Consider the following 42,166-nt stretch of genomic DNA (forward strand, 5'->3'; position numbering starts at 1 on the left):
CGAATGAAGAGCCCGTGCCAGGCGAGCTCGGTGACGAGACGGACGTCCAGCCGGTGCGCCGGATCGGCGCCGGCGTAGAGGTCCTGCACGAAGAAGTCGCGGCCCTGCATGTGCGCGAGCATGTCGGACTTGAGGGTCGCGAAGCCCTCGGGCGACATCGGCGCGTTGTTCTCCCACCAGATCACGTCCTCGGTGGTGGGGGTGCGGACCACGTGCTTGTCCTTGGGAGAGCGCCCGGTGAACTTGCCGGTGCTCACGAGGACGGTGCCGCCCTGGCCTTCCTCGCCCTCGCCGCGGCCGGTGATCTGGGCCCGGAGGTCGTCCTCGAGCAGGTTGTAATAGACCTGGCCGAGCCCCGCGATGCCCTGATCCTCCAGTCTCATCTTCGGATTGACCCGTCCGGTTTCCATCGATCTCTCTCCCTTGGGTTACGCGGATGACCTCCGCGCGTCGGAGCTAGCACGTTGATTTCGCCGGGGAACAGTCCACCGTGTCACAGTTAGCGCAACCAAGTGCATGTTAGCGCAATCTTCTTGCGCACGGGATCGGCGCGCCTCCGCCGTCGACATAAAATTAACGCTTTATCGGCGCAAATGGGACACGCCCCGCCATAGATTCGACATCCGGGGATTGATTCGCTCCGGGATTTGCGCAGAACTTCGCTCAAAATCAGAAGAAATGACTTTGAGAGCAGAAAAGGCAGCCGCCCAATGTCCAAGATCGCCCTTGTGGACGATGACAGGAACATCCTGACGTCCGTGTCCATGACGCTCGAGGCCGAAGGCTTCGAGGTCGAAACCTACAACGACGGCCAGACCGCGCTCGATGCCTTCAACAAGCGCATGCCCGACATGGCCGTGCTCGACATCAAGATGCCGCGCATGGACGGCATGGACCTGCTTCAGCGCCTCCGCCAGAAGTCCGCGATGCCGGTGATCTTCCTGACCTCCAAGGACGACGAGATCGACGAGGTTCTCGGCCTTCGCATGGGCGCCGACGACTACGTGAAGAAGCCCTTCAGCCAGCGCCTGCTGGTCGAGCGCATCCGTGCGCTGCTCCGCCGGCAGGAGGCGATCTCAGGCGAGGCGCCCGAGGAGGGCGAAGAGGCCAAGATCATGGTTCGCGGCGAGCTGACCATGGATCCCCTGCGCCATGCCGTGAAGTGGAAGGGCAAGGACGTCGCCCTGACGGTCACCGAGTTCCTGCTTCTCCAGGCCCTGGCGCAGCGCCCCGGCTTCGTGAAGTCGCGCGACCAGCTCATGGACGTCGCCTACGACGACCAGGTCTACGTCGACGACCGCACCATCGACAGCCACATCAAGCGCCTGCGCAAGAAGATGCGCCAGGTGGACGACGAGTTTTCCGCGATCGAGACGCTCTACGGAATCGGATACCGTTACAACGAAGAGTGATCCGGAGGCTGGCCCGTGACCGTGGCCCCCAAGATCGACGTTCGCGATCTCTCCTCCGTGCGGCGGGCCGCGCGGGGGCATGAGAACGTCGTTCTCGGCGACGACTGGATGGCGCCGGACGCGGCCGCCGACAAGCAGCTTCGCGAGACGCGGCGGCGCAAGGGCATCCGTGCCCTGACCGGCTCGCCGCTCGCGCGGAAGATCGTCACCTTCAACCTGCTCGCCCTCATCATCATGGTGGCGGGCGTTCTCTACCTGAATCCCTCGCGGGACAATCTCGGCTATCAGCGCGCCGCGAGCCTCGTCTACGAGGCGGAACTCATCGCAAACGTGTTCGAGGCCCAGCTGCCGCCGGGCGCCACCGGGCCCCTCGGCACCGGCGGGACCGTCGACCCGGCGCTCACGCTCGACGCGCTCGATCTGCGGTCGGGCATCGATGTCTACGTCTTCGATCCGAACCTGACGCTTCTTGCCTCCACGGAGGGGCAGGAGCAGATGCAGCGGCGCCCCGTCGAGGGACTGGATCTCGACCCGGAGCGGACGGTCGTCACCGACGCGCTGAGCCGTCTCTGGCGGTCGGCGGCCGGTCTCTTCCAGCCGGACGAGGTCGCGGGCCCCATCGACGGAGAGCGGCTCGCCCGTCTCACCGTGGAGCCGGCCCTCACGGGGGCGACGCAGGTCGTCGAGACGGAGGATGCCGAAGGCCAGGTCGTGCACATCGTCACCGCCCCCGTCCTCAGCGGCGACCGCGCCATCGGCGCCGTCTCCCTGGCCTCGGCCGACGGCGAGATCGACGCCCTTGTCCGGCGCGAGCGCGAGCAGCTCCTGCAGATGTTTCTCGTAGGCGTCGCCGTCTCGGTGGCGCTCTCCCTGATGCTGGCCTCGACCATCGCCAACCCGATCGCGGACCTTTCTGCCGCGGCGGAGATCGGCCGCGACCGCAATGCGCGAAAGATGTCGCCCCGCAGGGTCCGTATCCCGGACCTCACCGGCCGCCCGGACGAGATCGGGCGGCTCTCCGGCGCACTCCGGGGCATGGTCGCCGCGCTCTACGGACGGATCGAGACCAACGAGCAGTTCGCGGCCGACGTCGCGCACGAGATCAAGAACCCGCTCGCCTCGCTCCGTTCCGCCGTGGGCACCCTGCGGCTGGTCAAGCGCGAGGACCAGCGCGACCAGCTCCTCGATGTCATCGACCACGACGTCCGGCGGCTCGACCGGCTCGTCTCCGACATCTCCAACGCCTCGCGCCTCGACGCGGAACTGGTGAAGGAAGAGGAGGAGAGCTTCGACCTCCTCAAGATGCTGGGCAACCTGGCCGAGCACCTCGGGCGGGAAGCCGACGAGAAGGGGGTGGAGTTCATCACCGACCTTCCGGACGGCCCGATCGAGATCCAGGGGCTCGAAGGGCGACTCGCACAGGTCTTCGTGAACCTCATCACCAACGCGATCTCGTTCTGCGAGGACGGCGACGCGATCCGGCTTTGGGTCCGGCGCAGGGACAATCGGGTGCTGGTGGTCGTAGAGGACACGGGACCGGGCATCCCCGAAGGCGCCCTCACGAAGATTTTCAAGCGCTTCTACTCGGAGCGTCCGGCCAACCATTTCGGCAACAACTCGGGCCTCGGCCTGGCGATTTCCAAGCAGATCGTCGAGGCGCACGGCGGGGTCATCTGGGCGGAGAACATCCGCCCGACGGAGGCCGATCCGACCTCCGATCCGCTCGGGGCCCGGTTCGTCGTGGGCCTCCCGGTCTGACCGGCCGTGGCCCGGTCGTCCTCGCTCCAGCTGCATGCCACGACTGTCGCCCTCGAGGGGCAAGCAGTTGTCATCACTGGCGAAAGCGGCTCCGGAAAGTCCTCGCTCGGCCTGCAGCTCATGGCGCTCGGCGCGGGGCTCGTGGCCGATGACAGGACGATCCTCGAGCTCTTCGGCGGGGGCCTTGTCGCCACCGTCCCGCCGGCGGGCCGCGGCCTGATCGAGGCGCGCGGGGTGGGCATCCTCCGCGCAACGCCCGTGGCCGAGGCCCGCGTGGCGCTCGCCGTGGACCTCGACCGGAGGGAGACCGCGCGGCTGCCGCCCTCCCGTTCCGTCACCTGGTTGGGCGTCGACATCCCCTTGATATTCGGGGCGAAGGCTCCTCATTTTGCACCCGCAGTATTTCAGTACCTCAAGGCGGGACGACGCGCATGACGGAGGGGCCTTCGGACGGCCGAACTCAGAAGCTGGTGCTGGTCACCGGGCCCTCGGGCGCGGGCCGGTCTACGGCGATCAACGCGCTGGAGGACCTGGGCTACGAGGTCATCGACAACCTGCCGCTCTCGCTCGCCCCGCGCCTGCTGGACGGCCCGCCGCTGGCCCGCCCCCTGGCGCTGGGGGTAGACGTGCGCAACCGCGACTTCGGGACGGATGCCCTGCTGGAGCTGATCGACGGCCTCTCCCGCCGCATCGACCTGGATACCCAGGTTCTCTACATCGACGCGGACGAGGACAGCCTCGTGCGCCGGTACTCCGAGACCCGCCGCCGGCACCCGCTGGCGCCCAACGATCCGCCAGCCAAGGGCATCGCGGCGGAGCGCGACCTGCTGGTCGCGATCCGGGCGCAGGCCGACGTGCTGATCGACACCTCGGGGCTGGGGCCGAACGACCTCCGCAGCGAGATCGAGAGCCATTTCGCCACGCGCGACAGCGCGGGCATGGGCGTCTCTGTGACCTCGTTCTCCTACAAGCGCGGTCTGCCGCGCGGGATGGACCTGGTGTTCGACTGCCGCTTCCTGCGCAACCCGCACTGGGAGCGCGAGCTGCGGGGTCTCACCGGCCGGGACGAGGCGGTTGATGCCTACGTCGCCGCCGACCCGCGGTTCGAGGACTTCTACACGCGCATCCGCGACCTCGTCATCAGCCTGCTCCCAGCCTACAGCGAGGCGGGAAAGACGCACCTCTCGGTCGGCTTCGGGTGTACCGGCGGGCAACACCGTTCGGTGATGGTGACAGAGCGGCTGGCCCGTGCTCTTGCGGAGGCCGGGTGGCCGGTGTCTAGTCGTCATCGGGAGTTGGAGCGGCGCACGGAGGCTGGACGCGCCGCCTCGGAAGGCAAGGGGGCCCCGGGCCCATGATCGGGATCGTCATCGTCGCCCATGGCGGGCTGGCCCGGGAGTATCTCTCGGCCGTGGAGCACGTCGTCGGCAAGCAGCAGGGGATCGCAGCCATCGCAATCGCGCCGGACGACGACCGCGCCGCCAAGCAGGAAGAGATCTGCGCGGCCGCCGACGCGGTCGACGAGGGCGCCGGCGTCGTGGTGGTGACCGACATGTTCGGCGGCTCGCCCTCGAACCTCAGCCTGCGCGCCTGTTCGCCGCAGAACCGGCGGATCGTCTATGGCGCGAACCTGCCCATGCTCATCAAGCTCGCCAAGTCCCGGCGCCGCTCGGTGCCGGACGCGGTCGAGGCCGCCCTTGCCGCCGGGCGCAAGTACATCGACAGCCTCCGCGTCGATGGGGACATGACCGGCCCATGAGCCAGACCGTGAGCCGACGTCTCGAAATCGTGAACATCAAGGGACTGCACGCGAGGGCCTCGGCCAAGCTCGCCGAGGTGGTCGAGGCCCATGACGCGCAGGCCACCGTCCGGCGCGACGGCAACGAGGCTTCAGGCGACAGCATCATGGGGCTTTTGATGTTGGCAGCCTCCAAGGGAACCTTTATTGAGGTCGAAACCAGCGGACCGGAAGCGGAGCCGCTGGCCGACGCCATCGAGGCGCTGGTCGCCGACAAGTTCGGCGAAGGAGACTGACCCGGTGGACCCACGCCGGGATGGGATCGAGGGGACAGGCCAGGTTGACAGACGCGAGCAGCCGTAACGTGGCGGGGCTGCGTGAGCCGGCGGAGGCCGCGCCACGACTCTATGACCGCCGCTCGCTCACCTATTCCGAGACCTTCGACAGCGCCGCGAAACGGACCCTGATCAAGTCCGTCGAGTGGATGACGGGCAAGGTCGAGATCATCCGCCGTGTCCGGCGGTTCGAGCGGATGGGCGCGCCCTACGGCCAGGCCTTCTGGCCCGCGACCATGAAGATCATGGGCATCGACATCCTGACGCCGCAGGAACAGCTCGAGCGCATTCCTTCGACCGGACCCGTCGTGCTCGTCGCCAACCACCCTCACGGTCTCGTCGACGGCATGGTCCTGGCCGATCTCGTCGGCCGGCGGCGCAACGACTACCGGATCCTCACCCGGTCGATCCTTACCGGCATCGACGAGAGCGCCTCGTCCTACATGATCCCGGTCCCCTTCCCGCACGAGCCCGACGCGCAGAAGAAGATGATCGAGATGCGCGCGACCGCGATGGACCACCTGTCGAAGGGCGGTCTCGTGGCGCTCTTCCCCTCCGGCGTCGTCGCGACGTCGGAGTCGATGTGGGGCCCGGCCGTCGAGGCGGAGTGGAACGTCTTCACCGCCAAGATGATCCGCCGCTCCGGTGCCTCGGTCGTCCCCTGCTTCTTTCCTGGTGCGAACTCGCGGTGGTTCCAGGTCGCCAACCGGATCTCCCCCTCGCTCCGCCAGGGCCTGCTGATCCACGAGATCGTGCATGCCTTCGACAAACCGCAGGCCCCCATCGTCGGGCACGCGATCGACGCGGCGGAGTGCGAGGAGCGCAGCCGCGAGCCGCGCCGCTTCATTTCCTGGCTGCGGGAGCAGACGCTCGCGCTCGGCCAGCAGCGCTGAACTACTCGGTCACGGTCAGCACGGCTTCGACGCGCCGGTTCGCCTCGCGCCCTTCTTCGGTGAGGTTCGTCGCGAGCGGCGTCAGGTAGCCCGTTCCCTCCGCTGCGAGCTGGCTGCGGCTGACGCCGTACTCCGTCACGAGCCGGGCCATGACCGACTCCGCCCGCCGGCGCGAGAGCGCGATGTTGCTCTGCAGCGCGCCCGAGGCATCGGTGTGTCCCACGAGAGCGATGCGTCGCTCCGGGTGGGCCGCGAGGTAGTCCGCCAGCGCCGTGAGAGAGGCGGACAGCCCCGCGCCAAGTTGCGCGGAGCCCGTGGCGAAGTCGATGTCCGAGAGCACCACCCGCCCCGCGCTCTCCAGGCGCTCCGCCAGGTTCTCCGCCCCTTCGGTCAATGCGGCGGGACTGCGGGTCGAGACGGCGATGTCCTCCTCGGGCCTTTCGGGGCCGACGCGCGTGACCTGAACGAACCCCGCCCGGCTGGTGCGGCTGACGAGGATCGCGACATGCTCCTCCTCCCGCCGCGCCGAGAGGTAACGGTAGTCGCCGAGGCTGACGGACATCTCGGGCGCCGGCAGGACCTCGAGCGCGTAGCGGAAGTCGAACCCGCCGCAGACCCTGTCGCGGCAGCGGAAGAGGATCTCGTAGCCCGCCTCTTCCAGTTGAGCGGCCAGCGGGTTGAGGATCTGCAGTGTCGTCAGGTCGCCGCGCCCGATGCGCCAGGCCTGTTGCGTGACCTCGCCCTCGGGCCGCACCAGAGGCACCGTTTCGCCGGTCCAGGGACCTGTCGCGACCGGGGTCGTGTCGGCCGTGCGGCGGTCCTCGGCCACCCGGTCCGTCCCCGCCGGAAAGTCCAGCGTGAGGGCGGGCAGCGACGGGGGCACGAGGCCGATCAGGGCGAGAAGGGCGGGACGGATCATCGCGATGCGCCGGTCTAGTCGGTCAGAACCCGGTAGTGATACCCCGCCGCAGCGGTCGCACCCAATGCGCAATAAAGCGAATTGGCCGGAGTGTTGGCCCGAGTCACCAGTATCGCCAGCCGTTCTGCGCCGTTTTCCGCCGCCCAGGAAGCGGAAGCCCGGACGAGCGCCGCACCGAGGCCCTTGCGCCGATGGGCGACCGCGGTCTCCAGAGCGTGCAGCATGGCCATGTCGCCCGCAATGGCCACGTAGACCGTCGCAGCGGCCTCGGGGCCGCTACGGGCCAGTAGGGCGGTCTTGGGCCCCTCGGCCCGGGCCATGACCGCGAGCCGCTCGGGCCCGATGCCGCCCGCCGCCCAGATCGCGGCCTGCTCGGGGGTTGGCGGCCAGTGCGCCTCGATCCCTTCGGGCGGCGCGGTCAGCCCCCAGGTGGCGAGCGAATAGAAGGTCACCGGGTCCTTCACGAGGTAGCCCCGCGCCGCAAGCTTCGCGTCGAGCGCCTCTTCGCCCTCCCGCACCATGACCAGCGGCACCTGCCCCATCTCGCGCATCGCTGCTTCGGCTTCGGCGATGTCGGGCGACGGGCCTTCCGCCGTGGCGGCGCATACCCGGCTGCCTCCGCCCCCGCCTCGCCGGAGCGTCCACTCGCCGACGCGCCGCCGCTCGACGGCGGGCCAAGTCGCGTCGATGAGGGCTGTGAGCCGCGCGGCGTCCATCACGCCTCGAAGTATTCCAGGAGACGCGCCTCCGCCTCCTGCAGCCGCTCGGGGTCGGTCCCCCGCAGCACGACGTTCGCGCCGTAGATGCCGTTGTCCATGAAGGGATAGGAACCGATCATCAGGTCGGGATAGGCCTCCGCGAGGTTCGAGAGAGGCCGGGCCACGTCGCCCTCGCCGCGCTCGATGCGGATGGTCCGGCTCTGCAGCGGGGCCCCGCCGGTCAGGGTCGGCAGCACGCTCGCCAGCATCGCCTCGAAGATCGAAGGGACGCCGGCCATGACGTGAACGTTGCCGATGACGAAGCCGGGCGCGACGCTCACCGGGTTCTCGATCAGCGTCGCCCCGTCCGGGATCCGCGCCATCCGAAGACGCGACTGGTTCAGCTCGATGTTGCGCTCGGCGTAGTAGGTCTCCAGCAGTTGGCGCGCGTCGTCCCGCACGCCGATCCGCACGCCGAAGGCCTCGGCCACCGCATCGGCCGTGATGTCGTCATGCGTGGGTCCGATCCCGCCGGAGGTGAAGACGTAGTCCGCCCGTTCCCGCAGTTCGTTGAGCGCCGCGACGATGGCCTCCGTCCGGTCGGAGATCACCCGCGCCTCGATGAAGTCTATCCCCACCTCTGTCAGCTTGCCCGCGAGGTGGTGCATGTTGGCGTCCCGGGTGCGGCCCGAGAGGATCTCGTCGCCGATCACGAGCATGGCGGCGGTGGGGTTCGGCATCGTGACTTCTCCCTGTCGTCTCCGCCGTATATGGAGCGGTCATGCGGTTTTCCACTCCCCTTGTCCCCGGCCGCCTCGTCCGGCGCTACATGCGGTTTCTCGCGGACGTCGAGCTGGAAAGCGGCGAGGTGGTCAAGGCGCACTGTCCCAACCCCGGCGCCATGACCGGGCTCAAGGACCCCGGGCTGCGGGTCTGGCTCGAACGGAACGACGACCCGAAGAAGAAGCTCGACTGGGGCTGGCGGCTCTGCGAACTGCCGGACGGACACTGGGCCGGGATCGACACCGCCGTCCCGAACCGGGTCGTCGGAGAGGCGCTCGCCGCCCGCGCCGTCCCGGAACTGGGCGAGTACGACGCCGTCCGGCCCGAGGTGCGCTACGGCACCCGGAGCCGGGTCGATTACCTGCTCGAGGGGGCGGGCAGGACCTACGTCGAGGTCAAGAACGTGCACCTGCGGCGCGAGGGAGACTGGGCGGAGTTCCCTGACAGCGTGACGGCCCGTGGCACGCGCCACCTGAAGGACCTCGCCGACATGGTGGCTCAGGGTCACCGCGCGGTCATGCTCTACCTCGTCCAGCGGACGGACTGCGCCCGCTTCCGGCTTGCGCCTGACATCGACCCGGCCTATGCGGCCGCCTTCGACGCCGCCCGCGCGGCGGGGGTCGAGATGCTGTGCTACGGCACGCGGATCGACGTGGAGGGTGTCTCCTTCGGAGAGGCGCTGCCCGTCGACAGGGCGCCGCAGGCCGGGGGGCTGGCGGTGCCGGGGCAGAGCGCCTAACTTGGGGAAAGTGACAACGGGACTTCGGTTTTGGACGACGCACGCGGCAGATTGACCAAGGACGGAATCCGCATCCACGAGGCTGCGGACTATCAGGGCATGCGCGACGCGGGCCGTCTTGCGGCCGAGATCCTCGACCGGATCGCACCGCACGTCTTTCCCGGGCAGACGACCGCCGAGCTCGACCGCCTCATCACCCAGTGGGTCGAGGAGGCCGGCGCCGAGTCCGCGACCATCGGCTACAAGGGCTACCAGCACGCCAGCTGCATCAGCGTGAACCACGTCGTCTGCCACGGTATCCCGGGCACCAAGACGCTCAAGGACGGCGACATCCTCAACATCGACGTGACAGTCATCGTCGACGGCTGGTTCGGCGACACGAGCCGCATGTTCGTGGCCGGCAAGCTCTCCCGCAAGGCGGAGCGGCTGGTGCAGGTCACCCACGACGCCCTGATGAAGGGCATCGAGGCCGCGCGACCCGGCAACACCTTCGGCGACATCGGCAACGCCATCCAGAGCTACGTCGAGGGCAACCGCATGTCCGTCGTCCGCGATTTCTGCGGGCACGGCCTTGGCCGCGTCTTCCACGCGCCGCCGAACGTGCTGCACTTCGGCCGTCCGGGTACCGGCCCGACGCTGGAGCCGGGCATGTTCTTCACCATCGAGCCCATGGTCAATCTCGGCCGGCCCGAGACCAAGGTCCTCGCCGACGACTGGACCGCCGTGACCCGCGACAAGTCGCTCTCGGCTCAGTTCGAGCATTCGGTCGGCATCACCGAGGGCGAGGCGGAGATCTTCACGCTTTCCCCCGCCGGGCTCTTTCACCCCACATGGGGCTGATCCGGCTTCTTCTTGTCTTCTGCCTCTGGGCGGGAAGCGCGCTCGCGGATGCCGACACGATCGAGGCCGCCTGGCGCGGCTGGGCGCAGGCCGCCGGGGTCCGCACCTCCTCCATCGCCATCACCCGAGATGGCGAGCTGGTGCGCGCCCGTGGCCTGAACCGCGACGCCCGCGCGAGGGCCCCGCTCGCCTCGCTGTCCAAGAGCATCACCGGCGCCTGCGTCATGCGGCTCGTGGACCGGGGCAACCTCTCCCTCGGATCGACCACCGGTCAGCTTCTCGGCGGCACCGGCCTGCAGATGTCGCGTGGCGGCGCGCGGATCACCGTGAGCGAGCTGCTGACCCATTCCTCCGGCCTGGACCGCGACAGCACGCAGGGCCATGCCTCGCCCTGGCGCGCCCGGGGCGGCGACCGGACGCTGAACGTCTCGCAGACCGCGCTCGCCCGGCCGGTCGGCCCCAAGAGCTTCTTCTACAATAACGAGAACTATGCCGTCCTTGGCGCGATGATTTCCGCCGCCACCGGCAGGAACCCGGCAGAGCTCTGCCCGCAACTGCTGGGCATCGACGCCCGCGTCAGCCCCGACTTCGGCGGCGGCGTGAGCTGGGGCGGCTACGAGATGTCGGCCCCCGACTTCGCCCGCTTCGCGGCGACGCTTCAGCCGCGCAGCGACTGGCCGCGGGTGCCCATGGTCAGCGGCGTGAGCTACGGCCCCGGCGTCATGCTCAAGGAAGGCGGCGGCGACACACTCTGGCACTTCGGCTCGTGGTGCTTCCTGTTCGGCCGCAGCGCCGGCGCCTACTTCTTCCAGCTGGGCGACAGCTGGGGTGTGACGGTCACTTGGGACCGGTGCCTCTCCGACCGGAACATGCAGGCGCTCGACCTCGCCCTCGCGCAAGCACTGCGCTAGCCGAGATCCCGCTCCGCCAGCCGTTTCATCAGCAGCCCGAGCACCGTCTCCCCCGCCAGCGGCGTGGCCGCGTCGCCGATCAGGACGGGCGCGTCGAAGGGCACCGGTGCAGGACGCACCTGCTCCTTCCGTTGCGCTTCGGGCGCAGCGGGCGTTGCATCGAAGCCGGTCCAGGTCGCATCGCTCATGGGAGACGAGTCTAGGTGCAGCCGGCAAGATTCCAAAGTGCCGGTCGTGCGTCCATCCTTAACTGTTTGTTAAGAATTGACACTTGTTTCGCGCGCGAAACGGTCAGTGCGCCGTGAGAAGCGTCAGGTGCGTGCCGCCGTAGCGCCGCCGGTCCTCCAGCTCGAAGCCCTCCGGCGGGTCCTGCGGCGCGCTTTCTTCCCAGACCACGAGGGCGCCCGGCGCGATCCAGCCCCGCTCCCGGGCGACGGTTAGCACCGGCCCCCCCAGCCCCTCGCCGTAGGGCGGATCGAGGAACACCAGCTCGTGCGGCGTGCCGTCGGGCAGCTTGCGCGCGTCCCGCGCGAGGACCGTCGCATCCGCTGCCCGTCCGGCCTTGGCGAGATTGGCGGCGATCAGCTTCTGCCCGGCGCGGCCGCTCTCGACGAATGTCGCGTGCACGGCCCCGCGCGATAGCGCCTCCAGGCCCAGCGCGCCTGTCCCGGCGAAGAGGTCGAGAACCCGCGCCCCCTGAGGCAGCCCCCGCGACGACAGGATATTGAAAAGGCTCTCGCGCACGCGGTCCGGAGTCGGCCTCAGATGCGCGCGCACGTCGCCCGCGCCGAGCTCGGCCAGCACGAGGCCCCGGTGGCGGCCGCCGACGATCCTCACGCCTTCAGCAGCGCCTTGATGTCGACGGCGGTGTCCCGGACCGTCTCCGGCGGCGGCGATTTGCCCGCCTCGATCAACCGCTTGCCGACCATGTAGGCGCGGCTGTCGTTCATGGCGTCGATGGCGATGAGCCGGTCCCCGGCATAGTACCAGTGCGACACTGCCGCCCCCTCGCCGCGACGGGTGTGCACCGCGTCGTATCCTTCGCTCAGCCCGGCGATCTGCAGCTTGCAGTCGTACTGGTCGGACCAGAACCAGGGCCTCGGCGCATAGGCCTCTTCCGCCCCCATCATGTTGCGCGCCACGCATTCGGCCATGTCGATGGCGTTGCCCACGCTCTCCAGCCGCAGGCGCTTTCCGTCGTGCGGGAAGCTCGCGCAGTCGCCCGCCGCCCAGATGTGCGGGTCCGAGGTGCGGCCGTATTCATCGGTCCGGATGCCGTTCTCGATCTCCAGGTCCGCCCCCTCTGCCAGCGCGGTCGCCGGGACGATGCCCACGCCCACCACCGCGAAATCCGCCTCGATCTCGGAGCCGTCGCTCAGCACCGCGCCGCTGACGCGGTCGGTCCCGGTCAGACGCTCGAGCCCCACGCCCTCGCGCAGGTCGACGCCATGGGCGGCGTGGAGTGAGCGAAAATAGTCCGAGGTCGCCTCCGCCGCCACGCGCTGCAGGATACGCGGCGCGGCCTCGACCAAGGTGACCTGCACGCCGCGTTTCGCGGCGACCGCCGCCGCCTCCAGCCCGATGTAGCCGCCGCCGACGATCAATGCCCGGCGTCCGGGTTGCATCTCGGGGGCCAGCGTGTCGGCGTCCCGCAGGTCGCGCATGGAATAGACGCCCTCGAGGTGACCGCCGATCTCCTCGGGCAGGGTCCGGGGATGCGAGCCTGTGCAGAGCGCGAGTTCGTCGTAGCTGAGGTTCTCACCCGTATCGAGCGCCACGGTCCGGGCCCGGGGGTCGACGCCCGTCACGCGCGTTCCCAGCCGCAGGGTGATCCCTTGGTCGGCGTACCAGCTCTCGGGGCGCAGGTAGAGCCGCGCCTCCTCCATCTCGCCCAGCAGGTAGGCCTTGGAGAGCGGCGGGCGCTGGTAGGGGGGCACGGGCTCGGCGCTGATCAGGGTGATCTCGCCCTCGAAGCCTTCCGACCGCAGCTTCGCCACGAGGGAGGCCGCCGCCTGTCCGCCGCCCACGACCACGAAATGCGCCATGCTGGTCTCTCCCTCTGGCCGTTGCGAACGGACCCTCTATATGCCTGCCGGTACTCAAGGATTCCAGAGGGGACAGAGAATGGCGATTACCGTCGGAGACAAGCTTCCGGACGCGACGATGCTGGTGATGGGCGACGCGGGCCCCGAAGAGGTGCGGCTCTCGTCTGTGACGTCGGGCCGCAAGGTCGCGCTCTTCGGGCTCCCGGGGGCCTATACCGGCACCTGCACCACGGCCCACGTTCCCAGCTTCATCCGATCGATGGAGACGTTGAAGGAGAAGGGCGTCGAGGAGGTGATCTGCACCGCCGTCAACGATCCCTTCGTGATGAAGGCCTGGGGCGCGGACACCGGCGCCACCGAGGCCGGGATCACCATGCTGGCCGACTCTTCGGGCGAGTTCGCCAAGGCGATGGGCCTCGACTTCACCGCCGAAGGCGCGGGCTTCTACGGCCGGTCCCGGCGCTACGCCCTCTTCGCCGAGGACGGCGAGATCAAGGTGCTGAACGTCGAGGAAAGCCCCGGCGTCTGCGACATGTCGGGCGGCGAGACCCTGGCCGACGCAATCTGACCGGCGACGGGACGCGGGCCTAGCCCGCGTCCTTGACCACCTCGATGGAATCCGCGCGCAGGGCGGAGTTCTCGTGCACCAGTGTCCGTGTCGGGAAGGGGATCGGCACGCCGGCGGCGTCCAGCTCTTCCTTCACCTTCCGGGTCATGTCCGTCTGGAACCCCCAGGCATCGTCGTTGCTGCACCAGACGCGCACGGTGAAATCGACCGAACTGTCATTGAGGTTCGTGACCTGCAGCCAGGGCTCGGGGTCGGAGTGGGCGCGCGGATCGGCCATGATCGTTTCGCGGATCACCCGTTCCGCTTCGGCGAGGTTCGCGCCGTAGCCCACGCCGAAGACCCATTGGACGCGGCGGGTGTTGTAGCTCGAGTAGTTCTGGATCGTGTTTCCCCAGACCTCGGAGTTGGGGATGATGTACTGCACGTTCTGCAGGTCGGCCATCTCTGTGTAGTTCAGCGAGATGTCCTTAACCGTCCCCATGACGCCGTTGACGATCACGAAGTCGCCGATCCGGATCGGCCGGAAGAAGATCAGCATCACGCCGGCTGCGATGTTCGACAGCGTGCCCTGCAGCGCCAGGCCGATCGCGAGGCCGGCGGCACCGATGAGGGCCACGAGGCTCGTCGTCTGCACCCCGAAGGTGTTGAGAACGAAGAGCACCGCGAAGGCGATGATCGCGTAACGCGCGAGATCGCCCAGGAAGCCGAAGAGCGCATCGTCCAGCGTCGCGTTGTTCTCGCCGATCCGCTCGATCCGGCGCTGGACGCGTCCGGCGATCCAGAAGCCGATGATGAGTATGACGATCGCGGCGAGGACGTTGCCCAGGAGACCCGCGAGAAATTCCAGTGTCAGCAGGTCACCGATGGTGGTGTCCTGCCAGATTTCGGTCGAAAGAATGCTGTCCATCTAACCCTTGCTCAAGTCGTCCATTTTCCTGGCGAGCTTGGCATCGAGGTCCGTCAGCCCGCCCGTGTCGTGGGTGGTAAGGCGGACGTTAACCGTCTTGAAGACGTTGGACCACTCGGGATGGTGATTGAGCTTTTCCGCCCATATCGCGCAGCGGGACATGAAGCCCCAAGCCTCGACGAAGTTCTTGAAGGTGAAGGTCCGCTCCAGCGCGGTGCCGTCGTCGGATAGGGTCCACCCGGCTTCAAGCAGCTCGGTGCGGTCGGTCTCGGTGATGGGATCGCTCATTCCTGTTCCTCCACGTTTGCGCGTCTGAAGGGGCCGTAGCCCGTGAGGATCTCGATCTCCTCGCCCACGGCCCGGCGTTCCGCCTCGAGGTAGCGCGAGACGGCATCGCGAAAGCCCGGATCTCCGATCCAGTGCAGCGAATGGGTGGTGACCGGCAGGTAGCCCCGCGCGATCTTGTGCTCGCCCTGCGCGCCGGCCTCGACGGTCTCGAGGCCATGCGCGATGGCCCAGTCGATGGCCTGGTAGTAGCAGAGCTCGAAATGCAGGCAGGGGTGATGCTCGACACAGCCCCAGTACCGCCCGAAGAGCCTGCGCCGCCCGATGAAGTTCAGCGCCCCGGCGACCGGCTGCCCCTCGCGGATGGCGAGGCACAGAAGGATGTCGTCGCGCAGCGCCTCCTGCGCGATGTCGAAGAAGGCCCGCGTCAGGTAGGGCTGGCCCCACTTCCGCGCGCCTGTGTCCTGGTAGAAGCGCCAGAACCAGTCCCAGTGCTCCGAGGTGATCTGGTCGCCCGTCAGCGAGACGATCTCTCCGCCGAAGTCCTGCGCCTGCTTCCGCTCCTTGCGGATGTTCTTGCGCTTGCGGCTCGACAGTTCCGCGAGGAAGGCGTCGAAGTCCGCGTAGCCCCGGTTCTGCCAGTGATACTGCTGCGTCATCCGGTGCAGCAGGCCCATCTCCTCGCCCGCCTTGGCCTCCGCCTCGGTGCAGAAGGTTGCGTGGAGCGTGGCGATCCCGTTGTCGGCGGCGAGCTGCACCCCGCCCTGGACCAGCGCCGCCATGCCCTCGGCATCGTGACCCTCCGCCGTCAGGAAGCGGCGGCCCGTCGCGGGGGTGAAGGGCACCGCGATCTGCAGCTTCGGATAGTAGTCGCCGCCCGCGTTCTCGTAGGCATGGGCCCAGTTGTGGTCGAAGATGTATTCGCCCTGGCTGTGGCTCTTGGCATAGAGCGGGGCCGCCGCGATGGCCTGGCCGTCGCGTCGCGCGACAAGGTAATGCGGCTCCCACCCCGTGCCCCGGCCGACCGAGCCGGACTGCTCCAGCGCCAGCAGGAAGCGGTGTGTCGTGAACGGATCCTCGGGGCGGCCGCCGTCGGCGCATTCGGGCGCGGCACAGGAATCCCACTCCGCCGGATCGACGTCGGAGAGGCTTTGGTGTGCGGTGATCTCGATGGCGCTGCCGTCCATGGGTCCTCAGGTGGCGCGTCCGCCGGGGCGGTCAAGTCCGCGGCCGGTAGCCTTCGAAGGTGATCGCGTCGACGTGTTGTCGCGCCTGTCGCTCGGCCTCCTCGGAGCGCACCGTCCAGCACAGGATCGCCGCTCCGCCGTCGCGCAGCCGCGCGAGGCGATCGGAGTTCGCGTCCTCCGCCCGGTGGCTGACGAAGGAGGCGCCGACGGTCTCGAAATCCGGGATCTCCCGCAGGGCGTCGCGCCGGGCCTGCGGGATCGTCGGCCAGTCCTCCGCGTCGAACCGGCAGGTGGTGAGGCCCCGGGGGACCTCCGGCGCGAGCCTCTGCATCTCGGCCATGCTGTGGGGGTTGAACGACATCACGGCCACCGGACCGGGATACCGCGACAGGGCCCGGGCGACCGCCTTTTCCAGCGGACCCACCTTTGGGCCGAGCGCGCCGTCCTGGTCCTTGATCTCGACCAGCACCGGCACGCGGCCCGCCACGAGCTCCAGGATCTCGGTCAGTGTCGGGATGCCCTGCCGCGGAGCGCTCCCGGCCAGGGTGAGCGCGCCGAGTTCCGCCGCGCTGCGCCGCGCCACGGGCCCCTCGGCCCCGGTCAGCCGTTCCAGCCCGTAGTCGTGAAAGACCATCGCCTCGCCGTCGGCGGAGAGCTGGACGTCGATCTCGATCCCGTAGCCCGCGTCGATGGCGGCCTGGACTGCCGCCCGGCTGTTCTCGATCACGCCATTGGCGACGTCGTGCAGCCCACGATGGGCGAAGGAGCGGGCGGTGAAGCCGGGGGGCAGGGTCATGCCAGCTCGAAGATCCCCTCGATCTCGACCGCCACGCCCATCGGCAGCGCGGCGACGCCCACGGCGGAGCGCGCGTGGCGGCCGCGGTCGCCCAGCAGTTCGACCATGAGGTCCGAGGCGCCGTTGACGACCTTGGGCTGGTCGGTGAATTCCGGCGTCGAGTTGACGAAGCCCGTCAGCTTCACGACCTTCGCGAGCTTCGAGAGGTCGCCGCCGCAGGCTGCCTTGACCTGCGCGAGCAGCAGGAGCGCGCAGTCCCGCGCGGCCTCCGCGCCCGCCGGGACCTCCATGTCGGCGCCGAGCTTGCCGGTCACCAGGCTGCCGTTGCGCATCGAGACCTGCCCGGAGACGTGCAGCAGCGCGCCGCTCTGCATGTAGGGCACGTAGTTCGCCGCTGGTGCCGCCGCCTCCGGTAGGCTCAGTCCCATCTCCGCCAGCTTCGCCTCGATCGCGTCGTTCATGCTCGTCTCCCTCTGTTTCGCCGCGAGACTATGCGCGGCGGTCGGGGGCGAAAAGCCCTCACGGGGCGCGAAAGGTCCGGGCCGCGTGGTCGGTGAGGGGTTGCAGAAGGTAGGCGAGCGGCGCGCGCGGCCGCGTGGGAAAGACGACCTCGGCAGGCATGCCCGGCCTCAGCGCGATCCCGGCAGGGAGGCGGTCGGTCCAGCCCTCGTCGAGCGCCACCTCGGCGCGGTAGTGCGGGGGCATGTCCTGGGTCGTGACCGGCGCGGCGGAGAGCGTCACGAGGGTGCCCGCCAGTTCCGGAGAGAGCGCGCCGTCGAGGGAGAGGAGACGGACAGTGGCCCGCTGGCCCGGGGCCACCTGGTCGATGTCCTCCGGCCGGATGCGCGCGGTGACCCCGGCAGGCGGCGTCTCCGGCACGACGACCATGGCGCGCTCGCCGGGGCCGAGGACGGTTCCCGGCGTGGGAAGTTCGGGTGCCTGGACGTGTCCGGCGACGGGCGCCCGCAGCATCGCCGCCGCCATGCGGCGGAGAAGCTCCCGCCGCCGCGCCTCCAGTTCGGCCTCCGGTGCGCGGAGCTCGCGGAGTCGCGCCAGCGCCTCCTCGCGGGGTCGGTGCCGCAGCGCGGCCCGCTGGCCCTCGATATCCGTAAGCCGCCCCTCCGCCTCGAGACGCACCGCGGAGAGTTCGGCCAACCGGCCCGTCAGTTGCGTCGTCTCGATCTCCAGCGCGGTCACCCGCGCCGTCTGGGCGAGCCCGCGCGCCTGCAGGCTGCGCTGATTCGACAGGACCTCTTCGAGCAATTCGCGCTGGCGCAGGATCGCGGCGCGCTGGCTCTCGATCCGGTGGAGTTGCCCGGTGATCTGTTCGCTACGGCTTGAGAGCCGCCCGGCCTCGGTCGCCTGCCGGTCGCGTCGCGCCGAGAAGAGCTCTCTCTGGCGTTGCTTGAGATCGGCAGCCTCCCCGAGCCTGTGGTCGAAGCGGATGCCGGAGGCCCGGTCACGCTCGGCTTCCAGCCGCCCGCGTTCGGCCAGAAGCCCGAAGAGCCGCGCCTCCACCCCCGCGAGTTCTGAGCGCAGCTGGGCGTCGTCAATGCGAAGCAGAGCCTCGCCCTCCGCCACCAGCGTCCCGTTGCGCACGAAGACCTCGACCACGACCCCGCCCTCGGCATGCTCGACCGCGTGCCACTCCGTGGCGACCTCACCCGGGGCCACGACGGCGCCGGAGATACGGGTGAAGGCGCCCCAGCTTCCCGCGCCGCCGATGACCACCGCAAGGACCAGCAGGACGAGCCGCGTCGGCCCGCGCAGGGAATAGGCGGAGGTGCCGCTCATCGCGCTGTGGCCGAGCGGAGCCCCGGCCCGCCGGGGCGATCGAGCACCTCGCGCAGGACCTGCTCCCGCGGGCCGAGCGCGCGGACGCGGCCGCCGTCGAGCGCGAGCAGCAGGTCGCATTCCTCGATCGCGCCGGGGCGGTGCGCCGTGACCACGACGCAGGCGCCCGCCGCCTTCAGCTCGCGGATCGCCGCATTGAGCGACCGGGTCCCGGCATCGCCCTGGTGCGCGTTCGGCTCGTCGAGGATGACGAGGGCCGGGTCGCCGTAGAGCGCCCGGGCAAGCCCGATGCGCTGCATCTGTCCGCCCGAGAGACCGGGCCCCGTTCCGCCGATCCGGGTGTCGTAGCCCTCTGGCATACGCAGGATGAACTCGTGCGCCCCGGCGGTGCGCGCGGCCCGCGACACGGCGTGATCCTCGGCGTCGGGGGCGAGCCGGGCGATATTTTCCCGCACCGTGCCCTCGAACAAGGCGACGCGCTGCGGCAGGTATCCGAGGCAGTCGCCCGGCGCGTCGTCTCCGTATCGCGACAGGTCCACGCCACCGAGGCGAACGCTGCCGGAGGCGGGGCTCCAGGCCCCGGCGAGCGCCTTGGCGAGCGCCGACTTTCCGGAGCCGACCGGGCCGATGACACCCAGCGCGCGGCCCGGGGCAAGGCGAAACGAAACACCGCGCAGCGCCGGTTCGGTCCGGCCGGGAGGGACGACGCTCAGCCCCTCGATCACCAGCGGACCACGCTTCGGGGGCGGGTGCCGACGCCGCGGCTCATTCTCCGCCAGCAGCCGCGCCAGCCGGTCGCGTGCCTCCTGTGCCTGCTGCACGAGGCTCCACTGCCCCAGGATCGTCTCGACCGGCATCATCGCTCGGCTGAGCAGAATCGACCCGGCGATCATCGCGCCCGGCGAGAGTTGCTGGCGGAGCACGAGCCAGGCGCCGAGCCCCAGCATGGCGGATTGCAGGATCAGCCGAACCGTCCGCCCGGTGGTTCCGTAGAGCCCGTTGACCTCCGCCGCCTGCGTGGCGGTCGCGAGCGCCTCCGCACGATACGCGGCCCAATGCGCCTCCGCCGAACGCGCCATGCCCAGTGCCTGCACGACCTCGTGCTCCTCCCGCAGCCGGACGCCGCGGCGGTCCGCTTCGCGCCCCAGCGCCTCCGCGCGGGTCAACAGCCCGAGGCTCGACCGCCGGTTGGCCGCGGTCAGGGCGAGCGCCGCGACGGCACCGCCCACCGCCAGCGCACCGAGTAGCGGATGGAGCAGAAAGATCGCCCCGAGGAAGAGCGGCACGAAGGGCAGGTCGAACCCCGCCGTCATCACCGGGGAGGCGATCAGCCGGCGCAGCGCCTCCAGGTCCGGCGGGCCCCCGGGGCGGGGCTGCCGGAGGACCGCCCGGAAGACGCGACCGTCGAGCCGGGCCTGCATCCGGGCCCCGGCGCGGACCATTATCCGTCCGCGCGCCCCGTCGAGCAGGCCCATCATCGCGTAGAGGAAGAGCGCCAGTCCGGAGAGCGCGACCAGCGTCTCGACCGAGCCGGACGACAGCACGCGGTCGTAGACGTTGAGCATGTAGACCGGCCCGGTCAGCATCAGCAGGTTCACCGCGAGGCTGACGAGCGCCACCGTGCGGAACGCGCCCCGATCCTCGCGGAGAGCGGCGCGCAGCCTCTCCCGGCCGCGGCGGAGGTCCTCCTGTGCCATGCGCGTCCAATCGCCATCTTCCGATCAAGTCCGGTGGATGTATTGACATGAGGCGGTAAATCTTCTGTTTCACGGGAATGTCGGCGCCGACGCGCGCCCCCGCGAAACCCACCTCAGCCGGAAGGCGGTTCACGTGACGCATTCCCTCAGTTCCGCCCCCCGCAAAGTGCTCCGGGTGCTGGCCCCGCTCGCCCTCGCGCTGACGGCGGCCTGTACCGCGCCGCAGTCGGGCGCGGAGTTCAACGATCCCTACGAGTCGGTCAATCGCGACTGGCACGCCTTCAACAAGGGGCTCGACCGGGCCGTCCTGCGGCCGGCCAGCCGCCTGACCGAAGCGGCGCCCGACGGCAGCTACGACTGGGTGGTGAACTTCTCGGACAACGCGAGCCTGCCGGGCATGGTGGTGAACAACGTGCTGCAGGGCGACGGCCAGGCGGCGGCGCAGAACACCATGCGATTCATCATCAACACGACGATCGGTATGGGCGGCCTGGTGGACTGGGCCGGCGACATGGGCCTGCCCGAGCAGTCGTCGGACTTCGGCCAGACGCTCGCGGTCTGGGGCGTGCCCGAGGGCGCCTACCTGGAGCTGCCGCTTATCGGCCCCTCGACCGAGCGCGACGCCGTGGGCGAGGTCGTCGACCTTGTCTTCAACCCGCTCGACAGCGTCGGCACCGACGCGCAGCTGCGCTACTCCACCGCGGCGCGGGCCGGCGAGATCGTCGTGGAGCGGGGTGATTTCGGCAATACCTACGACGAGATTCTCTACGACAGCGCGGACAGTTACGCACAGACACGACTGCTTTACCTGCAGAACCGCCGGTTCGAACTTGGCGAAGAGGCCGGGGAGACCCAGATAGATCCCTACGCCGCCGATCCATATGCCATCGATCCCTACGCCATCGATCCCTACGAGGAGCTGCCCCAATGACCCGAGAGCCCGGACGCCGTCTCTTCCTCGCCTCCGGCGCCGCCGCGCTGGGCGCGACCGTCCTGCCGATGCCGGCCTTCGCCGTGACCACGTCCCAGGCGCGGTCCATGGTCGACGGCCTCGTGGCCGAGGTGAACCAGGTTATCGCTTCCGGCGTCTCCGAGGCGCAGATGATCGACCGTTTCGCGCAGATCTTCGACCGCTACGCCGACGTGCCGACCATCGCGCTCTATGCCCTCGGGGCCGACGCGCGGGTGGCCACGCCGCAGCAGCGAGAGCAATTCACGCGGGTCTTCCGGCGCTACATCGCGCAGAAATACGGCTCGCGCTTCCGCGAGTTCATCGGCGGCGAAGTCGTGGTCGAGGACGCGCGCGTGGTGAACAACTTCGTCGAGGTCCAGACCACCGCCTACCTGCGCGGCGAGGATCCCTTCCGCGTGGACTTCCACGTCTCGGACCGGTCGGGTCGCAACGCGTTCTTCAACATCATCATCGAGGGCGTGAACATGCTGCTCTCCGAGCGGACCGAGATCGGCGCGATGCTCGACCGCCGGGGCGGCAACATCGACGCGCTGATCGCCGACCTCTCGTGAGAGGACTGCTCCTGAGCCTCGCCCTCCTGCCCGGGCTCGCGTCGGCGCAGGGCTACGACGGCACCTACCGCCAGTCGGCCAACGCGGACTGCGGCCTGATCGGCGTGGACGGCGGCGCGGTGCGGATCGAGGACGGCATCTTCTACGGCGTCGGCATGGAATGCCGGATGACCCAGCCGGTCAATATCGTCGACATGTCGGCGGATCTCTTCACCCTGGAGTGCTCCGGCGACGAGGGTGAGCTCTGGACCGAGCGCGTCATGCTCATGGACGCGGCCGAGGACGACGGGCTCTTCATGATCTGGGACGGCTACGCCTTCCGCTACGATCGTTGCACCCACCCGGTCGCCGAGGTCGCCGAGGACTGAGCGCCAGGGCGTCAGTCGGACCAGACGAAAGAACGAGGGGCGCCGATTGACGCCCCTTTCGCTTTACTGGCTCAGGATGCCGCGGAGAACGTCCTGCAGGACCTGTTCCGCGACCTCTGCCTCCGCCTCGACGTTCACGTTGCCGCTGCTTGCGCCCAGGCGGTTGCCGGAGCGCCCCTCGGGCGGCTGCATGGGCAGCGGGCGCGGCGTCATGCCCTCGGTCACGCGCATCATGGTCTCGTGCCAGATCTCCGCGGGCAGGCCCGAGCCGGTAACGCCGGAGAGCGGCGTGTTGTCGTCGTAGCCCATCCAGACGCCGACCACGTAGTCGGCGGTGAAGCCGATGAACCAGGCGTCGCGGTTGGCCTGGGTCGTGCCGGTCTTGCCCGCCACTTCCCATCCGGGGAGCGCGGCGCGCGCGCCCGTGCCGTCCTGCACGACCTGGCTCATCATCCAGATGGTCTGGCGGGCCGAGGTCTCGCGGATCACCCGCTCGCGGATGCCGCCCGTGGTCTCCATCACCGGGTCAGGCTCGCCCTGGACGTGAAGTTCGACCAGGCCGTAGGGCAGAACCGCCGAGCCGCCGTTCAGCAGGCCGGCATAGGCGCCGGTCATCTCGAGCAAGGTCGATTCCGATGCGCCGAGCGCCATGGCCGGCCCCTGGGCGATGTCACTCTCGATGCCGAACTGGGTGGCGACCTCCGCGACGAGCTCTCGCCCGACCTCCTCCGAGATCTTCACCGCCGGAATGTTGAGCGAGTGGGTCAGCGCCTCGGTCAGGGTGACCGGCCCGCGATAGCTGTTGGAATAGTTCGAGGGGCACCACTGTCCGGACCCTGGGATCTGCATGCAGAAAGGTGCGTCTTCCACCGTGTCGAGCGGCGAGAAGCCCATCTCCAGCGCGGTGGCGTAGATGAACGGCTTGAAGGACGATCCCGTCTGCCGCAGCGCCTGCGTGGCGCGGTTGAAGGCGCCGCTCGCGCGGATGTCGCGGCCCCCGACCATGCCGCGCACGGCGCCGTCCGCCGACATCACGACAATGGCCGCCTGCGCGTCGGAGCCTTCGCGCACCTTGTTCTCAAAAATCTCCACCAGCGCTTCTTCCGCCGCCCGCTGGATCGCCGGGTCGAGGGTGGTGCGGATGGTCACGTCCTCGGTGGTGTTGCGGGTGTAGAACTCCGGCCCCGAGGCCATCACCCAGTCGGCGAAATAGCCGCCCGCGCGCCCCTCGGCGGCGCTGGAGAGGCGGGCGGGGTTGTCGCGCGCCTCCTGTGCGTCTTCGGCGGTGAGGTAGCCCTGGTCTTCCATCAGGCCGAGGACGAGGTTCGCCCTGTCCTGCGCCCGTGCGAGGTTATTGGTGGGCGCATAGGTCGAAGGCGCCTTGAGCAGGCCCGCCAGCATCGCCGACTCGGCCTCGTTCACCTCCCGCGCGGACTTGCCGAAGTAGCGCTGGGCGGCGGCCTCGAAGCCGGTGGTGCCTTCACCGAGGTAGGCGCGGTTGAGGTAGAGCGAGAGGATCTCCTCCTTGGAGTACTTGACCTCCATCGCCAGCGCGTAGACGGCCTCCTGCGCCTTGCGCCAGAGGGTCGTGCGGCGGCAGTCGGCCTCGTACTCGCGCTCGGTCTCCCACTGCTCGGGGTCATAGGGCCGGCCGAGGCAGAGGAGCTTCGCGGTCTGCTGGGTGATGGTCGAGCCGCCGTGACCCGAGAGCGGCCCGCGCCCCTCGCGCAGGTTGATGCGCACCGCAGAGGCCACGCCGCGCGGCGAGATGCCGAAGTGCCGGTAGAATCGGCGGTCCTCCGTCGCCACGACCGCATTGTGGAGATGGGGCGAGACTTCGTCGGCGGTGACCATCCCGCCGAACTGGTCGCCGCGCCAGGCGAAGACCTCGCCATCGCGGTCGAGCATGGTGACGGACCCGCGGGTGCGGGCGTCCACCAGCGTCTCGATCGGGGGCAGGGTGGAGGCGTAGTAGACCACGCCCAGGCCGATGATCACCGCCACCGCGGCGCCCATGCGCCAGCCCACGCCCCAGATCAGCTTGAAGATCCAGCGGACGATCCCGCCGAAGAAGGCGGCGATCCAGCCCAGCGGGCCGCGGGGCGCCTGCCGCCGGGGCTTGCGCCGTGCCGTCTTGCGGCCGCGGGGAGTGGTCGTCTTTTTCGGAGTCGCACGGTTCGCCGTGCGACGCTCGGCCACCAGTGGCGGCCGCTTCCTACCGTTTCCGCTCATTGCTCCGCCCTTGGGGCTGCCTCGTTTATTGCGGCGTACCATATCGCGCCCGGCCTTGGATGTAGAGGCGCAGGAGTCGCCTTGCGTCACTTTTTCAGATGCCTAATCTGAAGGCAGAAAGCCTAAAATGTATAAAAAATGAGCAGGAACGCCGCCCCGGCGTCGGCCATTTGAGGCCCCATTGCTTGTTCCGGGGCCCCCGGCGCGCCCTTTTGGCCCCCGAGCGGCCCCGGCACACGCGGGTCGCCCTGGGACCACTCGCAAGGGGAAGATCGTGAAACTCATCATAGCAACGATCAAGCCGTTCAAGCTGGAGGAGGTGCGCGAAGCGCTCACCGCCATCGGCGTACGCGGCATGATGGTGACCGAGATCAAGGGCTTCGGCTCTCAGTCCGGACACACCGAAATCTACCGCGGTGCCGAATACGCCGTGAACTTCGTGCCGAAGGTGAAGCTCGAGATCGTCGTGCCGGCCGCCATGGCCGAGCAGGTGGTCACGACCATCGCCTCGACGGCCAAGACCGACAAGATCGGCGACGGCAAGGTGTTCGTCCTCGATGTCGAGAGCGCTCTGCGCGTGCGCACGGGTGAGACCAATGACGACGCGCTCTGAGATGGCCGGAAACGGGAGTAACGGGACAATGAATATCTTCAAGATTTGGCTCGCAGCGCTCTTCGTGGCCCTCGCCTCGTGGGCGGTGACGCCCGACGTGGCCTGGGCCCAGGACGATACAGCGGCCGAAGAGGTCGAAGAAGGGGCCGAGGCGGTCGAGGAAGGCGCGGAAGCGACCGGAGAGGCCATCGAGGAAGGCGCCGAAGCCGCGGGTGACGCGGTCGAGGAAGCCGCGGAAGAGACCGCGGATGCCGCCGGCGAGGCGGCTGAAGAGGTTGCCGACGCGGTCGACGCCGAGGGCGCGGAAGCCGCGGCCCCCGGGTTCGACGAGATCGGCCCCTACATCATGACGACGCTGCTGTTCCTCATCGGCGGCTTCCTCGTCATGTGGATGGCGGCGGGCTTCGCCATGCTCGAGGCCGGTCTCGTCCGGTCGAAGAACGTGACGACCCAGCTGACCAAGAACATCGGGCTCTTCTCGATCGCCGGCATCATGTACTGGCTGGTCGGTTTCAACCTGATGTACCCGGGTGAATGGCTGGTCGAGGACTACCTCGGTCCGTTCTTCATCATCACCGCGCTGGAGCCCGTCGGGCTGGGCGCCGGCGATGCCAGCCTGGACTACGCCTCCGTCGCGTCGGACTTCTTCTTCCAGCTGATGTTCTGCGCCACGACGGCGTCGATCGTCTCCGGGACGCTGGCCGAACGCATCAAGCTGTGGCCTTTCCTGATCTTCGTCGTCGTGCTGACCGGCTTCATCTACCCGATCGAAGCCTCCTGGCAGTGGGGCGGCGGCTGGCTGGCCGAGATGGGCTTCTCCGACTTCGCCGGTTCGACCCTGGTGCACGCCGCAGGTGGCTTCGCCGCGCTGGCCGGTGCCATCGTGCTGGGTCCGCGTCTGGGCCGCTTCGTCGACGGTCGGGTCGTGCCCTACCCGGGCTCGAACCTCGCCCTCGCCACTCTGGGTACCTTCATCCTGTGGCTCGGCTGGTTCGGCTTCAACGGCGGCTCGCAGCTCGCGGCCGGTACGGTGGGCGACATCACCGACGTGGGCCGGATCTTCGCCAACACCAACATGGCCGCTTCGGCCGGTGCGGTGGCCGCGCTGATCCTCACCCAGGTGATGTACGGCAAGGTCGACTTGACCATGGTGCTCAACGGCGCGCTCGCCGGCCTGGTCTCGATCACCGCCGGTCCGCTCGATCCCTCGCTCTTCGGGGCGCTCTGGATCGGTGCCGTGGGTGGCGTGATCGTGGTGCTAACGGTGCCGATGCTCGACAAGATGAAGATCGACGACGTCGTGGGCGCCATTCCGGTCCACCTCTTCGCCGGCTTCTGGGGCACGCTCGCGGTTCCGTTCTACACCGAGGGCACGAACTTCGTGACGCAGATCGTGGGCTTCGCGGCCATCGGCATCTTCGTCTTCGTGGTCAGCCTCGTGGTGTGGATCATCCTTCGCGGCCTGATGGGCATCCGCGTCTCGGAAGAGACCGAGATCGCCGGCCTCGATACCATGGAGCTAGGCATGGAAGCCTACCCCGAGTTCGCGAAAGGCTGACCCTCCTTCCTGTCAGCTTTGAGCTCAACTGCCCGGGCGTTCGCGCCCGGGCTTTTTGTTGGGGTCTTGGGAAGGGTCATGGCCGGGCTGAAGCCCGGCCTACGGGAAAAATGCGTAGGCCGGGCTTCAGCCCGGCCTTTCGCCATAGATAAGCGAAAACAAGAGTTTACCCATGCGTCCAAATTTGGACGCCCCCGGGGCTCACCCCATCTTCTTGGGCGCCCCCGAGGCCATGTCGGTGCCGACGTAGGCCTTCTTCGCCTGCTTCCAGGCCGCGAAGCCGCCGCCGAGGTGGCGCACCACGGGGCGCCCGTTTTCCAGGACGCGGCGGGCCACCTTTTCGGAGCGGACGCCGGAGCCGCAGTGGAAGACCAGCTTCTTCTCGGTTTCTCCCGGCAGGGTCTCCGGCCGGAAGAATGCCATGGGCATGAGCAGCGCCCCGTGGACGTGCTCGACCATGTATTCCTGCGGCGTCCGCACGTCGATCAGCACGATCTCCCCGGCCTCCAGGCCGGCCTCGACCTCGTCGGCGTCCCAGGTTTCGAGCGTGCCGCCCTCGGTTTCCTCGATCTTCATGACTTATCCTTTCTCGAACCGGTTTGCGGGGATCTTGAAGTAGACGTTTCCGTCCGCTTCGGCGTCGGGCAGGCGCCCGCCCCGGAGGTTCACCTGCAAAGCGTGCAGCATGCGGTCGGGCAGGGACAGTGTGGCGTCCCTCTCGTCCCGAATCTTGCGGAACTGCTCTTCCGAGACGCCGCCGCCCAGGTGCTTGTTCCTCGCGCGGTGCTCGGCAACTGTCGCTTCCCAGGCCGGATCGGTGCGGTCGCCGACCGGCGGATAGTCGTGGCCGACGAAGAGGCGCGTCTCGTCCGGAAGGTCCAGGAGCGCCATGAGCGAGCGGTAGAGCACCGCGGATGAGCCGCCGGGGAAGTCGGCCCGGGTCGTGCCGGCGTCGACGTGCATCAGGGTGTCGTGGACGAAGGCGGCATCGCCGACGACGTAGGTGATGGAGCCCAGCGTGTGGCCCGGGGAGAACATTACCCGGATCTCGAGTTCGCCCAGTTCCAGCGTCTCGCCGTCGGAGAGCAGGCGGTCGAAGTCCCGGTCTGGATCGAAGACGCCCGGGAGGTTGTAGAGATCGCTCCAGAGCGCAGCGATGTCGCGGACCTTCTCGCCGATCGCGTTGGGCGCGCCGGTCTGCTCCTTGAGCCAGGCCGAGGCCATCATGTGGTCGGCGTGGGGATGGGTGTCGAGGATCCAGCGCAGGTCCAGCCCCTCTTCCCGGACGAAGTCCAGGATCTCCGCGGCGCTGTCGGTGCGGGTCCGGGCGGCGGAGGTGTCGAAGTCGAGCACCACGTCGATCAGCGCGGCGGCGCGGGTCTGTGGATCCCAGACCACGTACTGCACGCTGCCCGAGGCGTCGTCGTAGAAGCCCTCGACGGCGGGGGAGGCGGGCCCGTTGGAGGGGGAGTGGCGGCGGAACATCGGAGGTCTCCTCTAATACATTTCAAGAATGGCATGTATCATTCTTGTGGCCGATTGCAACAGCCAGGCCGGAAATGGTCATAGTCCTGCCCGCTCGGGGCCGAACCGGCAGGCCAGCTTGCCGCGAGTCGCCGCGGCGGCCCCTTGCCCCGACCTTGTTGCCGAGATGCCATGACACGCACGACCTCAACATTCGGCTACCAGGACGCAATTCTCGTGGCATGCTCGCAGGCCGACGTTGCGCGCGCCATCGCCCGCCACATGGCCGAGACCGACGCCCCTGCCGCGGCGCCGGCGCATCCGGCATCGGCGCCCGGACCGCGATGGCGATTCCTTGCGCTGCCGGACACGCCCCGCCTTCCGGATCTCTTGGTTCAGCCGGGCACCTCCGGCCCGGCCGTGCCGGGAGAGGACGACATCCGGATCTCGACCCTGGTCGCCGCACCGGACTGGACCCTGATCGAAATGCGGGAGCAGATGGAGGGGATTTCGTTCCTCTCGGCCTCACTGTCGGAGCAGCTGCCGGGCAGGGACGTGATCTATCTGCGGTGGACGGTAGGCAGAGGCGGGCCCGAACAGTGGGCCTTTCACCTCTACCGCGACGCGGACGCGGTGCGCCGTCGTCTGTCGCACCGCGATCCTGACGGTACGCCCGAGCCTTTCGCGGACGGGCCCGCCACGCGGTACGAGCCGCCCGCCGCTGCCGAAGCGCCGCTGGACGCCCGTGAGCTGGAGGCGATCCTGAATGGAATCGGGCTTTCGCAGGACACCTTGTTCGGAAAGGGGACGCGGCTGCATCCCCATCTCTTTACCCGAAGCGCCCGCTGATCCCGCGGCGGGGTCAGCCCGCTTTCTCGGCCTCGACGATGGCGCGGGCGAGGACCGGCACGGTCTCGGCGTTAAGACCGGCAATGTTCATTCGGCTGTCGCCCACCATGTAGATCGCATGATCCTCGCGAAGCCGCTCGACCATCTCGGGACTGACACCTAGGCGCGAGAACATGCCGCGGTGCCGGGCGATGAAGGCGTAGCGGTCGGTGTTGGTGAGCCGGGCCAGTTCGGCGGCGAGCTGTTCGCGCAGGGCGAGCATGCCGGTCCGGACCTCTTCCAGCTCGGCTTCCCAGTCCGCCCGCAACTCGGGGTCGTTGAGGATCGTCGCCACGACCCGAGCGCCGTGATCGGGCGGGAAGGAATAGGTCTGACGGTTCAGGAAGTTCATGTTGTCCTGCGTCGTCTTGGTCTGTCCGGCCTCGGCGGAGATCGCCATCAGCAGGCCGGTCCGCTCGCGGTAGATCCCGAAGTTCTTGGAGCAGGAGGCCGCGATCAGGCACTCCGGCACGCGTGAGGCGATGGCGCGGGTCGCGGCGGCGTCGGCCTCCAGCCCGTCGCCGAAGCCCTGATAGGCGATGTCGATCATCGGCATCGCGCCCTTCTCGGTCAGGAGCGCGGTCACGCGGTCGATCTGCTCGGAGGTGAGGTTGGCGCCGGTCGGGTTGTGGCAGCAGCCGTGCAGCAGGACGACGTCGCCTTGGGCCACGCCCTGCAGGTACTCCATCATGCCTTCGAAATCGACGAGGGCGGTCTCTTCGTCGAAGTAGCGGTAGGGCTTCGCCTCCACCCCCATGAACTTGAGGATCGAGAGGTGGTTGGGCCAGGTCGGCGCAGAGTGCCAGACGCGGACGTCGGGCTTGGCGAGGCGCGCGAGTTCGAAGCCCTGCCGGCAGGCGCCGGTGCCTCCGGGGGTGGCGAGGGCGGCGATGCGGTCACGCTCGACGGTGCCCCCGAGCACGAGGTCGACCATGGCGTCGGCGAAGGCCGGGTCGCCCGCAAGGCCGGTGTAGGCCTTGGTCTGCTGTTCGGCGAGAATCCGGGCCTCGGCTTCCTTCACGGCGCGCATTACCGGGGTCACGCCCTTGGCGTTCTTGTAGACGCCGACGCCCAGGTCGATCTTCTGCTCGCGCGGATCGGCCTTGTAGGCGGCGGCGAGGGAGAGGATCTTGTCGGCGGGCTGGTCCTTGAGATGCTCCAGCATCAGGCGTCTCCTGTCTCTGCGGGAAGGTCGGAATCGCCCCATTCGGCCCATGAGCCGTCGTAGAGCGCGTGTTGCGGGTGGCCCAGGCGCTCCAGCGCGAGGCTGAGTATGGCGGCGGTCACGCCGGAGCCGCAGGTGGTGATGACCGGGCGGTCGAGGTCGATGCCCGCCTTCTCGAAGGCGGCGCGGAGGCCAGCCGCGTCCTTCATCGTGCCGTCGTCCTTGAGCAGGCTGCGGTAGTGGACGTTGCGGCTGCCGGGAATGTGGCCGGAGGTCATGCCGGGACGGGGTTCGGGCTCCGAGCCGGTGAAGCGGCCGGGGCTGCGGGCGTCGGCAATCTGCCAGTCGCCCAGCTTGGAGGCCGAGGCGACCTGCGTGACGTCCTTGACGATTTGGTTCTGGCGCTGGGTCGTCATGTGGCGGTCGCGGATCACGGGCTCCGAGTCCTCGACCGGGTGCCCCTCGGCTTGCCACTTCGGCAGGCCGCCGTCGAGCACGGCGCAGTCCGTCTTGCCCATCAGCCGGAAGAGCCACCAGAAACGCGCGGCGGAGAACATGCCGGCGCCATCGTAGACGACGACCTGGTGACCGTCGCCGATCCCGAGGGCCCGCATTCGGGACATGAACTTCTCGGTCGGCGGGGCCATGTGCGGCAGCTCCGACCGGTGGTCGGACAGATCGTCCAGATCGACGAAGCGGGCGCCGGGGATATGGGCGGCCTCGTACTCCGCCCTGGCGTCGCGCTGCATGTCGGGCAGGTACCACGAGCCGTCGATGATCCGAAGATCGGGATCCCGCAGGTGAGCGGCGAGCCATTTCGCGGAAACGAGGGTCCTGGGATCGTCGGTCACGGGGTCCGGTCCTCCCTTTGTCCGGGTCGGTGCTTGCTAGCGCGCGGGCGTTGGCGTGGCAAGCGCGCCCCGGTCAGTGCTCCTTGAGCAGGCGCTGCTTCTGGCGCTGCCAGTCGCGCTTGGCCTCGGTCGCGCGCTTGTCCGGCGCGCGCTTGCCCTTGGCGGTGGCGACCTTCAGCTTCGCGATGCCCTTGTGGTTGAAGTAGAGCACGAGCGGCACGATGGTCATGCCCTGCCGCTGGGTCGCGTTCCACATCCGCGCTATCTCGCGCTTGGAGGCGAGCAGCTTGCGGCGGCGGCGCTCCTCGTGACCGAACATGGCCTGGGGATAGGGAGCGATGTAGGCGTTGACGAGCCAGAGCTCGGCCTCCTCCACGGCGACGTAGCTGTCGGCGATGTTGGACTGGCCGGTGCGCAGCGATTTGACCTCCGACCCGGTCAGCACGATGCCGACCTCGAGATCCTCCTCGATCGAATAGTCGTAGCGTGCCCTCCGGTTTTCGGAGATCACCTTGTAGTTCTTGTCGCTCTCGGTCTTCTTGGCCATCGCCCCGAGATACGCGCAGTGACGCGCATTTCCAAGGCGAAGGGTGCGGAATTGGAGCCGGATATGGGAGGCAGCGTGAAACCGGTCTTGGGCAACGCGGCAGCACGGGCGCATTTCCTGGATCGGCACCTGCTGCTGGGGCCGCCCTCCGGGCCCGGCCGCGGCGAGCCGCTGGCCGAGGTCATCCGGGCCCTTGGCTTCGTGCAGGTGGATTCGGTGAACACCGTGGCGCGGGCGCACGACCTGATCCTCTGGTCCCGGCGCCAGCAGTACCGGCCCGAGGCGCTGCTGAAGCTCCTCCGGCAGCGCGCGGTCTTCGAGCACTGGACCCACGACGCCTCGGTCGTGCCGATCCAGTTCTACCCCCACTGGCGGCTCAAGTTCGCGCGCGACCGGGCTCACATGGACCGGCGTTGGCCCAAGTGGCGACGCGAGGGCTACGCCCATCGCTTTGACGCGGTGCTCGACCAGATCGCGGCGCACGGGCCCGTGACCTCTGCCGACGTGGGCGAGGGAGAAGAGCGCGGCGGTGCCGGATGGTGGAACTGGCATCCCTCGAAGACCGCGCTGGAGTACCTCTGGCGGTCGGGAGAGCTGGCCGTGGCGGACCGCGTGGGCTTTCGGAAGGTCTACGATCTGACGGAGAGGGTAATCCCGGAGCAGGTGCTCGCCTGGCACCCCACGGAGGAAGAGAGCGTCGACTGGGCGATGAGCGCGGCGCTGGAGCGGCTGGGCTTCGGGACCTCGGGCGAGCTGCGCGCCTTCTTCGACATCGTCACGCCGGAGGAGGCCAAGCGGTGGTGCGCGGGTGCCCTGGCACAGGGCCGCGTGGAGGAGGTCGAGATCGAGCTCGCCGACGGGACGCGCCGGAGGTGCTACGCCGTGCCGGGGCTCGCCGACGCGCCCGCGCCGGCGGCAGGGCAGCGAGTCCGTATCCTGTCGCCCTTCGATCCGGCGCTGCGCGACCGCGCGCGGGCCGAGCGCCTGTTCGGCTTCAGCTACCGGATCGAGATTGTCGTGCCGGAGCCGAAGCGGCGCTACGGCTACTACGTCTTCCCGGTGCTTGAGGGGCTCCGCCCCGTCGGTCGCATCGACATGAAGCGGGACGGGGAGATCCTGGCCGTTCGCGCCTACTGGCCCGAGCGCGGGGGATCGCTCGGCGTCGGGCGGGAGGCGCGTCTGGTGTCGGAGCTGGAGCGGGTGGCGCGCCTCGCGGGCTGCGCCCGGGTCGATTTCGCCGAGGGCTGGCGGCGCTAGCGCGTCGGTACAGGCTCCTCGCCCGAGTAATCGTAGAAGCCGCGCTTCGTCTTTCGGCCCAGCCACCCGGCCTCGACGTATTTCACCAACAGCGGGCAGGGGCGGTACTTGGTGTCCGCCAGCCCGTCGTGCAGGACGTTCATGATGGCTAGGCAGGTGTCGAGGCCGATGAAGTCGGCCAGCTCGAGCGGGCCCATCGGATGGTTGGCCCCGAGCTTCAGCGCCCGGTCGATGGATGAGACGGAGCCCACACCCTCGTAAAGCGTGTAGATCGCCTCGTTGATCATCGGGATCAGGATGCGGTTGACGATGAAGGCGGGGAAGTCCTCGGAGGTCGAGGCGGTCTTGCCGAGCGTTTCGACCACGCCGTGCAGGGCGTCGAAGGTCTCCTTGTCGGTCGCGATACCGCGGATGAGTTCTACGAGTTGCATGACCGGGACCGGGTTCATGAAGTGGAAGCCCATGAACTTCCCGGGCCGGTCGGTGCGCGAGGCGAGCCGCGTGATCGAGATCGAGGAGGTATTCGAGGTCAGGATAGTCTCGGGCTTCAGGTGCGGAACGAGGTCCTCGAAGATCGCGGTCTTCACCGTCTCACGCTCCGTCGCGGCCTCGATGATGAGGTCGGTCTGCCCGAGGTCGGTCAGCGTGAGGGTGGTGGAGATGCGGCCGAGGGCGACGTCCCGCTCCTCGGCGCCGATCTTCTCGCGCGAGACCTGCCGGTCGAGGTTCTTTCGGATGACGGCGAGACCCGCATCGAGGGCGTCCTGGCTGATGTCGGTCAGCATGACCTCGTAGCCCGCGAGGGCGAAGACATGGGCGATCCCGTTGCCCATCTGCCCGGCGCCCACGACGCCCACCGTTTTGATATCCATGCCGATCCGGTCCTTCGCTGATTGCGGCGACCTTATGAGGGGCCGCCGGGGGTGAGCAAGGGCGCGGGACCGCTAAAGATCGTCTCGACTGCGAGCTTTAACGCGTGGGCAAGACATATGCGCGAATCCAGGAGCAAAGGTGGAAAAGCGGCGGCGTGACCGATGGAGACCCACAGCATCGGAGCGAAGGAGCTCGATTACGATTTGCGGAGCTACGGCGGCTCCCGGCTGGTCTTCCGGGGGCCGCATCCGCCGGTGGACGGGCGTCATGTCGCCTTCGTCGGCGGGACAGAGACCTTCGGAAAGTTCCTGCCCCGGCCCTATCCGGCACTGGTGCAGGAGCGGTACGGTCTGCCCTGCGTGAATCTCGGGATCGCCAACGCCTCCATCGGGGCCCACCTGGGTGACAATGCGGTCGTGACGGCCTGCCGCGAGGCGCGCATCATGGTGATCGAGGTGACCGGTGCTCACAACCTGTCGAACCGCTTCTACACCGTGCATCCCCGCCGCAACGATCGCTTCGTCAGGGCGACGGAATTCCTGAGGGAGCTCTACTGCGAGGTCGATTTCGCGGATTTCGTCTTCACGAAGCACATGTTGATGGTTCTCCATGCCACCTGCCCGCACCGTTTCGCCATCGTCCGCGGGGAGCTTCAGCGGATCTGGTGCGTGCGGATGCGGGAGTTCCTGGCGCAAATGCCGGTGGCGCCCTTGCTTCTCTGGTTTGCGGGTCATTCACCCGACCGGGGCGGGGGCTGGGAGGAGCCCCTCTTCGTCACCGCCGAGATGATCGAGGAGGTCGCGCCGCTGGCCTTCGCGGTCCTGAAGGTGACGCCGGACGCGGCGACCTGTGCGGCCCGGCGGGACGAGATGGTTCACAGCGAGACGGAAAGGTCGGCGGCGGCCTAGATGTTGGGGCCGGCGGCGCACGATCAGGCGGCGGAGGCGCTCGGTCCGTACCTCGACGGGATGCTCGACATGAAAAGGCCCGCCGCGTGAGCGACGGGCCTCAACACGAAAGCGGCTAGCGTCAGAGCTTGCTGGTCAGCTCCGGCACTGCTTCGAAAAGGTCGGCGACAAGGCCGTAGTCGGCGACCTGGAAGATCGGCGCCTCTTCGTCCTTGTTGATCGCGACGATGACCTTGCTGTCCTTCATCCCGGCGAGGTGCTGGATCGCCCCCGAGATGCCGACTGCGATGTAGAGGTCCGGCGCCACGACCTTGCCGGTCTGGCCGACCTGCCAGTCGTTGGGTGCGTAGCCCGAGTCGACCGCGGCGCGCGACGCGCCGACGGCGGCACCGAGCTTGTCGGCGAGCTTCTCGACGATCTCGAAGTTCTCTTCGGAGCCGATGCCGCGGCCGCCGGAGACGACGATGCCGGCGGACGTCAGCTCGGGGCGGTCGCTTTCGGCAACAGTGTCCTCGACCCACTCGGAGAGGCCGGAGGCGCCAGGAACCGAGACGTCCTCGACCGCGGCCTCGCCACCTGCCTCACCGGCATCGAAGGAGGAAGTGCGGATCGTGAAGACCTTCTTGCCGTCGGAGCTCTTGACGGTCTGCACGGCGTTACCCGCGTAGATCGGCCGCTCGAAGGTGTCGGCGTCGACGATGCCGGAGACGTCGGAGATCACCATGACGTCGAGCAGCGCGGCCACGCGCGGCATGATGTTCTTGGCGTCGGTCGTGGCCGGTGCCGCGATGTGGTCGTAGTCGCCGGCGAGCGAGACGATGAGGTCCGCCGTGGTCTCGGCCAGGCGATGGTCGAGGGCCGCGTCCTCGGCCTTCAGGACCTTGGCGGGGCCGAGCTTCGCCGCTTCGGTGGCGGCGTCGGAGACATTGCCGCCCGCGCAGAGCAGGTGCACGTCGCCAAGCGTCTTCGCGGCGGCGAGCGCCTTGCCGGTGGCGTCGGCGTTGAGGTGCCCGTCGGTGATTTCGGCAAGCAGAAGAACGGCCATCAGACGAGTCCCTTCTCTTTGAGTTTCGCGACGAGGCTGTCGACGTCTGGCACCATCTCGCCCGCCTGGCGGGCCGGGGGCTCCTCGGTCTTCACGACCTCGAGGCGTGGCGCGGTATCGACTCCGTAATCCTCGGGCGTCTTCTCCTCGAGCGGCTTCTTCTTGGCCTTCATGATGTTCGGCAGCGAGGCGTAGCGCGGCTCGTTCAGGCGCAGGTCGACCGAGACGATCGCCGGCATCTTGACCTTGATGGTCTGCAGGCCGCCGTCGACCTCGCGGGTCACGGTCGCGCTCTCGCCCTCGATCTGGAGTTTGCTGGCGAAGGTCGCCTGGCTCCAGCCGAGGAGGGCCGAGAGCATCTGGCCGGTGGCGTTCATGTCGTTGTCGATGGCCTGCTTGCCACAGAGGACGAGGCCGGGCTGCTCCTCGTCGATGACGCCCTTGAGGATCTTGGCGACCGCGAGCGGCTCGATGTCCTGGTGCACGTCGTCGGCGGCGACCACGAGGATTGCGCGGTCGGCGCCCATGGCCAAAGCGGTCCGCAGCGTCTCCTGCGCCTGCTTCACGCCGATGGAAACCGCGACGACCTCCTCGGCGGTGCCGGCCTCCTTGAGCCGGATCGCCTCTTCGACGGCAATCTCGTCGAAGGGGTTCATCGACATCTTGACGTTGGCGAGATCGACCCCGGAGCCATCCGCCTTCACGCGGACTTTCACGTTGTAGTCGATCACGCGTTTCACGGGCACAAGCACCTTCATCGCGCGCACACTCCTCTGTCTTCGGTCGGCAGAGGCGTAGCGCGATGACGCGACGCGAAACAGGGCAAAATCGTCACGTTAGCGCCAACCGACGTCGCGTTTCCCGATTTTTCAAGGCTCTGGGTCGGCGCGCGAGGCGCGGCACCGGATCAGCGATTGGCGCCTGGGACCCATAGCACGTCGCCCGCGGCGCCGTGATTGGCGAGGCGGGAGGCCACGAAGAACCAGTCCGACAGGCGGTTGAGGTAGCTGATCGCGGCGGGGTTCACGCCCTCCATCGTCGCGAGGTCCACCGTCATCCGCTCGGCCCGGCGCGAGACCGTCCGGCAGAGGTGCAGGTGTGCGGCGAGGGCCGAGCCCCCGGGCAGCACGAAGCTGCGCAGCGGCTCCAGGTTGGAGTTCATCGAATCGATCTCGGCCTCCAGCCGGTCCACCTGGCCCTGGCTGACGCGGAGCGGCGTGTAGTCCGCCTCGGCGTCCTTCTCCATCTCCGGTCGGCAGAGGTCGGCGCCGAGATCGAAGAGATCGTTCTGGATCGCCGCGAGCCGCTCGTCCATCTCACCCTCGGCGTGGAGCCGGGCGAGGCCGACGGTCGCGTTGGTCTCGTCCACGGTGCCGTAGGCGGTCACCCGGAGCGAGTGCTTGGCCACGCGCGCGCCATTACCGAGCGCGGTCTCGCCCGCGTCGCCGGTGCGGGTGTAGATCTTGGACAGTACGACCATCTCAGCCTCCCCTGCGGATCAGGACGAAAATCAGGATCAGCGCCACCGCGATGAACTGGCCGATGATACGCCAGCGCATGAGCTTGTTCGAGGTCTTCGGGTCTCCACCCTTGCCGAAATTGCCGATCCCCATGAAGAGGATCACGGCGACACCGAGAACCGCAGCGGCGGCGACGAGAAAGAGCGGATCGTTTGCCATCCTGGGCCTGTCCCTTGTTCGTTGGCCGCATGTAGCAGCCCCTGCGGCGATGCCAAGTCAGCGCGACGAGAGGATCCGGTCGATGAGCCGCGCGGGCAGGGCCCGACGCATGAGCGCGGCCGCCGTGGTGGGCGTGGTGACCATGTAGCGCGCCTTGGGCCGACGGGCCTCGAGCGCCCGGATCAGCGACCTGGTGACCGCCGAGGGCGGCCACTGCGCCGCGCCGGGAGTTCCTGTGTAGAGCTGGTCGAGCAGGCCCTCGCGGTACTGGTCCGCGCGGGCGGACTCCTTCCAGTCGATCCACTTTTCGAACTGGCGGATCGCGTTGTCGCGGAAGGGCGTATCGATGGGGCCCGGCTCGATCAGGACGACATCGATGCCCGCGTCGGCCATCTCCTGGCGCAGAACGTCGGTCATTCCCTCCAGCGCGAATTTCGTCGCGACATAGGCCCCGCGCCAACGTACGCCGACGAGTCCGAGAACCGAGGAGCAATTGACGATGCGCCCCGAGCCCTGCCGCCGCATGACCGTGATGGCCTGGCGGGTGAGGTCGTGCCAGCCGATGAGGTTGGCCTCGAAAATCGCCCTGAGGGCCTCGGGCGTGATGTCTTCCAGGGGGCCGGGAATGGCATAGGCGCCGTTGTTGAAGAGCGCGTCGAGCTTGCCGTCCGTGGCTTGCATCGCGGCTGCGAAGCCTTCTGCGATGCTCTGCGGGTCCTCGTAGTCGATACGGACCGCGGTGAGCCCCTCTTCGGTGAGCCTGGCCACGTCCCCAGCCTTGCGGACCGAGGCGACGACCTGCCAGCCGCGCGCCGCGAGTGTATGCGCCGCGTCGTTACCGATGCCGGTCGAGCAGCCGGTGATGAGGATCGATTTCGCCATGCCCGCCCTATGGCAGGGGCGCGCGGTGCCGTCGAGGTCAGAGCCCTTCGAGCAGCCAGTCGGCCATCCAGCCGGTTCCGCCGCCGACGACCTCGATGCGGGCCCAGCCGTCTTGCCGTTCCAGGAGGCGGGCCTCGGTGCCCTCGGGCAGGGTCTCGAGGACGGCGTAGCCGGTCCCGGGGCCCGAGCGCATGTTCACGCGGCTGCCGCCGACGTAGACGGTGGCGGCCTGATCGGATCCTTGAACCTCGGCTGATCCCGGCTGCGGGGCGTTGCCGGTCTCGAACGCGATCTGGTCGGCGATGGCATCGGCCGCAGAGGTCCACTGCGGGCCGCTCGGCCCGTTCTCAGGCGGCTGCTGGAAGCTGGCCTGGGTGATGGCCGCGCCGGAGCCGGCGGGGGCGGGGCCTTGCGGGGCTGAGGGGGCGGCCGGACCGGTCGAGAAGGGCGTCAACGAGGCGCGGGTCACCTCGACATCCGCCTCCGCAGGTCCGCTCTGGCCGGGCTGCTCGCTTTCGGTGGCGGCATCGGCGACGAGTTCCTGGCCGGGCCACCTTTCGGGCTCGAAGTCGGCGCCGCCGGACATTTCCCAGAATGCCCATCCGAGAAAGGCGAAAGTCAGTACAATAAATCGCGTCACGATGTCGGTCCCCCCGGACGGATCGCTCACGGCAGCAGCACCGCGATGTTAACAGCTTTGAAGCGATTCCCGGCCGCGAAAGTTCCCGTGAAGGCTCCGGATGTGGCCGAAACGGCCCGCCGCAAGGGATGGTGTCCACAGGCGCCGGAGCCGCTAGACCATGCATCGCGGCCGGTGTAGGCAAGGCCCATGGCCGATACGACCGACCCCGACGCCACACCGCAGGACTTCAGCGAGCCGCTCCGCCGCGCCATCGGCGAGCGCTACCTGACCTATGCGCTGTCGACGATCATGCACCGCGCGCTGCCCGACGCGCGCGACGGGTTGAAGCCGGTCCACCGCCGCATCCTCTTCGCCATGCGGGAGCTTCGGCTCTCGTCCAGCGGGGGGTTCCGCAAGTCCGCCAAGATCGCCGGCGACGTGATGGGTAACTACCACCCGCACGGCGACAGCGCGATCTACGACTCGATGGCCCGCCTCGCGCAGGGCTTCGCGGTGCGCTACCCGCTGGTCGACGGGCAGGGGAACTTCGGCAACATCGACGGGGACAACCCGGCGGCCTCCCGCTACACCGAGGCGCGGATGACCGCGGCGGCCGAGGCGCTTCTTGAGGGCCTGAACGAGGACGCCGTCGACTTCCGGCCGAACTACGACGGCACGCTGACCGAGCCTGCCGTCCTTCCGGCCGCCTTCCCGAACCTGCTGGCCAACGGCGCCTCCGGCATCGCGGTCGGCATGGCGACCAACATTCCGCCGCACAACATCGACGAGCTGGTGCAGGCCTGCCTGCACCTGATCAAGACGCCGGATGCCCGCGACGACACCCTGCTGAACTACATTCCCGGTCCCGACTTCCCGACCGGCGGCGTCGTGGTCGAACCCGCCGAGAGCATTGCCGAGACCTACCGGACCGGTCGCGGCGCCTTCCGCCTGCGCTGCCGGTGGGAGAAGGAGGAGCTCGGTAAGGGGCAGTGGCAGATCGTCGTCACCGAGATCCCCTACCAGGTCCAGAAGTCCAAGCTGATCGAGAAGCTGGCCGAGGTCATCCAGACCAAGAAGGTACCGCTGCTGGCCGATGTGCGCGACGAGAGCGCGGACGACGTGCGCATCGTGCTCGAGCCCCGCTCGCGCAACGTCGAGCCCGACGTCATGATGGGGATGCTCTTCCGCAACAGCGACCTCGAGGTGCGCTTCTCGCTCAACATGAACGTGCTGATCGACGGCGTCACGCCGAAGGTCTGCTCGCTCAAGGAGGTGCTTCGCGCCTTCCTCGACCACCGGCGCGAGGTGCTGCAGCGCCGCTCGCGGCACAGGCTCGCCAAGATCGACCACCGGCTGGAGGTGCTGGAAGGGCTCATCGTCGCCTTCCTCAACCTCGACCGGGTGATCGACATCATCCGCTACGACGAGGATCCGAAGTCGGCGCTGATGTACGAGGACTGGTCGAAGACGCACCAGGCCGGGATCGTGCGGGCCACCTCCGAGGCGGACTACGTCTCGCCGCTGGAGGGCGTCGACCGTGAGGGGCTGGTCCTGTTCGCCGATCCGGTGGCGGGCATGCCCGAAGGGCTCGACACGGTGGTGCCCGAGGGCACGCCGCACCGTTTCGCGGGCCGGGAGGACGGCCTCTCGGACGTGCAGGCCGACGCCATCCTCAACATGCGCCTGCGGTCGCTGCGGCGGCTCGAGGAGCTGGAGCTCGTGGCCGAGCGTGACCGGCTCATGGTCGAGCGCGCCGGGATCGAGGACCTGCTCGCCGACGAAGGCCTTCAGTGGGACCGGATTTCGGAGGAGCTTCGCGAGGTGCGCAAGCAGTTCGGCGCGAAGGCCGAGGGGGGCGCCCGGCGCACGGGCTTCTCGGAGGCGACCGAGGTCGAGGACGTCCCGCTGGAGGCGATGATCGACCGCGAGCCGATCACCGTCGTCTGCTCCCAGATGGGCTGGATCCGGGCGATGTCCGGCCACGTCTCGCTGGACCGGGAGCTGAAGTTCAAGGACGGCGACGGTCCGCGCTTCATGTTCCACGCCGAGACGACGGATCGCCTGCTGATCCTGGGGTCGAACGGCCGGTTCTACACGCTTTCGGCGGCGAACCTGCCCGGCGGCCGCGGCATGGGCGAGCCCGTGCGGCTGATGGTCGACCTGCCCAACGAGGTGGAGATCGTCACTCTTTTCATCCACCGCGCGGGCCGCAAGCTGCTGCTGGCCTCCAGCGCGGGCGACGGCTTTGTTGTGCCCGAGGACGAGGTGCTCGCCCAGACGCGGAGCGGCAAGCAGGTTCTGAACGTGCGGTCGCCCGCCGTGGCCCGCGTCTGCCGCCCGGTCGACGGCGATCACGTCGCGGTCGTGGGCGAAAACCGGAAGGTCCTCGTCTTCCCGATCGCCGATCTTCCCGAGATGGGTCGGGGCAAGGGCGTGCGGCTTCAGAAGTACAAGGACGGTGCGCTTTCGGATGCGACGACCTTCACCTTCTCCGAAGGACTGAGCTGGCGCGACCCGGCCGGCCGGACGCGCACCGTCGGCCCGGAGGAGCTTGCGGAGTGGCGCGGGGCGCGCGCCAGCGCCGGCCGCATGGCGCCGCGCGGCTTCCCGCGGGACAACACCTTCGACGCCTGAGGCGCGCCCGCCCGCCGAAGAGACGCTTGATTTTCCCGGGGCCACCCAATAAACGGCGCGCGATCTTCAACCGAGGACGTGGGCCTCTGTCCGCGTCCCCCAATTCACGAGGCGTCGGAGGCTCATGGCCAAGGAAAAGTTCGAACGCAACAAACCGCACGTCAACGTCGGCACGATCGGCCACGTTGACCACGGCAAGACGACGCTGACGGCGGCGATCACGAAGTACTTCGGCGACTTCCGCGCCTACGACCAGATCGACGGCGCGCCGGAGGAGAAGGCCCGCGGGATCACGATCTCGACGGCGCACGTGGAGTACGAGACGGAGAACCGTCACTACGCGCACGTCGACTGCCCCGGCCACGCCGACTACGTGAAGAACATGATCACCGGTGCCGCCCAGATGGACGGCGCGATCCTCGTGGTGAACGCGGCCGACGGCCCGATGCCGCAGACGCGCGAGCACATCCTTCTGGCCCGCCAGGTCGGCGTTCCGGCGCTGGTCGTGTTCCTCAACAAGGTCGACCAGGTGGACGACGAGGAGCTCCTCGAGCTCGTCGAGATGGAAGTGCGCGAGCTTCTGTCGGACTACGAGTTCCCCGGCGACGACATCCCGATCATCGCGGGCTCGGCCCTGGCGGCGATGGAGGGGCGTGACCCCGAGATCGGCGAAGAGAAGATCAAGGAGCTGATGGCGGCCTGCGACGACTACATCCCGACGCCCGAGCGCGCCGTGGACCAGCCGTTCCTG

48 protein-coding genes (1 of these 48 cut by a window edge) are annotated in these 42,166 nt (G+C 68.7%); 21 read left to right on the plus strand and 27 right to left on the minus strand.

Going from position 1 to position 42,166, the window contains the following annotated elements:
• Positions 1-410 carry the beginning of a phosphoenolpyruvate carboxykinase gene (locus F3S47_RS15105; RefSeq protein ID WP_150446107.1) on the minus strand. It extends 1,189 nt beyond the left edge of the window, so the window shows 410 of its 1,599 coding nt (coding positions 1-410); its start codon is at positions 408-410; its stop codon lies off the left edge, out of view.
• Between the two features lie 300 nt (positions 411-710).
• Here F3S47_RS15105 and F3S47_RS15110 point away from each other — a divergent pair, with 300 nt between their 5' ends.
• The 7 genes from F3S47_RS15110 to F3S47_RS15140 are packed head-to-tail and all read left to right on the plus strand — an operon-like array spanning position 711 to position 6,136.
• Positions 711-1,412, plus strand: a complete 702-nt coding sequence (locus tag F3S47_RS15110) for a response regulator transcription factor (RefSeq protein ID WP_150446108.1) — start codon at positions 711-713, stop codon at positions 1,410-1,412.
• A 15-nt stretch (positions 1,413-1,427) separates the two neighbouring features.
• Positions 1,428-3,170: a sensor histidine kinase gene (locus F3S47_RS15115; protein ID WP_150446109.1), complete on the plus strand. Its 1,743-nt coding sequence runs from the start codon at positions 1,428-1,430 to the stop codon at positions 3,168-3,170.
• A gap of 6 nt (positions 3,171-3,176) precedes the next feature.
• Positions 3,177-3,605, plus strand: coding sequence for an HPr kinase/phosphorylase (locus F3S47_RS15120; RefSeq protein WP_150446110.1), 429 nt, complete (start codon positions 3,177-3,179; stop codon positions 3,603-3,605).
• Positions 3,602-4,528 carry an RNase adapter RapZ gene (gene rapZ, locus F3S47_RS15125; protein ID WP_150446111.1) on the plus strand — a complete coding sequence of 309 codons (927 nt, stop codon included), beginning with the start codon at positions 3,602-3,604 and terminating at the stop codon, positions 4,526-4,528. Before F3S47_RS15120 ends, rapZ begins: the two co-directional genes overlap by 4 nt.
• Positions 4,525-4,929: a PTS sugar transporter subunit IIA gene (locus F3S47_RS15130; RefSeq protein ID WP_150446112.1), complete on the plus strand. Its 405-nt coding sequence runs from the start codon at positions 4,525-4,527 to the stop codon at positions 4,927-4,929. Before rapZ ends, F3S47_RS15130 begins: the two co-directional genes overlap by 4 nt.
• Positions 4,926-5,204, plus strand: coding sequence for an HPr family phosphocarrier protein (locus F3S47_RS15135; protein ID WP_150446113.1), 279 nt, complete (start codon positions 4,926-4,928; stop codon positions 5,202-5,204). Before F3S47_RS15130 ends, F3S47_RS15135 begins: the two co-directional genes overlap by 4 nt.
• Before the next feature lie 44 nt (positions 5,205-5,248).
• Positions 5,249-6,136, plus strand: coding sequence for a lysophospholipid acyltransferase family protein (locus F3S47_RS15140; protein ID WP_223877839.1), 888 nt, complete (start codon positions 5,249-5,251; stop codon positions 6,134-6,136).
• A 1-nt stretch (position 6,137) separates the two neighbouring features.
• Here F3S47_RS15140 and F3S47_RS15145 read toward each other — a convergent pair whose 3' ends face one another.
• The 3 genes from F3S47_RS15145 to F3S47_RS15155 are packed head-to-tail and all read right to left on the minus strand — an operon-like array spanning position 6,138 to position 8,493.
• Positions 6,138-7,055, minus strand: a complete 918-nt coding sequence (locus F3S47_RS15145; RefSeq protein WP_150446115.1) for an OmpA family protein — start codon at positions 7,053-7,055, stop codon at positions 6,138-6,140.
• A 14-nt stretch (positions 7,056-7,069) separates the two neighbouring features.
• On the minus strand, positions 7,070-7,771 hold the full coding sequence (locus F3S47_RS15150) for a GNAT family N-acetyltransferase (protein ID WP_150446116.1): 702 nt from the start codon (positions 7,769-7,771) through the stop codon (positions 7,070-7,072).
• Complete coding sequence (locus F3S47_RS15155; RefSeq protein ID WP_150446117.1) at positions 7,771-8,493, minus strand: competence/damage-inducible protein A; 723 nt, start codon at positions 8,491-8,493, stop codon at positions 7,771-7,773. The genes F3S47_RS15150 and F3S47_RS15155 overlap by 1 nt, the downstream gene beginning before the upstream one ends.
• Positions 8,494-8,534: 41 nt before the next feature.
• Between F3S47_RS15155 and sfsA the strand changes: the two genes are divergently transcribed.
• From sfsA to F3S47_RS15170, 3 genes are read left to right on the plus strand one after another with little or no spacing between them, the layout of a single operon-like run.
• Positions 8,535-9,275 carry a DNA/RNA nuclease SfsA gene (sfsA, locus tag F3S47_RS15160; RefSeq protein ID WP_150446118.1) on the plus strand — a complete coding sequence of 247 codons (741 nt, stop codon included), beginning with the start codon at positions 8,535-8,537 and terminating at the stop codon, positions 9,273-9,275.
• 30 nt (positions 9,276-9,305) lie between these two features.
• Positions 9,306-10,115 (plus strand): type I methionyl aminopeptidase, encoded by an 810-nt coding sequence (map, locus tag F3S47_RS15165; RefSeq protein WP_150446119.1) that lies wholly within the window; start codon positions 9,306-9,308, stop codon positions 10,113-10,115.
• On the plus strand, positions 10,106-11,026 hold the full coding sequence (locus F3S47_RS15170; RefSeq protein ID WP_150446120.1) for a serine hydrolase domain-containing protein: 921 nt from the start codon (positions 10,106-10,108) through the stop codon (positions 11,024-11,026). Before map ends, F3S47_RS15170 begins: the two co-directional genes overlap by 10 nt.
• Here F3S47_RS15170 and F3S47_RS15175 read toward each other — a convergent pair.
• The 3 genes from F3S47_RS15175 to F3S47_RS15185 all read right to left on the minus strand — a co-directional run bounded on the left by F3S47_RS15175 (position 11,023) and on the right by F3S47_RS15185 (position 13,071).
• On the minus strand, positions 11,023-11,214 hold the full coding sequence (locus F3S47_RS15175) for a hypothetical protein (protein WP_150446121.1): 192 nt from the start codon (positions 11,212-11,214) through the stop codon (positions 11,023-11,025). The genes F3S47_RS15170 and F3S47_RS15175 overlap by 4 nt on opposite strands.
• Positions 11,215-11,317: 103 nt before the next feature.
• The gene (gene rsmD, locus F3S47_RS15180; protein ID WP_150446122.1) at positions 11,318-11,863 is read right to left on the minus strand and encodes a 16S rRNA (guanine(966)-N(2))-methyltransferase RsmD; all 546 of its coding nucleotides are present in this window, start codon (positions 11,861-11,863) and stop codon (positions 11,318-11,320) included.
• A complete protein-coding gene (locus tag F3S47_RS15185; RefSeq protein WP_150446123.1) occupies positions 11,860-13,071 on the minus strand; it encodes an NAD(P)/FAD-dependent oxidoreductase in 1,212 nt (403 codons plus the stop codon). The genes rsmD and F3S47_RS15185 overlap by 4 nt, the downstream gene beginning before the upstream one ends.
• Before the next feature lie 79 nt (positions 13,072-13,150).
• On the opposite strand from F3S47_RS15185, the gene F3S47_RS15190 reads away from it, so the two are divergent.
• Entirely contained in the window at positions 13,151-13,639 is a 489-nt protein-coding gene (locus F3S47_RS15190; RefSeq protein ID WP_150446124.1) for a peroxiredoxin, read from the plus strand.
• Between the two features lie 19 nt (positions 13,640-13,658).
• Here F3S47_RS15190 and F3S47_RS15195 read toward each other — a convergent pair whose 3' ends face one another.
• The 7 genes from F3S47_RS15195 to F3S47_RS15225 are packed head-to-tail and all read right to left on the minus strand — an operon-like array spanning position 13,659 to position 20,305.
• Complete coding sequence (locus F3S47_RS15195; RefSeq protein ID WP_150446125.1) at positions 13,659-14,546, minus strand: mechanosensitive ion channel family protein; 888 nt, start codon at positions 14,544-14,546, stop codon at positions 13,659-13,661.
• Positions 14,547-14,834, minus strand: coding sequence for a 4a-hydroxytetrahydrobiopterin dehydratase (locus tag F3S47_RS15200; protein WP_150446126.1), 288 nt, complete (start codon positions 14,832-14,834; stop codon positions 14,547-14,549). It lies immediately after the preceding gene.
• Positions 14,831-16,018, minus strand: coding sequence for a GNAT family N-acetyltransferase (locus F3S47_RS15205; RefSeq protein WP_150446127.1), 1,188 nt, complete (start codon positions 16,016-16,018; stop codon positions 14,831-14,833). Before F3S47_RS15205 ends, F3S47_RS15200 begins: the two co-directional genes overlap by 4 nt.
• Positions 16,019-16,049: 31 nt before the next feature.
• Positions 16,050-16,814, minus strand: a complete 765-nt coding sequence (locus F3S47_RS15210; protein WP_150446128.1) for a glycerophosphodiester phosphodiesterase family protein — start codon at positions 16,812-16,814, stop codon at positions 16,050-16,052.
• On the minus strand, positions 16,811-17,275 hold the full coding sequence (locus F3S47_RS15215) for a RidA family protein (RefSeq protein ID WP_150446129.1): 465 nt from the start codon (positions 17,273-17,275) through the stop codon (positions 16,811-16,813). The genes F3S47_RS15210 and F3S47_RS15215 overlap by 4 nt, the downstream gene beginning before the upstream one ends.
• Positions 17,276-17,333: 58 nt before the next feature.
• A complete protein-coding gene (locus F3S47_RS15220) occupies positions 17,334-18,608 on the minus strand; it encodes an HlyD family type I secretion periplasmic adaptor subunit (protein ID WP_191090210.1) in 1,275 nt (424 codons plus the stop codon).
• Positions 18,605-20,305 (minus strand): type I secretion system permease/ATPase, encoded by a 1,701-nt coding sequence (locus F3S47_RS15225; protein ID WP_150446131.1) that lies wholly within the window; start codon positions 20,303-20,305, stop codon positions 18,605-18,607. The genes F3S47_RS15220 and F3S47_RS15225 overlap by 4 nt, the downstream gene beginning before the upstream one ends.
• A 133-nt stretch (positions 20,306-20,438) precedes the next feature.
• Between F3S47_RS15225 and F3S47_RS15230 the strand changes: the two genes are divergently transcribed.
• Genes F3S47_RS15230 through F3S47_RS15240 form a run of 3 tightly spaced genes read left to right on the plus strand, consistent with a single transcriptional unit; the run spans position 20,439 to position 22,197 of the window.
• Positions 20,439-21,236, plus strand: coding sequence for an MlaA family lipoprotein (locus F3S47_RS15230; protein ID WP_223877840.1), 798 nt, complete (start codon positions 20,439-20,441; stop codon positions 21,234-21,236).
• Positions 21,233-21,829: an MlaC/ttg2D family ABC transporter substrate-binding protein gene (locus F3S47_RS15235; RefSeq protein ID WP_150446132.1), complete on the plus strand. Its 597-nt coding sequence runs from the start codon at positions 21,233-21,235 to the stop codon at positions 21,827-21,829. The genes F3S47_RS15230 and F3S47_RS15235 overlap by 4 nt, the downstream gene beginning before the upstream one ends.
• Positions 21,826-22,197: a hypothetical protein gene (locus F3S47_RS15240; RefSeq protein WP_150446133.1), complete on the plus strand. Its 372-nt coding sequence runs from the start codon at positions 21,826-21,828 to the stop codon at positions 22,195-22,197. The genes F3S47_RS15235 and F3S47_RS15240 overlap by 4 nt, the downstream gene beginning before the upstream one ends.
• A gap of 63 nt (positions 22,198-22,260) precedes the next feature.
• On the opposite strand, the gene F3S47_RS15245 is transcribed toward F3S47_RS15240, so the two are convergent.
• The gene (locus F3S47_RS15245) at positions 22,261-24,429 is read right to left on the minus strand and encodes a transglycosylase domain-containing protein (RefSeq protein WP_150446134.1); all 2,169 of its coding nucleotides are present in this window, start codon (positions 24,427-24,429) and stop codon (positions 22,261-22,263) included.
• A gap of 274 nt (positions 24,430-24,703) precedes the next feature.
• Here F3S47_RS15245 and F3S47_RS15250 point away from each other — a divergent pair, with 274 nt between their 5' ends.
• Positions 24,704-25,042 carry a P-II family nitrogen regulator gene (locus tag F3S47_RS15250; RefSeq protein WP_150446135.1) on the plus strand — a complete coding sequence of 113 codons (339 nt, stop codon included), beginning with the start codon at positions 24,704-24,706 and terminating at the stop codon, positions 25,040-25,042.
• Between the two features lie 28 nt (positions 25,043-25,070).
• Positions 25,071-26,600 (plus strand): ammonium transporter, encoded by a 1,530-nt coding sequence (gene amt, locus F3S47_RS15255; protein WP_223877841.1) that lies wholly within the window; start codon positions 25,071-25,073, stop codon positions 26,598-26,600.
• 201 nt (positions 26,601-26,801) lie between these two features.
• Here the strand turns inward: amt and F3S47_RS15260 are convergent, their stop codons facing one another.
• Positions 26,802-27,176, minus strand: coding sequence for a rhodanese-like domain-containing protein (locus tag F3S47_RS15260; protein WP_150446136.1), 375 nt, complete (start codon positions 27,174-27,176; stop codon positions 26,802-26,804).
• 3 nt (positions 27,177-27,179) lie between these two features.
• Complete coding sequence (locus tag F3S47_RS15265; protein ID WP_150446137.1) at positions 27,180-28,085, minus strand: MBL fold metallo-hydrolase; 906 nt, start codon at positions 28,083-28,085, stop codon at positions 27,180-27,182.
• Between the two features lie 171 nt (positions 28,086-28,256).
• Between F3S47_RS15265 and F3S47_RS15270 the strand changes: the two genes are divergently transcribed.
• A complete protein-coding gene (locus F3S47_RS15270; protein WP_150446138.1) occupies positions 28,257-28,913 on the plus strand; it encodes a hypothetical protein in 657 nt (218 codons plus the stop codon).
• A gap of 13 nt (positions 28,914-28,926) precedes the next feature.
• On the opposite strand, the gene F3S47_RS15275 is transcribed toward F3S47_RS15270, so the two are convergent.
• The 3 genes from F3S47_RS15275 to smpB all read right to left on the minus strand — a co-directional run bounded on the left by F3S47_RS15275 (position 28,927) and on the right by smpB (position 31,515).
• Positions 28,927-30,117, minus strand: a complete 1,191-nt coding sequence (locus F3S47_RS15275; protein WP_150446139.1) for an amino acid aminotransferase — start codon at positions 30,115-30,117, stop codon at positions 28,927-28,929.
• Entirely contained in the window at positions 30,117-30,968 is an 852-nt protein-coding gene (sseA, locus tag F3S47_RS15280; protein ID WP_150446140.1) for a 3-mercaptopyruvate sulfurtransferase, read from the minus strand. Before sseA ends, F3S47_RS15275 begins: the two co-directional genes overlap by 1 nt.
• A gap of 73 nt (positions 30,969-31,041) precedes the next feature.
• The gene (gene smpB / locus F3S47_RS15285; RefSeq protein ID WP_150446141.1) at positions 31,042-31,515 is read right to left on the minus strand and encodes an SsrA-binding protein SmpB; all 474 of its coding nucleotides are present in this window, start codon (positions 31,513-31,515) and stop codon (positions 31,042-31,044) included.
• Positions 31,516-31,590: 75 nt separating this feature from the next.
• Here smpB and F3S47_RS15290 point away from each other — a divergent pair, with 75 nt between their 5' ends.
• Positions 31,591-32,772: a winged helix-turn-helix domain-containing protein gene (locus F3S47_RS15290; RefSeq protein WP_396280100.1), complete on the plus strand. Its 1,182-nt coding sequence runs from the start codon at positions 31,591-31,593 to the stop codon at positions 32,770-32,772.
• On the opposite strand, the gene F3S47_RS15295 is transcribed toward F3S47_RS15290, so the two are convergent.
• A complete protein-coding gene (locus F3S47_RS15295) occupies positions 32,769-33,644 on the minus strand; it encodes a 3-hydroxybutyryl-CoA dehydrogenase (RefSeq protein ID WP_150446143.1) in 876 nt (291 codons plus the stop codon). The genes F3S47_RS15290 and F3S47_RS15295 overlap by 4 nt on opposite strands.
• 162 nt (positions 33,645-33,806) lie before the next feature.
• Between F3S47_RS15295 and F3S47_RS15300 the strand changes: the two genes are divergently transcribed.
• Positions 33,807-34,553, plus strand: a complete 747-nt coding sequence (locus F3S47_RS15300) for a DUF6473 family protein (protein WP_150446144.1) — start codon at positions 33,807-33,809, stop codon at positions 34,551-34,553.
• 121 nt (positions 34,554-34,674) lie between these two features.
• Here F3S47_RS15300 and F3S47_RS15305 read toward each other — a convergent pair whose 3' ends face one another.
• The 6 genes from F3S47_RS15305 to F3S47_RS15330 all read right to left on the minus strand — a co-directional run bounded on the left by F3S47_RS15305 (position 34,675) and on the right by F3S47_RS15330 (position 38,799).
• Positions 34,675-35,598 (minus strand): electron transfer flavoprotein subunit alpha/FixB family protein, encoded by a 924-nt coding sequence (locus tag F3S47_RS15305; protein WP_150446145.1) that lies wholly within the window; start codon positions 35,596-35,598, stop codon positions 34,675-34,677.
• Positions 35,598-36,356, minus strand: coding sequence for an electron transfer flavoprotein subunit beta/FixA family protein (locus F3S47_RS15310; RefSeq protein ID WP_150446146.1), 759 nt, complete (start codon positions 36,354-36,356; stop codon positions 35,598-35,600). Before F3S47_RS15310 ends, F3S47_RS15305 begins: the two co-directional genes overlap by 1 nt.
• 149 nt (positions 36,357-36,505) lie before the next feature.
• Entirely contained in the window at positions 36,506-37,078 is a 573-nt protein-coding gene (locus F3S47_RS15315; protein WP_150446147.1) for a cob(I)yrinic acid a,c-diamide adenosyltransferase, read from the minus strand.
• Between the two features lies 1 nt (position 37,079).
• The gene (locus tag F3S47_RS15320; RefSeq protein WP_150446148.1) at positions 37,080-37,277 is read right to left on the minus strand and encodes a twin transmembrane helix small protein; all 198 of its coding nucleotides are present in this window, start codon (positions 37,275-37,277) and stop codon (positions 37,080-37,082) included.
• Positions 37,278-37,334: 57 nt separating this feature from the next.
• A complete protein-coding gene (locus F3S47_RS15325) occupies positions 37,335-38,159 on the minus strand; it encodes an SDR family NAD(P)-dependent oxidoreductase (protein ID WP_150446149.1) in 825 nt (274 codons plus the stop codon).
• A gap of 37 nt (positions 38,160-38,196) precedes the next feature.
• Positions 38,197-38,799 carry an SH3 domain-containing protein gene (locus tag F3S47_RS15330; RefSeq protein ID WP_150446150.1) on the minus strand — a complete coding sequence of 201 codons (603 nt, stop codon included), beginning with the start codon at positions 38,797-38,799 and terminating at the stop codon, positions 38,197-38,199.
• A gap of 189 nt (positions 38,800-38,988) precedes the next feature.
• Between F3S47_RS15330 and F3S47_RS15335 the strand changes: the two genes are divergently transcribed.
• Positions 38,989-41,415 carry a DNA topoisomerase IV subunit A gene (locus F3S47_RS15335; protein ID WP_150446151.1) on the plus strand — a complete coding sequence of 809 codons (2,427 nt, stop codon included), beginning with the start codon at positions 38,989-38,991 and terminating at the stop codon, positions 41,413-41,415.
• A gap of 124 nt (positions 41,416-41,539) precedes the next feature.
• A partial coding sequence (locus F3S47_RS15340) for a GTP-binding protein (protein ID WP_150446152.1) occupies positions 41,540-42,166 on the plus strand: 627 nt, incomplete at its 3' end.

Origin of the sequence: Histidinibacterium aquaticum (assembly GCF_008710275.1) — a bacterium.
GTDB lineage: Bacteria > Pseudomonadota > Alphaproteobacteria > Rhodobacterales > Rhodobacteraceae > Oceanicola > Oceanicola aquaticus.

Bases quoted from the DNA above. Each gene is read 5' to 3' on its own strand.
- F3S47_RS15260 (WP_150446136.1), bottom strand. From the start codon at position 27,176: ATGAAGATCGAGGAAACCGAGGGCGGCACGCTCGAAACCTGGGACGCC.
- F3S47_RS15310 (WP_150446146.1), bottom strand. From the start codon at position 36,356: ATGAAGGTGCTTGTGCCCGTGAAACGCGTGATCGACTACAACGTGAAA.
- F3S47_RS15305 (WP_150446145.1), bottom strand. From the start codon at position 35,598: ATGGCCGTTCTTCTGCTTGCCGAAATCACCGACGGGCACCTCAACGCC.
- F3S47_RS15315 (WP_150446147.1), bottom strand. From the start codon at position 37,078: ATGGTCGTACTGTCCAAGATCTACACCCGCACCGGCGACGCGGGCGAG.
- F3S47_RS15300 (WP_150446144.1), top strand. From the start codon at position 33,807: ATGGAGACCCACAGCATCGGAGCGAAGGAGCTCGATTACGATTTGCGG.
- F3S47_RS15175 (WP_150446121.1), bottom strand. From the start codon at position 11,214: ATGAGCGATGCGACCTGGACCGGCTTCGATGCAACGCCCGCTGCGCCC.
- rapZ (WP_150446111.1), top strand. From the start codon at position 3,602: ATGACGGAGGGGCCTTCGGACGGCCGAACTCAGAAGCTGGTGCTGGTC.
- smpB (WP_150446141.1), bottom strand. From the start codon at position 31,515: ATGGCCAAGAAGACCGAGAGCGACAAGAACTACAAGGTGATCTCCGAA.
- F3S47_RS15270 (WP_150446138.1), top strand. From the start codon at position 28,257: ATGACACGCACGACCTCAACATTCGGCTACCAGGACGCAATTCTCGTG.
- F3S47_RS15335 (WP_150446151.1), top strand. From the start codon at position 38,989: ATGGCCGATACGACCGACCCCGACGCCACACCGCAGGACTTCAGCGAG.
- sfsA (WP_150446118.1), top strand. From the start codon at position 8,535: ATGCGGTTTTCCACTCCCCTTGTCCCCGGCCGCCTCGTCCGGCGCTAC.
- F3S47_RS15275 (WP_150446139.1), bottom strand. From the start codon at position 30,117: ATGCTGGAGCATCTCAAGGACCAGCCCGCCGACAAGATCCTCTCCCTC.
- F3S47_RS15210 (WP_150446128.1), bottom strand. From the start codon at position 16,814: ATGACCCTGCCCCCCGGCTTCACCGCCCGCTCCTTCGCCCATCGTGGG.
- F3S47_RS15320 (WP_150446148.1), bottom strand. From the start codon at position 37,277: ATGGCAAACGATCCGCTCTTTCTCGTCGCCGCCGCTGCGGTTCTCGGT.
- amt (WP_223877841.1), top strand. From the start codon at position 25,071: ATGAATATCTTCAAGATTTGGCTCGCAGCGCTCTTCGTGGCCCTCGCC.
- F3S47_RS15145 (WP_150446115.1), bottom strand. From the start codon at position 7,055: ATGATCCGTCCCGCCCTTCTCGCCCTGATCGGCCTCGTGCCCCCGTCG.
- F3S47_RS15110 (WP_150446108.1), top strand. From the start codon at position 711: ATGTCCAAGATCGCCCTTGTGGACGATGACAGGAACATCCTGACGTCC.
- F3S47_RS15130 (WP_150446112.1), top strand. From the start codon at position 4,525: ATGATCGGGATCGTCATCGTCGCCCATGGCGGGCTGGCCCGGGAGTAT.
- F3S47_RS15195 (WP_150446125.1), bottom strand. From the start codon at position 14,546: ATGGACAGCATTCTTTCGACCGAAATCTGGCAGGACACCACCATCGGT.
- F3S47_RS15235 (WP_150446132.1), top strand. From the start codon at position 21,233: ATGACCCGAGAGCCCGGACGCCGTCTCTTCCTCGCCTCCGGCGCCGCC.
- F3S47_RS15150 (WP_150446116.1), bottom strand. From the start codon at position 7,771: ATGGACGCCGCGCGGCTCACAGCCCTCATCGACGCGACTTGGCCCGCC.
- F3S47_RS15215 (WP_150446129.1), bottom strand. From the start codon at position 17,275: ATGAACGACGCGATCGAGGCGAAGCTGGCGGAGATGGGACTGAGCCTA.
- F3S47_RS15265 (WP_150446137.1), bottom strand. From the start codon at position 28,085: ATGTTCCGCCGCCACTCCCCCTCCAACGGGCCCGCCTCCCCCGCCGTC.
- F3S47_RS15135 (WP_150446113.1), top strand. From the start codon at position 4,926: ATGAGCCAGACCGTGAGCCGACGTCTCGAAATCGTGAACATCAAGGGA.
- F3S47_RS15245 (WP_150446134.1), bottom strand. From the start codon at position 24,429: ATGAGCGGAAACGGTAGGAAGCGGCCGCCACTGGTGGCCGAGCGTCGC.
- F3S47_RS15170 (WP_150446120.1), top strand. From the start codon at position 10,106: ATGGGGCTGATCCGGCTTCTTCTTGTCTTCTGCCTCTGGGCGGGAAGC.
- F3S47_RS15190 (WP_150446124.1), top strand. From the start codon at position 13,151: ATGGCGATTACCGTCGGAGACAAGCTTCCGGACGCGACGATGCTGGTG.
- F3S47_RS15325 (WP_150446149.1), bottom strand. From the start codon at position 38,159: ATGGCGAAATCGATCCTCATCACCGGCTGCTCGACCGGCATCGGTAAC.
- F3S47_RS15205 (WP_150446127.1), bottom strand. From the start codon at position 16,018: ATGGACGGCAGCGCCATCGAGATCACCGCACACCAAAGCCTCTCCGAC.
- F3S47_RS15200 (WP_150446126.1), bottom strand. From the start codon at position 14,834: ATGAGCGATCCCATCACCGAGACCGACCGCACCGAGCTGCTTGAAGCC.
- F3S47_RS15295 (WP_150446143.1), bottom strand. From the start codon at position 33,644: ATGGATATCAAAACGGTGGGCGTCGTGGGCGCCGGGCAGATGGGCAAC.
- F3S47_RS15185 (WP_150446123.1), bottom strand. From the start codon at position 13,071: ATGGCGCATTTCGTGGTCGTGGGCGGCGGACAGGCGGCGGCCTCCCTC.
- F3S47_RS15155 (WP_150446117.1), bottom strand. From the start codon at position 8,493: ATGCCGAACCCCACCGCCGCCATGCTCGTGATCGGCGACGAGATCCTC.
- F3S47_RS15220 (WP_191090210.1), bottom strand. From the start codon at position 18,608: ATGAGCGGCACCTCCGCCTATTCCCTGCGCGGGCCGACGCGGCTCGTC.
- F3S47_RS15225 (WP_150446131.1), bottom strand. From the start codon at position 20,305: ATGGCACAGGAGGACCTCCGCCGCGGCCGGGAGAGGCTGCGCGCCGCT.